Origin of the sequence: Pseudomonas sp. GM21, assembly GCF_000282215.1 — a bacterium.
Lineage (GTDB): Bacteria > Pseudomonadota > Gammaproteobacteria > Pseudomonadales > Pseudomonadaceae > Aquipseudomonas.
Window position 1 is genome coordinate 1 of the sequence record NZ_AKJS01000194.1, and the last position, 57,671, is coordinate 57,671.

Genomic DNA, 57,671 nt, shown 5'->3' on the forward strand with positions numbered 1-57,671 from the left:
GCATCCCTGCGTAGCGACCTTGCCCTTTATTCATGACGGCGCGTAGATCAGCGCCACGCAGCCGGATAGAGCCCCAACAAGACGGTTTCCAGCACGCTATTAAGCTCAGCTTTATCTTGCAGGTAACTGTTCATCATGCTGCTCAGTATGGCTGTACAGGTGAAGGCGTTTTCGATGCCTAAAAGGCGCGCTTGCCAGTCAGTCGCCGTAGCATTATCGATCAGTGAAGGGTCCAGAGCACGAGCTTCGTTTAACAACGCAGACGCGTAGAGTCGCACGGCTGGAGGGGATTCAGTTTCTGTGCCGAACAAAGCGCTGGAGCTGTAGCGTGTAAATATACTCGAAAGGCACAGCATCACGGCTGCGCGATTGGGGCCGGTATCTTGAAGACCTAGACCGTTGACGGCTTGCCAGAGTTGCTCCTGGTGCTCAGGTTGCAAGGCCCGGGAGGTATTCTGTGGATCATCAACATCGCCTTTGACTACTTGCCAGCGCCCGGAAAAGGCATCGTAGAGTTCGTCTTGTTGTGCGTTGGCCACCAGCTTGCTTGGGCTAGTGTTGCGGTTAAGTGCTTCGAGGAAGGCGGTTGAATGGGGGGAGTTGCCCAGAACGCCACGGATCAGATTTGTACCGATTTCACTCTGCATAAGCGCCGCATAACGCGTCTTCAAGAACGGTTGTATGGCGTAGACTTCCTTCAGGTTCCCGAGATCAGCCGTTTCAAAGTGGGCGGTCCGAGCATTACGCGTCAGGAGGTATGCGCTCTTCCAAGGGGTGGCCTTGGGATTGGCGCAAACGAGGTTTTCGAATAGCTCGGGTTCCAGGGCCAGCACTTTTTGACCATTACCGGCAGCAAAGATGTAGGTCAATTTAGACAGATCGTCTTCAATTGCGTCAAATACTGAGCTGGCTTCCTTGATCGTCAGATTGTTCAGAAAGGTGGTGCGTAGTTGCTCAGCGGACGGACTCAGGTTTTTCTGGTTCGGCGCCAAGGTCGCGGCATGGAGCAATTGATTGACCGCTCCCTGATAGCGGGGCGCTGACCAATCAACCGTCGACGAACTGGCGTTGAGCAGGTCAAGTACAACGACCAGATTTATTTCGTCGGGACGAAGCAGCCCCTGGTTTTTGCTTTCCATCCACTTAGACAGCAATCGAGTTTGAATAAACTGGGCGATGACAGAGTCTTTGGTATAGGAGGGGTCGTTCAGTAATACATTCGCCAGGGAGTCCCAACTCCCGGCAAGTCTATGATCGCCCAGTGAGTCCAACCTCTCAATGACTGATCTCATCAAGACATTTCTTTGTTCCTCGTACTTAGGATCAATGCTGTTGATCGAGACCAATAGACCTTCATGCTCGTTGTTGAGGTGATTGATATGAGTATCAATATTTCTGGCGATATCGTCTAAAAGATCCGGATTTAACGAGATCTTGGCGTCGGTCAGGTTTGCGTTAGAAAAATTTACGCGATCAATATAAACTCCGGTCAGGTCGGCTCCTGTAAAATTGCTACCGGAGAAGTTGACCTCAATGAGCTTTGCTCCGGCTAGCGTGGCGGCGGTGTAATTAACCCCCTCAGATTGAATTTTAACCAACTTGGCGCCTGTAAGTGTGGTGCGGGAGAAGTTGCTGTTATTGATTTCCATGTCTCTTAGCTGGGAGTGCGACCATGTGGATCCACTGCATTGCAGGCGGTGCTGAGGTTCTCCCACCCGAGTTCGAAGATTTTTGCCCCATAATCTAATGCCGTCAAGATTCACGTTATTTAAATCTATCGATCTCAGATCTGTTTGTGCGAAAAGGCATAACTCAAGCATTATCGCTTTGGTAGTGGATGGGACCGTGTCGAAAAATGTGGCTGCAGCGGGTCCTTCAGGTCGAGAACATTCAGGGGTTGTTGAGTTCACTAGTTTCAAAAGTTCTGAATTGAACGACTTTGGAAAATCTTTGAAAAATTCAGATTTTGCCAAAGTAGAAACTCGAAGGACATTTGCGCTTACCGCAAATCCGTTTTGCGTAATACCGGCGGAGGGAAGAATTGCCGAAATACCTCGTGCCTTCAGGATGGAGAGGCCGGTGCACAAATCATTAAGTACACGTAGTTGCTCTGCGGTTGGGTTTTTATTTGTATGAGCTAAAAATTCCCTGGTGATTGTTTCGTCGAAACTAGTTGGGGCCAAGCGTAAAGAAGGCGTGGTTTCATGAGCAGTGACGGGTGGTGAAGAAGCGTCTTGTATAAGGCGAGGTCGCTCGTTTTTACTCCTTATTGCATTTTCCACATGTCTTAATGCTTCACGAATTGAAATTTTTTCACTGGTGCTGCCGAAATAGTCACTGGCATCTGACTGCTCTGCTCGGTATCGGCCATGATTGACTAGATTTTTCACTCCCCCAGGAGTCGTGGTTAAATCATTTCTTTTCAGTTTTAGCGTATCACCTGTGTGTTGTATGCTTTTTAAGCTGTTGTTCAGCTCAGTTAATACCGCTATCGGTTCGTGTGCTATGTGGTTTGTAGTAGCGTGATGAATGTGTATTTTAGGCATGCTGCTGTGTTTACCACTGATAATGAAGGGGGTAGTGGATTTTTGGTGACGTGTCGCGCAGCACGCTTCTATAAAGCGCTCTTCAAGGTGGGTTTTTGCCAACACCTCCAATGTACTGAAGTAGTTCCTCGGTCAGGCTTGGCAGCCAGGATGGAAAATCGGGGGAAAACCACTCGATTACCAATTGGCAGATGGATTGACGGTATCCGCAAACAGTTTTTTACATCTGGATGCTAAGGAGTCATTCTGATCTTGCCAATACGTTTTGAGCGCTGTTCGGCTGTGTTGCCAGCGAATTCAAGCGCACACGCAGCGCCGGTGCAGCACAAGGTGAACCTTGGCGGTTTTGGTGCAGCAAGGTCGACAGCATCCCTGCGTAGCGACCTTGTCTTTTTGGCATCAAAGCGCGTCGATCAGCGCCACGCAGCCGGATAGAGTCCCAATGATACGGTTTCCAGCAGGCTGTTTGGCTGAGCTTTATCTTGTAGGTAACCGTTCATCATACTGCTCAGTATTGCCGTACAGGTGAAGGCATTTCCTATTCCCAAAAGGCGGGCTTGCCAGTCGGTCGCCGTGGCACTATCGATCAGTGAAGGGTCCAGAGCGCGAGCCTCGTTCAACAGCGCAGCCGCGTAGATTCGCACGGCAGGAGGGGATTCAGTTTCTGTACCAAATAAAGCGCTGGAGCTGTAGCGTGTAAACATACTCGACAGGCACAGCATCACGGCGGCGCGATTGGGGCGGGTATCTTGAAGGCCGAGACCGTTGATGGATTGCCAGAGCTGTTCCTGGTGCTCAGGTTGCAAACGCCGGGACGTATTCTGTCGATCATGAACATCGCCTTTGGCTACTTGCCAGTGCCGGGAAAAGGCATCGTAGAGTTCGTCCTGTTGTGCGCTAGCCACTAGCTTGCTGTGGACAGTGTTGCGGTTAAGTGCTTCGAGGAAGGTGGTTGAATGGGGGGAATTGCCCAGAACGCCACGGACCATATTTCTCCCGATTTCACCCTGCATGAGCGCTGCATATCGCGCCTTCAAGAACGGCTGTATGGCATAGACTTCCTTCAGATTACCGAGATCAGCTGTTTCAAAGGGGGCGGTCCGAGCGTCTCGCGTAACGAGGTATGCGCTATTCCAGGGAATGGTCTTGGGATTGGCGCAAACGAGGTTTTCAAATAGCTCGGGTTCCAGGGCAAGCACTTTTTGACCATTGCGAGAAGTAAAGATATAGGTCGCTTTGGACAAATCGTCTTCTATTGCGTCCAATACTGAAGAGGCCTCCTTGATCGCCGGATTGTTCAGATAGGTGGTGCGTAGTTGTTCGGCGGATTGACTCAGCTCTGCCTGGTTCGGCGCCAGGGTCGCGGCATAGAGCAATTGATTGACCGCTCCCTGATAGCGGGATGCTGACCAATCAGTGGCCGATGCACTGGCGTTGAGCTGGTCAAGCACAAGGGCCAGATTTACTTCGTCCGGACGAAGGAGCCCCTGGTTTTTGCTTTCCATCCAATGTGGCAGCAGTCGAGTTTGAATAAACCGGGCAATGACGGGGTCCTTGGCATAGGAGGGCTCTTTAAGTAATACATCCGCCAATGAGCCCCAACTCTCGGCAAGTGCGCTATTTTTCAGTGAGTCCAGCTTCTCAATGACCTGTCTCATTAAAAAATTTCTTTGCTCTTCGTGTTTGAGATCAATACTGTTGATCGAGACCAATAAACCTTCATGCTCGTTGTTAAGGTGATTGATATGAAGATCAATGTCTTTTACAACTTCGTCCAAAAAAATCGGATTTAACGAGAACTTTGCATCGGTCAGGTTGGCATTGGAAAAATTTACGCGATCAATATGAACTCCAGTCAGGTCTGCTCTGGCAAAATTGCTGCCGGAGAAATTGGCCTCGCTCAGGTATGCACCGGCTAACTTGGCTCCTGCGTAATTTACTCCCTGGGACTCAACTCGGCTCAGTTTGGTGCCTATCAGCGTGGCGTTGGAAAAATTGCTGTTGTTAATCACCATGTCTGTTAACTTGGAGTGCGACCACGTGGCTCCACTGCATTGCAGATCGTGCTGCGGAATACTTGCGCCGCCTTGAAGTGTGGTGCCGGACAAGTTTATGCCATCTAGATTTGCGTTATTTAAGTTTGTCGATCTAAGATCTAGGGACTTGAAAGTGCATAACTCAAGCGCTATCGCTTTGGTAGTGGATGGGATTGTATTGAGAGCTGTGGTGGCAGCTGGTCCTTCAGGTGGGGGGCATTTGGAGAGTGTTGATTTGACAAGTTTTATAAGATCTGCATTGAACGGTTTTGGAAGATGTTTGAAAGATTCGGATTTTTCCAGCGCCGCGCCTAGAAAAACATTTGAGAGTACCACAGTACCATTTGGCGTACGACCGACGGAAGGAAGAACTGCTGAAATACCCCGCTCCCTCAGGATGGAGAGGCCGGTGTACAAATCATTAAGTACGCGTAGTTGCTCAGAGGTTGGGTTTTTATGATTATTAGCTAAAAATTTCCGGGTGATTTTTTCGTCGAAATCGAGTGGTGCCAGGCGCACAGCAGGCGTGGTTTCATGGTTCGCTACAGGTCGCGTGGAAGCGTCTTGTAAAAGACGAGGTCGCTCGTTTTGACTCCTTATTGCATTTTCTACACATTGTAATGCTTCACGAATTGAAATTTTTTCACCGGTGCCGCCGAAATAGTGACTCGCCTCTGATTGCTCTGCTCGGTATCGATTCTGGTTGACTAGATTTTTCACTCCACCGGGAGTTGTGGTTAAGTCATTTCCTTTTAGTTTTAACGTGTCACTGGTGTGTTGCATGCTTTTTAAACGGTTGCTCAGATCAGTTAATACCGTTTTTGGTTCGTGTGCTATCTGGTTTCTAGTAGGGTGATGAATGTGTATTTTAGGCATGCTGTGCTTACCATTGGTGATGAAAGGTAAAGTGGAGTTTTGGTGACGTGTCGGGGGCACGCTTTTATAAAACGCTCTTTCAAAGAGTGTTTTTACAAAACCCCCAATGTGCTGAATAGTTTTTCAGCTCTGGCTGAGCAGGCAGGATGGAAAATCGGGGGAGAACCACTCGATTACCAATCGGTAAGATGGCTTGAAGGTATCAGCGGACAGTTTTTTACATCTGGATGCTAACTATTTGTTACCAGTAGTGGCTAAAATGCCACTTTTACCCAATGCGGTCCGCCCGCACAGGCTCAAGGACGCGCTATCGGGACCGCTGTTTTGTTTTCAGACACTGCACGAGCCCCTTGGCCAGTGGGTTGGCCGGGGATGGCAGTTTGTTCACTTCTGACGTGTGACGATATCTGTGAAACTGATCATTGCCTGCATCTACGTTATCTCCATTGCGTACGTCCACCTCCGCGGTCGCGTGCGCCACAAACTGGGGCGCCAACTGAGTGACCATTCTACGTTTCTGGCGCCGCTCAATTGCTTCCTTTACCTGTTTTCGAAGATCCCCAACAAGCCTTATCTCAATCCGGCGGATTTCCCTGATCTGAGCCCCTTGCAGACACATTGGGAAGAAATCCGCGCCGAAGGCCAGAACTTGCTGAGGGCGGGGGACATCAAGCGCTCGGATCAATACGACGACGTTGGCTTCAACTCGTTCTTCAAGACGGGTTGGAAGCGGTTTTATCTGAAGTGGTACGGCGATAACCATCCTTCGGCCATGAAGCTGTGCCCGCGCACCACTGAATTGGTGCAGGGCATCGGGTCGATCAAGGCGGCAATGTTCGCCGAATTGCCACCAGGTTCCAGACTGGTCCGGCACCGCGATCCTTATGCCGGTTCCTACCGTTATCACTTGGGCCTGGAAACGCCGAACGATGCCGGTTGCTACATCAATGTCGACGGTGAGAATTACCACTGGCGCGATGGTGAAGCGGTGATGTTCGACGAAACGTTCATTCATTACGCGGAAAACACCACGCAACAGAACCGAATCATTCTGTTCTGTGACGTCGAGCGTCCCATGAAATACCGCTGGGCCGCGGCGTTCAATCGCTGGTTCAGTCGTAACGTCATGTCTGCGGCAGGCGCGCCGAATGAAGAGGGTGACAGGACGGGTGGCATCAATCTTTTATTCACCAAAGTCTACAAATTTCGCCTGCGGGCCAAAGCGCTGAAGAAAACCAATCGCAATCTTTACTACGTTGGAAAGTGGGGGATTTTTGGTGGGTTGCTGGCGGTGTTTGTCCTGATCTGAATTATGTGTTGCTGCGGATTAAGTTATCGCGAGCAAGCTCGCTCCCACAGGGGATCTTCAGCGTACGAAGATCAAATGTGGGAGCGGGCTTGCCCGCGATGAGGCCATAACAGTCACCACAAATCCATCCATCAGCCCCGAGAAGTCTTAGTGGTTTTTTTCTGTGCCGCCGGTTTGGCTTTCCCGGCGCCCTTGTTACCCAGGCTGCGTTTGAGCAACTCGGTCAAGTCGATCACATCCGCTGTCTTACGCTCTTCTTCGCCCGTTGCGGTCTCGACGTCCTCAATCTTGCCTTCATTGGCCTTTTTCTCGACCAGTGCCATGATTTTGTCTTCAAAACTGTCGCGGTAGTCGTCCGGTTTCCAGTCTGCGCTCATGTCTTGTACCAAACGCTTGGCCATATCGAGTTCGCCCTTGGCCAGTTCGGGTTTGGTCACTTCGCTGCCCAACTCAAGCGTATCGAGGCTGCGCACTTCTGCCGGCCAGCGCAACATCACCAACACCATTGCAGACTCCAGCGGCATCAACGCTGCCAGGTGCTGGCGTGTGTGCAACACGACGTGGGCGAGGGCAACTTTATTGGTTTTACTCAACGTTTCGCGCAACAGCGCGTACACCTTGCCGCCGCGTTTATCCGGGGCGAGGTAGTAGGGCGTATCGATGTTTTGCAAGGGGATCTGCTCACTGTCGACAAAGGAAAAGATGTCGATGGTTTGCGTGGATAACGGATGCGCCGACTTGATTTCCTCTTCGCTGAGAACCACGTATCGACCCTTTTCGTACTGCACGCCTTTGACGATGTGTTCCTTGGTGACTTCCTTGCCGGTGACCTTGTTCACGCGTTTGTACCCCACCGGTTCCATGCTGCGGCTGTCGAGCCAGTCGAAATCCACCCCCTGGGAAGACGTAGCCGACACCAGCGCCACAGGGATATGCACCAGCCCGAAACTGATTGCGCCTTTCCAGATTGCCCGTGCCATGGTTGTCTTCTCGCAAGTGATGTTCAGGTGACCTGCGGCGTTGCGCAAAAGTTTCCCCCGGTTGCGGACCCGGGCCGGGTGGGATGGTCGTTTCGTGTTACATCTTATGAAGGAGGTTTTAGTTAACAAATCCGAACCCTCGGCGTAGCGTGCTATCGAAGACTCTATACACGTAGAGAGGCTCCCCGATGAATAGATATGTGCTCAGCTGCACCGCGTTGGCTCTGGGTGGGTTGCTGAGCAGCCTGGCGTACGCATCGCCATTATTACTGCTGGCCCAAAGCCCGACGGGGGCTTCGAGTAATCCTTACAACAGCCCGATTCGCCGGGCCAACCCGAACAGCATGCAAGGTTCGCGATCCAGCGCCCCGGCCCTGCGCGGGCCAAATACCGTGCCGGTGCCGCGTCCACCGACCCTGGAAAACGGCGGCATCGGCAACCGTTACCCCCAAGGCCAACCGGCCCCCGCCAGCCCACCGATATTCATTCCCAATCCACCTCCGCGAGATCCAGGCAGCAGCAACCGTTGAGCCGGAACGACAAAAGGAATCGTGCATGTTACGTGAAACCTTCCTGGCCACTCTGTGCGCCAGCGCACTGATCACCGCTGCAACGCCCGTTTTCGCGGCACCGGTTCAGGAACTGGAAAGCGAACAGGGCACCCTTGAGGTCACCACGATCACCAAGGGGCTGGAGCATCCGTGGTCGCTCGCGTTCCTGCCGGATCGTAAGGGTATGTTGGTCACTGAGCGGCCCGGCAACCTGCGTGTCGTCAGCGTTGACGGCAAACTCTCCGGCCCCATTGATGGCGTGCCGAAGGTCTGGGCCAAGGGGCAAGGGGGCTTGCTGGATGTGATGCTGTCCCCCGACTTCAGGCAGGACCGCACGGTTTATCTGTCGTACGCCGAAGGCGGCGGGGTGGGCGACAAGGCGGGCACGGCGGTCGGCCGAGGGCAACTGTCCGAAGACTTGAAAACCCTCAAGGACTTCAAAGTGATTTTCCGCCAAGAGCCGAAGCTCTCAGTCGGTAACCACTTCGGTTCGCGACTGGTGTTTGATCGCGACGGTTATCTGTTCATCACGCTCGGCGAAAACAATGACCGGCCAACGGCCCAGGACCTCGACAAGCTACAAGGCAAAGTCGTGCGGATCTACCCGGACGGCAACGTGCCGGACGACAACCCCTTTGTCGGTCAAGCCGGCGTGCGCCCGGAAATCTGGTCCTACGGGCAGCGTAACCCGCAGGGCGCCGCGCTCAATCCGTGGACCGGCGTGCTCTGGGAGAACGAGCATGGGCCTCAAGGCGGCGACGAGCTGAACATCATCGAGCGCGGCAAAAACTACGGCTGGCCGCTGGCAACCCACGGCATCAACTATTCCGGCAACCCGATCCCGGAAGCCAAGGGCAAGGCCGCCGAAGGCACCGTGGGGCCGCGCCATGTCTGGGAAAAGTCCCCGGGCCTTAGCGGGATGGCATTCTACGACGGTGATCGTTTCAAGCCCTGGCAGCACAACGTGTTCATTGGTGCTCTGGTTAGCCAGGAGCTGATTCGCTTGCAGTTCGATGGCGATAAAGTCGTTCACGATGAACGCTTGCTCGGTGAACTCAAGGCGCGGATTCGGGATGTGCGGCAAGGTCCGGACGGGTATTTGTATGTTTTGACCGATGAGGACGATGGAGCGTTGCACAAGGTAGGTTTGAAATAACCCTGACCGCAGCCTGCATCCGGCTGCGCAGCATTCGTTAATTGAAAATTGGCCATTGACTTGCTGCCCGCCCGAGGCTAATTTCCAGCCATGACTTCCACCGTATTGCGCTGCCAGCCAAGCATTATTACCGCCATTCCTTATTTGGCGGGCTAGCTCACGACTGCAGCACCCAACCCGCCCTAGAGGCGGGTTTTTACTATCTGTCTCCAGGGCTCCGAATACAGCCAGGAGACGACCATGAGCAGCACTCTCGCCCAGCAAAACTTGCTTGAACATTACGTAAAAAAGATCCTCGCCGCGCCGGTGTATGACCTGGCGGTACGTACACCGTTGCAATCGGCGCCCGCGCTCTCCGAGGCTTTGGGCAATCAGATCCTGCTCAAGCGCGAAGACTTGCAGCCAACGTTCTCCTTCAAGATTCGCGGCGCCTACAACAAGCTGGTGCAACTCAGTGATGAACAAAAGGCGCATGGCGTGATCACCGCGTCGGCGGGCAATCATGCCCAGGGCGTAGCACTGGCAGCGAAAACGTTGGGGATTGTCGCGACCATCGTCATGCCGCTTACCACGCCGGAACTGAAAGTGCTCGGGGTTCGAAGTCGCGGGGCGCAGGCGGTGCTGCACGGCGAAAGTTTTCCGTTCGCCCTCGACTATGCGTTGAGCCTGGCCGAACAAACCGGTCGCTCCTTTGTTTCGCCTTTCGACGACCCGGACGTGATCGCCGGGCAGGGCACCGTGGCGATGGAGATCCTGCGCCAGCATCAAGGCCCGCTCGACGCGATCTTTGTGCCGGTGGGCGGTGGAGGTTTGATCGCCGGCATCGCCGCGTACGTCAAATACCTGCGACCCGAAGTGCGCATCATCGGCGTCGAGTCAGAACATTCGGCGTGTTTGGCGGCAGCGCGCCAAGCGCACGAACGGGTTGTCTTGCCAAGCGTCGGCACTTTCGCCGATGGGGTGGCGGTGGCGCAGATCGGTGCTTATGGCTTCGAAGTCTGTCGGTTTTGCGTTGATGAAGTGTTGACGGTCAGTAACGACGAACTGTGCGCCGCCATCAAGAACATTTACGACGATACTCGCTCGATCACCGAACCGTCCGGCGCGCTGGCGGTAGCGGGCATCAAAAAATACGTGGCGCAAACCGGCGCCCGTGGCCAGACGCTGGTGGCCATCGACTCGGGGGCTAACATCAATTTCGACAGCTTGCGCCACGTAGCCGAACGCGCAGCATCAGGCTGCGCGACGGTGTGAGGTTGGGTGAGGTTATTCCTGAACGGCCTTCTCGACCTTGCTCGACGCTGACCAGATCCGATAGCGGACTTCGATATCTTTTGGCACGTAAAGCACGATCGGCAACTTGCTGTTGTAGCGCAGCAAGAAACCGTCTCCGGACACGGAGACGAAGTCTTGTTTGCTCTTGCCGTCGGGGCAGGCCATGAGTGTGCTCATCGGGCCGATGACTTTTTCCAGTCGGTAGAACGGGTAGCCCCAGCCTTCGAGGTTTTTCTCGTCAAGCATCCCACCCAGGCGTTGGCGATTGCAGTCCACGGTCAGCGTCTTACCAGCAAGGATCTCGACCTGGAAGTCGTCTTCTTTGGTTTGCGGGGCAAGGTGAATGACTTGGCGGGAAAAGCCGCTTTCAGGTTTGGGGAAGGGAGCGATGGATTCAAGCGTTGCGGCATGAGCGATGCTCGACAGCCCGGTAACCATTAGTCCGACAGTTGTGGTAAAGGTCCAGGAACCCATGATGCCTCCTTGCTTGTAATCAATTTGTGGCGCCATTCTTACTGTGCTGTGGCGCCAATGCAAACCCGCTGCGATCAGTATGCAAAATGCAGCAGCGCCGTCGCCCCTTCTTGCAGATTGCACGGCGGTTTTTCTCAGTTTTGGCGCTAAACCATTGATTTGCCGATGAGCTGCACAGCGAAAACTCAGGCATGTTTTATGCTTTAGCTGTTCTTAAGCTGGCCGGACTGCATAGAGCCAGCATTGATCATTGTTTGGCAATCTCACAAAGGAGAGGGTCGCCATGTTTCTTTCTGCCTTAGAGCTTCGCAACATCATCGAAAGCAGTTTTTTGCCCAAACGCTGCCAGTGCACACTGTCTCCGGATTTATTGATGTCAGTAAAAGTGTATGCAGACAGTCAAACCGATTTGCTGGAACTGAATGTGACCGGCATCGATGCATCGACACTGAATGGCTGTCGGGAAATCAACGAGTTGATCGCCGGGCTGCGCACCCAACATCGACCTGTCGTCATTTCCCACCCTTGGATGAGTAAAGCGCTTTAGCCCGCGGTTTCGAGTTCTATCGACACGCGCCGGGTCTGAAGAAATCCCAGGCCCAGCGCCAATTCAACCAGCACCGCCAGCAAAATGCCCGGTCCGGTATGGCCATTGAGCCATTCGCTGAAACCCAGTGCGGCCAAACCAAAGCACCCGACCATAAAACCGCTGCACAACGCACTGCGAGTCACGGACGGCGGCTCGTTTCGAATCCAATAGAAGATCAACCCCAGCGCTGCGAACAGCACCGCGCTGCGCCGCGCAACAAAGCCTGCCGAAGACGAAAACTCAATCCCCCAAATGGCCAGCATCCTGTCCGGCATCACGCCCCAGACCAGTGCCAGTACCAAACACAGGGTGGCGGTGAACATCGACAACATACGAAACGACAACTGCATAGCGAATCCTTGCGGCAGTGAGGGAGGCGCTCAGCATAACGCCAGAACCCTCACAGTAAAACCGCCCGGTTTCGAATCAGACGTTTCAGTCAGTTGTAATAAAAATTGCACGCGTCCGAAAGCTTCCTGTAGCTGAGTTCTTGAGGCTTGCCGGATTTGTCGATGTACTTCATGTCGGCGATAACCACCTTGCATTCATCGGTTATCGGTTCTGTCAGGGACACGACTTTGCCCACGTTTAGCGTCATGCCGTAGTGGTAAGGCGTGGCGTTGGAAGTGGACGTGGAAGAGGTCGTGTCGTAGGCCTGGGCAAGTCCGGTAAACGCGGTGCAGGCGAGGGTGGAGGCAAGAAGCAGCATTCGAGTGTTCATGTGGCGATCTCCAGTGCAGGCGGAAAATCTGCTCGACGATTAACGTCGAACCTGCCGCACTGGGCGTCAGAAGCGTCTGAGGGCGTGCGGTCCAGTAGAATTTTGGACCTCAACGTTAAGTGAGGGTTAACCCGGCTGAACACCGCCTGTCGCGATAGGATGAACGCCTGTCGGAAGTTTCGTTAGGAAAGCCTCTACGGCATCTTCGGCTGGGTCCTACAGGGGCCGGTGACTTGTCGACTTTCGCCTGTAGGGTAGTGGGGATTACTGTTGGGGCTCGCTGCAAAATCAGCGATCGGGTTTGGTCACCCGATGCCATCTCACATATCTGTGCCATCATTCGCGCTGCGGACATCCAAGTCCTCATAGTGCGTTTCAATGGCGGCTGTGTGCTGGACGCCTTCGGGCGAACCGATTTGATGGCATCGGTTGACCAAGCCTGTACACAGCCGCCTCCCATCGTTTGGTCACGGTGCTGGCGTTATTTATTAACCATCGAGTAATCACAATGCCAGCGTTTAAACCGTTTTCAGATCGCTATCGTTCACTCAACAGCGGCGTTACCGACTCAAGTCCCTTGGTGATCGACACCGAAGCCAACCCCCAAGACATTCTCGAAGCCGCATTACAGCGAGTACGCGCGTCCAGCCAATTACTTGAAACGCTTCATTGCCAATGCTTCAAGCACGGTGATGTTCAGGATATTCCGCACATTACTCACGCGCTTTATTTGCTGGCGCAGGATGGGTATGACCTGTTGGCGGTTGCTCAGCAACGGATGATGGGGTGGAAGGCGCCGGTCTGACGGCTGATCTTTACAAAAAAATCCAGCGCTCGAAAGCGCTGGATTTTTTGTTGCGGATGGACTCTCACCGTTAACACTTGAGGTCGCCCGAACGAAGCATCAATGGCCTGAAGTGGTTCGTGAAAGCGTTCATTAGTCTGTCATCGTTCTTTCACTTCCAAGATTCATAGGGCACACCAAACTTTTCGACGTAGGCTTTGGAAACAGCTGAAAGGGGACGGTAGTGACCTCCAGACTTACCTTCATACGGACCACGAGGATCAATTACGGCTTTTACCGTAGTCACCTCGATCGGTGTCATGCAAGGGCCGCCTACCCAGACTCTGGCGATACCTCCGGGGACCAGCCTTATGCCGATTGAATCACGATAACCAGTGATCCATTTCCCATCAGCAGCGCAGAAAACCTTTTCACCCTTAAGCATGATCTCCCGAGTAGCCTCAGGGATTTTAATCACCATCAGATAGGTTTGTGGTTCGACTTGCGACTGCCAGCGGACATAAATTTGTTTGGGCAAGTCGGCCCCTGTTACATGCTTGCCGCTACCGATGCTAGCTCTTTTCGGCCAACCTCGCGGATCGCCAGAATTGTTTGGAGGCTTTAACATGGAGGCAAGTCCACTCATCGCATGTGGGTATACATGATCCTGAATATCGACGACATCGGCGGTTTCGATCCAAACCTCCATGTAAGCGGGGGCTGAGAACCCCAAGTACCAGGATTTGTAAGGCATTGACTGGCTATTCGCAAATGTGCAGCCACTGAGTAGAAAGGTGGCAAAGGCAACACGAATAAAATTACTCATTTGGATGCACCGTGCGCATAGAGTTTTCGTCTGGTCGATTAATGAACACGATATTTAGGTCGCTATTGTTTCGATTTTTAGCGGCGTTCCAGTTATCGGAGATATGAACATAGTGCTGGAATAGCAGTTCCTCCTCCTGCGAGGTTAGCCCGATTGTTTTTCTTTTCCCCTGAGCGTAGGCCATCAATTTTTCGGAGATGGGAACGAGTTCCGCGGGTAAGGAAAGTCGTGGTTCGCCTTCGTCAATCTCGCCAAACGGTACTCCATTTTCTACGGCCAGTTCGCGCATGATCCGAAAGTAAATCAAGGATAAATCACTGCGGACTTCGCGCTGGCTGCTAACTGCGGCATAAACGTATTTCATATCTTTGCGATTTTCTTTGCCGGTGGTACGAAACGGCACCTCCCACGTACGGATCTCCAACGGAAGGTTATATTGGGCCAATTGATCCTGAAGCCGCTTCAAGTCCTCTTGGGCAACCTTGTAACTGTTAGCTTCAATAAAAGATGTCCTTTCGTCGACCGGGCTTTTACGCGGTTTGCTGAGCAGTATCCGTTCCATCGCCTTGGGTAAATAGCCGCCACCGAGGTCCGAGTGAACGCCCGGCAAGATAATATCAGCCGCCCCAAGACTGTTGAGGGCAAAGTTATAACGACGTTCATTTCGAGCGACCAACTGGACGACTTTCTTAGCCACGTCTGGCGCCAGATGGATATTGATCCCTGGGTTATAAGCATTATTACCAGTCCAGTCGCCTACCAGGGGATTGGCAATGGCCGCGACGGTATCGTAAACGCCAATGTAATTTATGGAAACATTAGAGTGCGGTGTCCAAGCAAAGCTGTCAGATAATACCGCCCCCCCAACCGGTAATGCTTTAGCAAGGATACTTTGGTTACCCTTCAATACCTCATTGGCAAAATCCCTTGCCGCTGCGGAGCCACGGCTGAAGCCGAAGATATCGAACTCGATTTTAGCCACGCGCTTATCGGGGTTGTTCTCTTGAAAGCGTCGGATTTGCTCAATAATCAGCTTTGGAGTCTCTTCAACCCGTGCCCTGACGCCCTGCACGCCTATACCGGTGCCTTGCGAAAAGGTGGAGTCCTCTGCGGTACTGCTGGTACCGATGCCATCCACATAAACGCGCAGGCTGGCCGTCTTGGCATCGATGGGCAATGTTTCATCCACTTGGCTTTCATAAAGGTCATAGAGCCGGGCGACGTTGCTGACATCATTGCCATAACTGTTATCCGGGCTACTTCCCTTGCCGTCATAACCATGAGCCGCACAGAACTGACGAATATCTTCAGCCGCTTCCTCCAGGTTCACGTCTGGCGCAAAGCAGCCAAACACCCGCTCACTGTTGTTGCGGTTGTTGCCCGTCCCATCGAAGAACACCCCAACCCGTAAGGTGATGTCTTCCAGCTCGACCTCTTCTTCCTCTTCCTCAAGCTCTTCTTCCTCCAGAGGAGGAGAGCTCAGTTCCTTCACGGGAGGCGCACTCAACAATTTCCCCGCAGCGGCTGCGGCGGCCATACCGGGGATAATCGGTGCGAGAATCCGAATCCCGCTCCCCGAACCCGGCGCACCACCCGAATTGCTCTTGACCTCAGCCCCACTAATCGTCACACCCCCGGCATCCACCTTGACGAAACTCCCGCCAGCCTTGGCCGTCACCTCCATCCCGCCTTCAACCACCACCTTGTCACCAGCGTTGTAATGAATCTCCTCACCCGCCTCGACAAACTGGGCCGTGCCGACCTTCACATGCCGGGTCATCGCCACGGTCAGATGATCATCGGCCCGTGCTTCAGTCTTGCGATCCAGGTGGGTGATGCGGTGCTCTTCAACCTTGAACTCGCTGAAGGCGTTGGCCTCGACGGTGTCGTGGCGCTCGTTGCCGATGCGGATTTTCTGGTCGTGCTGGATGTTTTCATCCCAGTCGCGCTGGGCGTGGAGGTAGATCTGTTCGGCGCCTTTTTTGTCTTCGATGCGCAATTCGTTGTAGCCCTTGCCGCCCGGTGAGCTGAGGGTCTTGAAGGTGCTACGGGTTTTGTGCGTCGGCAGGTCGTAAGGGACGAGGTTTTCCTTGTGGTACAGGCAACCGGTGACCAGCGGCTGGTCGGGGTCGCCTTCGAGGAAGGTGACGAGCACTTCCATGCCGACGCGCGGGATGGCGATGGCGCCGTAGGCACTGCCGGCCCAGCCGGTGGCGACGCGCAGCCAGCAGCTGGTTTTGTCGTTGGCCTGGCCGTCGCGGTCCCAGAAGAATTGCACTTTGACGCGACCGTATTCGTCGCAATGGATCTCTTCGCCCGGTGGGCCGGTGACGATGGCGGTCTGGCTGCCGAGGATTTTGGGTTTCGGGTGTTCGAGGGCAGGGCGGTAGTGCGCGTCCCACGGCGTGGCGAGGAAGCGGTTGCGGTAGCCCTGGTGGAAATCGTCTTTGTTGTGGGTGACGTCGCTGGTGATGTGCTCGCCGAGCACTTGCGGCTGTTTGCCTTCGTGGACCACTTCCAGCAGCAGCCAGAGGTCGTTCCATTCGGCGCGCGGGTGTTCGCTGAGGGCCATGAAGTGGCCGCTGACCAAGGTCGGTTCGTCACCTTTGCCTTCGGCGAGTTTGTAGTCGCAGCGATGGCGTTCCAGTGCGCGGGTCGCCAACTGTTTGCCGCGTTCGCGGGTGAGGAAGTGGCCGGGGTAATCGTAGTCTTCGAGTTCCGGGGCGAAGGCGCTTTTGGCGGCGCCTTCGGGCAGGAGGCGTGGTTTTTCGAAGTCGTAGTCGCGGCGGCTGACGCGGCTGGTGCGGGTTTCCAGACGCAGGTTGAAGCGCTTGAGCACCGGTTTCTCGGCAGCCATGCCGGAGTCTTGCTGGTAGGCCACGGGCGAGAGTTTGCGAAACACGGTCTGGTCATCACCGAAGACAATTTTGTGTCCGCTGGCGCTGTGCTGGAAGTGGAAGTGAATGCCTTCTTCTTCGCACAGGCGCTGGATGAAATGCAGGTCGGATTCGTCGTACTGCACGCAGTAGTCGCGATCCGGGTAGACCGCGCCGAGCTGGAAACTGTAAGCGTCAGCGAGAATGCCGCGCGCTTCCAGGACGTGGGAGATAATGTTCGGCACGCTCAGGTGCTGGAAGATTTGCTGGTCGTGGTTGTGGCGCAGGTAGGCCAGTTGCGGGCACAGGCTGATGCTGTAGCGGGTCAGTTTTTTACCCGAATCACCTTGTTCGATGCGATAGACCATGCCATGGATGAGGCCTTTGCCGGTCGCACCAAAAGTCAGGCTACCGGGTTTGTGCAGAATCTCTTCGAGTTTCAGATCGGGGCGGGTGCTGACCAGTTCGATGTCGAAACAGAATGGCTGGTTGAGGGCTTCACGGCCGACAAAACTGAGCACTTGCAGATCAGCGGAGACGCCTTCGAGCGTGAGGGAAATATGGGGTGCATTTGCGTCCAGCATGCTTTGAATTCCGTCCTTTGGATAAGCTGGGGCGGATGGTGCAGGATTAGATCGCCTCGTTCAAGGCGCAAATGCTTGGAGCTGTGGGAGTTCAGCTGTCTTCCGATAAGCCTTAAAAATAAAGTGATCAAGACAGTTGCTCCCACACTGGATCTCCAGTGAACACAGCTTTTGTGTTCGGCGACGATCTAATGTGGGAGCGGGCTTGCTCGCGAAGGGGCCATTAGCTTCAGTGAAGGGCCAGTTGATGCCGATAAGGCAAATCCGGCCCGGTCTTGCTGCACGTCAACGCTGCCGCCCGTACTGCAAAATTCAGCATCCCGTCGATGTGCTCGCGGCTCAGCGAATGTACACCTTCCACCGAGTCCCTCTGCTGCTCGGTCAACCACGTAATCAACGCCGCCTGGAACGTATCGCCGGCCCCCACCGTGTCGGCGATCTTCACCGAACTGGCCGGCACTGACCAAGAACCATGAACCCGGCTAAACACCATCGCGCCTTCGCCACCCCGGGTCATGAACACCAGCTGACAGCGATGCTGCAGCCAGCCTTCAATGACCCGCTGCGGGTCTTCCTCGGGATACAACAGGTTCAAATCCTCGTCGCTGACTTTGATCAGGTCGGCATATGCCACCAGTGTCGCGATCCGTGAACGCCACAGGTCGATATTCGGTTCAGGGTTGAGCCGCACGTTCGGATCAAGACTGATTAGGCGTTTACCACTTTCCCGTTGCACCAGCGCCAATAACGTATCGGCAATCGGTTGGACCACCAATGAGTACGAGCCGATATGCAGGCCGCGCACTTCAGGACCCAGGGCTGGCAAGTGTTCTGGTTTCAACTGGCGATCCGCGCAGCCTTCACCGCGAAAACTGTAATGCGGCGAGCCATTGGCGCTTAGTGCAACCATCGCCAGGGTGGTGGGTGCGGCGAAGTCCAGCAGGAAGTCCGGGCGCACGCCTTCATCGTTCAGCACTTGTTGCAAACGCCGACCGAGGTAGTCGGTGGACAACCCGGCAAACAACGCCGAGTTCACGCCCAAGCGGCGTAATCCGACCGCGACATTGAACGGAGAACCACCGGCAATCGCCTTGAAATTCACTTTCGAAGCCAGACCGCTGGCATCATCCTCACTGAAGAAATCGAACAGCGCTTCGCCACACACCAGATACATAGTTGCTCGCTCTTTAAAGGGTTGCGACATGCTGTTGTTAGCACTCATCGGCTTACTGTCAGGGGCGCGATCATGCCTCTATCCAGGTTTGCATTGCCAGCGTGCAGTGCGCGCACTGGCGTCAGGAAGTCGCCACCCGATCATGCAAGGCACGACCGTAAACGGCTTTCATGCTCGTGGCCATCCAGCAGTATCGAACGATCTCTGACTCGTCGAAGAAGTCGATATTGATAATGCTGCAACGTGTGACCCAGTCCCGGGTCGGGTGGAACCAGTCGTTGATATGGGTCTTGATGTCCTGAGGGCCGCCCAGAAACGCGTAGCTAGTGGCTGACAGCGACCATAGGAACGTTTCGTAAGGCGCATCCTGAAGTGTGCTGGTGATATGACGCTTCAGGTCATCGGTGTCAGCGAAAGTGATAGCGCTCCATTTGTGCGGGATGCGCGGCCAGAAGTAGTCCGCGTTCAGCTCTGGAATCAGCGGTGCTGCCAGCACTATCCTGCGGCGCGAGCCAAGGCGTTTCAGTTCACCTAGCGTCTTCGTGGCATGGGCAGGTGCAATAATCCGGTCTCCCAGTCGACTGACCAGCAGATGATTCAGTTTTTGATAGTCGAAGGGTTTGGTCCCGTCTCCGAGCTGGTGGAAGTCGAAGACGATGAACTCATCCGGATTTTGATCGAGAAACGTTGTTACGGCACTGATCAATTCCTCGAGGACGCGGTGCGATTGGTAGCCGTTATGATGGAAATAGAAAATAGATTGATCGTGACCCTGGGTATAACCAAGTCGGATATCAAACGCTCTTGCACCATTCGCAAGTTGCCACGCGAACGAGTCATTCTGGCAGGTGGTCCAGTTACCAATAAGCACGTCATAGTTGGGTGCCTGTTTATCCATGCCAGCGTTATGAGCGCAGGGCCAGACGATATCGGTCAGTTTCAGGCGGTCGATGTCAAGAGTGTTGCTCATCCATTTGTGTTTATCCAAATTCCCTTTTGTATGTCTTGTCATTTCCAATCCTGTTTGTGATTTTGCCCCGTCCGTGGGGGAGTACCGTCGGTAAAACAACAATAGAAGATAAACGCGTGGTTGCCAGCGGCTGAAACAAATTTATAAACATAGCGAATGTATGGCGCGTTCAATACATGCCTGATTGGTATGCGTCAAACGTCGTTGTTCGCTTTGATCATATTTGCCGTCCGACAATGTTGCGCCAGTTTCGATGTTTCAAAAAAATCTGCATTAATAATGCTGCTTTTCAGAACCCAGTCACGGCCAGCGGGATCAAACCAGTCGTCCAGCTGCTGCCTGATATTCACCGGCCCCCCCAAGGCACTGTAACTGGTGGCAGAGAGCGACCATGGCAACCCGCGAGGCGGGTACTTCATGACCTGCGTGATATGCATGGTTAACTCACTAATGCTGGTGGTCGCAATGCCACTCCATTTGTGCTCGATTTTTCGACAAAACCACGTCGAGTCCAAGTCCGGATGACGCTCGGTTGCTACCAGCACTCGTTGTGCGTAGCTGACTTGCTTAAGTTGTCCAAGCGTCAGGAAAGCATTGCTGGAGGGGATCATCCGGTCTCCCAAATGTGTCAATAGAAACCTGTTCAACTCCTTGAAATTGAAAGGCAGTTTGTCGGACGTCAATTCGTGAAAGTCCAGCAAGATAAATTCGTCGGGGTTCTCTTGAAGAAAACGGATCACGCCCGTCACCAGGTTTTCCAGCGAACGGGACGAGCGAAACCCGTCGTGATGGAACCAGAACGTGGCGACACCTTTTTTGGAAACCTCGTACTCCAGCCTCAGGTCGAGTGCACGCGCACCTTGGGTCAATTGAAAGTAAAAGCTATTGCTTTGACAGGACGCCCAGTGACTTACGCCCGGTGCTGCATAAGTTGCTTTTTTATCTACGCCGGCATTGTGAGCGCCGGGTAATACCAGGTCGGCAAACGACAGGTTGTCAATAGCCGGGGTGTCGCTCATCCAACGGTTCAGTGTGAAATCCACACTGTCATGGATGGAATTTGACAGGGTATCTAGATGGGTATTGCTCATACAGCTTCCTTGCATGGGTAATAAATAATTTGCGGGGTTGATCGCTCGTAACGTTCTGAGCGAAGGCTAATACTTATAACCTTATGCAAGGTGAAAGCCAAACAAGGCGTGAATCAAAAAGTGTAAGTGTTTAGAGGGTTTAATTAAGGCTCAGACATCTTCTTTATGTCGGTTCTTGGCTTCGATCCACTGCGACATATATTGAGTGCTTTTATGCTGATGATGACGCAGCATACTGCCGATGAAGTTGTTTCGTCGGATAGCGCAGAGTTGCTGCCGACAATCGTTGAGTTTGGCGATCAATGCTGGACCGTGAATAGCTGACGGGTAACGAGTGCTCAATAATTCAAACCCGGACGCTTGTGCCTGTAACCACCGGGTTTCATCTTTATAGAGTTGTACGGCGTTATCGGCAAACGCCTGGGCCGTCCTGGTTATCGCGCCCGGCCAAGCTTCTACGCCATGCATGGCCTCTGCGCCAATCGGCGTTGTGATATTCGGTGTGCCACAGATCATCGCGTCGACGATTTTGCCTTTGATTCCCGCCCCAAACCGCAACGGCGCCAGACACACCCGTGCCGCCGACATCACTTGCAAGGCGTCTTCAGCCCAGTTCATCACATGAAAGCCCTGCGACGGGTTGTGCAGGGCAGTGGCCTTGGGTGGTGTGTAAGCGCCGTAGATATGCAACTGCGCCGTGGGCAGTTGCTCGCGGATCAGCGGCCAGATTGCCGCTTTCATCCAAAGCACCGCGTCCCAATTCGGAGCATGACGAAAGTTGCCGATACTCAAAAAATGCGCCCGGTCTGCAAACGCGGTTGGCGGGGCACTCGGCAGATCGACCATCAGCGGACACCAGTGCAGCAAGTTGCGCGGCAGTTTGAACTGCTCGACCAGCAACTCGATTTCCACTTCGGAGATCATCAGGTTCAAATCGCAGCGGTACAGCGCGGCGATCTCACGTTTGGCCAAGTCCGTATCAGCCATCAATTCGAACTCTTCACGCAAGGCCGGGGCAAACAACTCGCTGAAGTCATTGGCGTCATCGCGGTCTTTCAATCGCTCTTTAAGCCGTTGATGCCGGGCATGGCGCAGGCTTTGCAAATCCGACGTCTCAAGCACACGCAAGGCGTTTGGGCAGTGTTTTTCAACGCGCCAGCCGAATTGTTCTTCCATCATGAACTGATCGAACAGCACGATATCCGGCGCCAGTTCACTGATAAACACGTCGAAGCTACTGTTGTTCAACTCGATTGCCACTTCACGAATACCCAGCGCCGTCAGGTCTGCCCGGTGTTCGCCGGTGCCGGCCGGGCTGCTGAAGGTAATGTCCCAGCCTTGTTGCAAGAACGTATCGAGAATTTGCATCACATGCCCGCTAGCCGCTGAAGAGCGCGGCTCGGGCCAGACGTAACCAATGACCAGGACTTTGGTTGCGTGGGGCTGACTCATTAACGGGTATTCCTTGGTGCGGGTAGAGGAGTGGGTGATACGAGGAACTCAGGCCTGACTGACAAGCATGGATTTGACCTTGTCGCGCAACTGGTCAATGGAGAACGGCTTGCCGATGACGTGCATGCCATCAGGCACATCAATACTTTCGGCGTAACCGCTGGCGAACAGGATCGGCAGGTCAGGGCGCAGCATCCGGGCCTGGACGGCCAGTTCTCGTCCGTCCATCACGGGCAAGCCGACATCGGTCATCATCAAATCGATGTACTGGTCTTCGTCGTTGAGAAATTCCAGCGCCTGTTCGCTGCCATCCGCCTCAAGTACTTTGAACTCCAGCTCCTCCAGCACGTCAACGATCAGCATGCGCACAATGGCATCGTCTTCGACTACTAATATGATGGATGCGTCGGCGGACATAGTGGGAGCTCTCAAAGAATGAATTCAGGGTGCCGGTCATTAAAAATCGCCGGCCTCTTGCATGAGTAAGTGGCGGATCCCGACAAGTTCCCAACGCTGCGCAAAAAAGAATCACGGTACAAGAAACAGCAAGGATAACCGCTCCCTTTGCGCTCGCGCAGCTAAATGCGGGTATTTACCTTGATACGCGGTAGAAAATTGGATCACATCCCCTTTTTTGGGGCAAACTCCTTCGTTTTGAACAGTTCGACAAGGCCTCCCCATGACCACTGCGTCTTCGGTTGATGAGCAACGATTCCGCAAACTCCTGAGCCGCAACGTCAGCCTGCCATTGGGGGTCGGCGTCATCAGTGCGGTGTTTTTTGTCTCGCTGATCACTTATCTGTTGTCGGTGATCCAGTGGGTCGAGCACACCGACCGGGTGATCAATAACGCCAATGAAGCTTCCAAGCTGACGGTTGATCTGGAAACCGGCATGCGCGGTTACCTGCTGACCGGCGATGAACGCTTTCTTGATCCCTACGAAACCGCCAAACCCAGAATCACGGTCGCTCTTAACACTTTGCTGGAACTCACCGCTGACAACCCGGCGCAGACCGATCGTGTGCGTCGTCTGCAAGCTTTGCAGACGGACTGGACCACCTACGCGCAATCGATGATCGATTTGCAGCGTACCAGCGGGGATTACCGCGCCGCGGTAAAGACCGGGCGCGGCAAGCGGCTGACGGATGAAATTCGCAAGCAGTTCGAAGAAGTGATCGATATGGAGCAGCAGTTGCGCGCCACGCGTAACGACGAAGTGCGCCGAACCACGATCTGGAGCATCGGCCTGTACCTGCTGTTCGTCGCCAGTATCAGCGCCTTGCTGGCCTACATTGGCCGTCGCGACCTGCTCAATCTTTCGCAAGTCTACAGTGCCAACCTGGCGGCACAACAAGTCAGCGCCCGGCGTCTGGAACAACAGGCCTGGCTGCGCAATGGCCAGACCGAGCTGGCCGAACAAGTGTTGGGGCAACTGAGCCTCAATGTATTGGGCCGCAACATTTTGCAGTTTTGCGCGCAGTACCTGGGCACCGCTGTCGCCGCCATTTATGTTCGCGAAGAGCACGGCGGCCTCAAGCGTATTGCTTCTTACGGTTTCTCCCGTGAGCAGGAAGAACGTGACCAGCACATCTACAGCGATGAAGGGATTGTCGGTCAGGTCGCGAACCAGGCTCGCCTGATCCGTCTTGATGACGTTCCCCGCGATTACTTCAAGGTCAGTTCCGGGTTGGGCGAAGGCCTGCCGCATAGCGTGCTCGTGGTGCCGACCAGTGATGACGAGCGGATCAACGGCGTGATCGAACTCGGTTTCCTGCGGCCGTTGAATGATCGTGACATCGAGTTGCTGGAGTTGATTGCCGGCAACATCGGCACTTCCATCGAGGCCGCTCGCTATCGCCAACGGTTGCAGGAAGTGTTGGGCGAAACCCAGCAGCTCAATGAAGAGCTGCAAGTGCAGCAAGAAGAGCTCAAGACTGCCAACGAAGAGCTGGAAGAACAGTCGCGAATTCTCAAGGAGTCCCAGGCGCACCTGGAAACCCAGCAGGTCGAACTGGAACAGACCAACGAGCAGCTCGCTGAGCAAGCGCAGATCCTGGCGGATCAACGCGATGCCATGGACCTGAAAAACACCGAGCTCAATCAGGCTCAGGTGCAGCTTGAAGATCGCGCACTGGAGTTGCAGCGCTCCAGCAAGTACAAGTCCGAGTTTCTCGCCAACATGTCCCACGAATTGCGCACGCCGCTGAACAGTTCGTTGATCCTGGCCAAATTGCTCGCTGAAAACCCGCAGGAAAACCTCACGGCCGAGCAGGTGAAATTCGCCGAGTCGATCTATTCCGCCGGTAATGACTTGCTCAATCTGATCAACGACATCCTCGATATTTCCAAGGTCGAGGCCGGCAAACTGGAGATGCATCCCGAGAACGTCAGCGTCGAGCGTCTGGTAGACGGTTTGCGCGGGATGTTCGAACCGATGGCGGCGGACAAGAACCTCGCGTTTCATGTCGAGTCGCAACCCGGTTCGCCGAAGATGCTCTTCACCGATCGCCAGCGTCTGGAACAAGTGATCAAAAATCTGCTGTCGAACGCAGTGAAGTTCACCGAGAGGGGCTCGGTCAGCCTGGCCGTGGCGTCGCAGCCCAATAACGGCGTCGCCTTTATCATCCGCGACTCCGGTATCGGTATTGCCGAGGACCAGCAGGACGGTATTTTCGAAGCGTTTCGCCAGGCCGATGGCACCACTAATCGGCGCTATGGCGGCACCGGTCTGGGCTTGTCGATTTCCCGGGACCTGGCCGCGCTGCTCGGTGGTTCGATCAGCGTAACCAGTGAGCCGGGGCAGGGCAGTGTGTTCACCCTGGTCTTGCCTCAGCAATATGTCGAGCCGGGCGACACGCCTGTCGAACCGATGAAGGCGTCCCCCATGGCAATCACCCACCGCGTGGCAGCGGCAGCGCTGGTGCCGCTGATTGCCGAGGTGGATATTCCGCGCTTCAATGATGACCGCGCTCAAGCGCCGTTCAAGACGCGATGTATTCTGGTGGTGGAAGATGAGCCCAACTTTGCGCACATCCTCTACGATCTCGCCCATGAACTGGGCTATCAATGCCTGGTCGCCCACGGTGCCGACGAAGGTTATGACCTGGCCAAGGAGTTTATTCCCGACGCCATTTTGCTGGACATGCGCCTGCCCGATCACTCCGGTCTGACCGTATTGCAGCGCCTGAAGGAACACGCCGAAACCCGGCACATTCCGGTGCACGTGATTTCGGTTGAAGACCGGGTTGAAGCCGCAATGCACATGGGCGCCATCGGTTACGCGGTCAAGCCAACCACCCGCGAAGAACTCAAGGACGTGTTCGCCCGCCTCGAAGCCAAGCTGACCCAAAAGGTCAAACGGGTGCTGCTGGTGGAGGACGACGACCTGCAGCGCGACAGCATTGCCCGCCTGATCGGCGACGAAGACATCGAAATCACGGCCGTTGGACTGGCTCAGGATGCTCTGGACCTGCTGCGCACGACGATTTTCGATTGCATGATCATCGACCTGAAGCTGCCGGACATGCTCGGCAACGACTTGCTCAAGCGCATGTCCACCGAAGACATCTGCTCGTTCCCGCCGGTGATTGTCTACACCGGACGCAACCTGACTCGCGATGAAGAGGCCGAGCTGCGCAAGTATTCGCGTTCGATCATCATCAAGGGCGCTCGCTCGCCTGAGCGATTGCTGGATGAGGTCACACTCTTTCTGCACAAAGTCGAATCGAAGTTGTCCCATGAACGGCAGAGGATGCTCAAGACCGCGCGCAGCCGCGACAAGGTCTTCGAGGGTCGCAAGGTGCTGCTGGTGGACGACGATGTTCGCAATATCTTCGCCCTCACCAGTGCTCTGGAGCAAAAGGGTGCAGTCGTGGTTATTGGCCGAAACGGTCGTGAAGCGATTGAAAGACTCAATGAAGTCGAGGACATCGATCTGGTGTTGATGGACGTGATGATGCCGGAGATGGATGGCTTCGAAGCCACTATCGAGATCCGCAAGGACCCGCGCTGGCGCAAGCTGCCGATCATTGCGGTGACGGCCAAGGCCATGAAGGACGATCAGGAGCGCTGTTTGCAAGCCGGCTCCAACGATTACCTGGCCAAGCCCATCGACCTGGACCGACTGTTCTCGCTGATTCGCGTGTGGTTACCGAAGATGGAACGCATCTAGTGGAAGGCATTTGTTCAGTGGAGCGAAATAGCGAAATCGAATTGCGTTTGTTGATTGAGGCCATTTACCTCAAGTACAGCTACGACTTTCGCGATTATTCCGGCGCTTCAATCAAGCGCCGGGTGAATCATGCGCTGGTTCAATTCGAGTGCAACACCATCTCGGCCCTGCAAGAAAAGGTGCTGCACGACCCGACCGCTTTCATGCAATTGCTGCAACTGTTGACGATCCCGGTCAGCGAAATGTTTCGCGACCCTTCGCACTTCCTCGCGATCCGCAAGGAAGTAGTGCCTCTGCTCAAGACCTATCCATCGATCAAGATCTGGATCGCCGGTTGCAGCACGGGTGAAGAGGTCTATTCGATGGCGATTCTGCTGCGTGAAGAAGGCTTGCTCGACCGCACCATCATTTATGCCACTGACATCAACCCACACTCACTGGAAAAGGCCAAGCAGGGGATTTTCTCCATGGAAAATGTCCGGGCCTACACTTCTAACTATCAGCAGGCAGGTGGCCAGTGTTCATTCGCCGACTACTACACCGCGGCTTATGGTTACGCGATTTTCGACAAGAGCCTGTGTGAGAACGTGACGTTCGCCGATCACAGCCTCGCGACCGACAGTGTCTTTTCAGAAACTCAATTGATTTCGTGCCGTAATGTATTGATTTATTTTAATAAAAAACTTCAGGATCGTGCGTTCGGGTTGTTCCATGAGTCCCTGTGTCACCGTGGGTTCCTGGTGCTGGGCAGCAAGGAAACACCGGATTTTTCAGCCTTTGGCAACCGGTTTGAGCCGCTGGTCAAACAAGAACGGATCTACCGAAAATCATGAGCGACGCAGCAGATGTTCCTTCAATAAAGGCTATCGTGATCGGCGCTTCGGCCGGCGGAGTCGAGGCGTTGCTCACGATTCTTGGCCCGCTGCGTGAAGGCTTCACACTGCCGATCATTGTGGTGCTGCACCTTCCTGACGAGCGCCGCAGCCTGTTGGCCGAGGTGTTTGCACGCAGGGTATCGATGCCTGTAATGGAAGCGACCGATAAAACCCGGGTCGAAGCGGGGACGCTGTATTTCGCCACACCCGGTTATCACTTGTCGGTGGAACAGGACCACAGCTTCTCGTTGAGCCTGGAAGATCGAGTGCATCATTCGCGTCCCGCCATCGATTACCTCTTCGAATCCGCAGCCGATGCCTACGGTTCAGCCTTGGCCGCCGTGCTGCTGACCGGGGCCAATCGCGATGGGGCCCGTGGCCTTTCGCACGTTAAACGTCGCGGTGGCCTGACGGTTGTGCAAGACCCGACTGAGGCGCAGGTCGCGACCATGCCCCAGGCAGCGCTGGATATTCAGCAGCCTGACCATATTCTCACTGTCCGCGGCATCGGCCGTCTGCTTGTCGAGCTGGAACGAATAGCATGTTAAGTAACATTCAAGCCAAATTGCTGATCGTCGACGATCTGCCGGAGAACCTGTTGGCGCTCGAAGCGCTGATCAAGCGTGAAGACCGTATGGTCTACAAAGCCTTGTCCGCCGATGAAGCCTTGTCGCTGTTGTTGCAGCACGAATTCGCCATGGCCATTCTCGATGTACAGATGCCGGGCATGAATGGCTTTGAACTCGCCGAATTGATGCGCGGCACGGAAAAAACCAAAAACATCCCGATCGTGTTTGTCAGTGCGGCCGGTCGCGAGTTGAACTACGCGTTCAAAGGCTATGAAAGCGGGGCGGTCGATTTCTTGCACAAGCCGCTGGATATCCATGCGGTCAAGAGCAAGGTCAACGTGTTCGTGGACCTGTATCGCCAGAGCAAGGCGATGAAGCAGCAGGTTGAAGCGCTGGAACAGAGCCGTCGCGAGCAAGAAGAGCTGCTCAAGCAGTTGCAGCGCACTCAGCTGGAACTGGAGCAGGCGGTGCGTATGCGCGATGACTTCATGTCGATCGTCGCCCACGAAGTGCGCACGCCGCTCAATGGCCTGATCCTTGAAACCCAGTTGCGCAAGATGCACCTGGCCCGGGACAACGCTTCGGCGTTCACGCTGGACAAGATGCACGCCATGGTCGACCGCGATGAGCGCCAGATCAAAAGCCTGATCCGCCTGATCGAAGACATGCTGGACGTGTCGCGCATCCGCACCGGGAAGCTGTCGATCCGGCCGAGCCGATTTGATCTGGTGCAATTGGTCAGCAACCTTCTGCAAAACTTTGCGCCCCAGGTCGATACCGCCGAGTGTTCCACACACTTTGTTGCTGAGCACCCAGTAGTCGGCAACTGGGACGAATTCCGCATTGAGCAAGTCATTTCAAATCTACTGACCAACGCCTTGCGTTATGGTGGCAAGAGCCAGATAGACGTACGGGTTTACGCACATGAAGGTCAGGCCCGGGTTGAGGTGCAGGATCGCGGGATCGGCATCAGCGAAGAAAACCAGAAGCGTATTTTTCAACAGTTCGAGCGTGTTTCAGCCAAAACCGTGGTTGCGGGGCTGGGTTTGGGGCTGTTTATTTCAGAACAAATTGTTGCCGCCCATGGCGGTTCCATCGCCGTCGAGAGCAAAATCAACGAAGGCGCCTTATTTCGCGTTTGTCTGCCGCTGTAGGAAAACAGCCAGATAAACGCAACCTCTGATCGACCCGACGGTCGTATCAGCAGCTATTGACCGAACAAAGGCTTCCCATGAGTGAAGATGCGCAAGATGTAGTACTCATTGTCGAGGATGACCCCTCGATTCTGATGGTGTTGTCCGCTTATTTGTCGGGTGAAGGTTACCGGGTGCTGCAGGCCGAAAACGGCGAGCAGGCCTTTGAAATACTGGCGAGCAAACCGCACCTGGACATGATGATCACTGATTTTCGCTTGCCCGGCGGGATTTCCGGCGTACAGATCGCCGAGCCTGCGGTGAAGCTGCGACCGGAACTCAAAGTGATTTTTATCAGCGGTTATCCGCAGGAAATCCGCGAGACCGACAGCCCCATCACCAAAACCGCGCCGATCCTGGCCAAGCCGTTCGATCTGGATGAACTGCAAGAGCTCATGCAGCAAATGCTGTCCTGAGCTCGTTGCAATCGGTTGTCGGGGGGGCGCTTAGATTCTGATCATCTCTCGCACCTTGGCCGTCAGCAGGTCGAAGGTGAAGGGTTTGGTGATCATTTGCATGCCGGGGTCCAGAAACCCTCCACGAACGGCCGCGTGTTCGGCATAGCCGGTGATGAACAACACCTTCAGGTCAGGCCGATACTGCCGACCGATTTCCGCCAATTGCCGGCCATTCATTCCCGGCAATCCCACATCACTGATCAACAGATCAATACGTTGGTCGGACTCGAGAATCGGCACCGCGCTGTCAGCATCGCCCGCTTCAACGAAGGCGTAGCCCAATTCACTCAATACCGCGCTGACCAGTACGCGTACCGCCGGGTCGTCTTCGACAATCAGTACGGTTTCACCGTCCAGAGCGTGTGGGGCAAGCTGGATGTCGCTCAGGCTTTCCTCGGCCAGATCCCCGCTGTAACGCGGCAGAAACAGACTCACCGATGTGCCGTGGCCCACTTCGCTGTCGATCGTGACGTGACCATGAGACTGCTTGCTGAAGCCGTAAATCATCGACAACCCCAACCCAGTGCCCTGGCCGATCGGTTTGGTTGTAAAGAAGGGGTCAAAGGCCCGGTTGATCGTGCTTTCGGCCATGCCACAGCCGGTGTCGGTCACTCGCAGCACGACGTAATCACCAGGCAGCAAATTGCCGTGGTCCGCAACGAATGCCGAATCCAGCTGCTGATTGGAGGTGTTGACGACCAGCGTGCCGCCTTCGGGCATCGCATCGCGAGCGTTAAGCACAAGGTTGAGCAGGGCGCTTTCCAGTTGGTTGGGATCAGCCTCGGCGACCCAAAGATCGTCACTCAACTGCATGTCCAGCTGAATACTTTCGTTGATGCTGCGTTGCAGCAGTTCGCCCATGGACACCACCAGCGTGTTCATCTCCACCGGTTTGGAATCCAGCGATTGGCGCCGCGAGAACGCCAATAGACGATGGGTCAGGCCCGCTGCGCGGTTCGCCGAAGTCACGCCCAGATCAATCAACCCGTCCAGGTCCTCGGTGCGGCCGCGAGCCAAGCGCCGGCGCAGCAGCTCCAGGCTGCCGATAATGCCGGTCAGCATGTTGTTGAAGTCATGGGCGATACCGCCGGTAAGTTGGCCCACCGCTTCCATTTTCTGCGACTGCCTCAGGGCTTCTTCGTTGTGCCGCAGTTGGGCGGTGCGCTCCTCGACCTGTTGTTCGAGGGTTTCCAGGGTATTTTGCAGACGGAGCTCACTTTGGCTCAAATCGATCAACCGGTCCCGGGCCTCATATTGTCGTCGCCGTCCGCGCAGTGCGGTGGTGACGAGGCTGATCAAGGTCACCGGATGAAACGGGCGCTCAAGGAAGGTCACATTACCCAGCTGCGGTCCGAGTCGCGAAGCCGGGTTCTGCTCGGGACCTCCATGATGGGTCAGCAGTACGATCGGCAGGTCGGACCACGCCGGTTGTTGCTCGATCAGATGCAGAAGAGGGTCGAGAGCACAACCGATCAGCGCTTCCGAAGAGATCACCAGCAATCCGGCACCTTGCACCAGCTCGCTGCACAACGTCGACAGATCGCGGGCCACAATGCCTTCGAAACCCGCTTCATTGAGCATCATCAGCGCAATCTGGCTGTCGCGTCCCAGCGGCGCGAGAATGATCGCGCGCTCGGACATCGCCTCGATGATACTCACCGGATATCGTCCTGAAGCAGCGGCTGGCTCGCGCCCAGATACGTTGGCACGCCACGTAATACGCCCTGGAATGCATCCAGTGGTTCACCAATCGTCATGCCCCGGCTGCCGATGCGGTATTCGCGGATGGTCGATTCATGGCTGCCGGTGCGCTTCTTGATGATCGAGATTGCCCGGCGAACCTTGCCCACGGCTTCGAAGTAGCGCAACAGAATCACTGTGTCAGCCAGATAGGTAATGTCGACCGGCGCCTGCATGTCACCGACCAGCCCGTGTTGGGCGACCGTCATGAACGTCGCAGCGCCTCGCCGGTTGAGGTACAGCAGCAACTCGTGCATGTGCAGCACCAGTGCGTTCTCCTCGGGCATCGCGGCCTGATAACCGTTGATGCTGTCGATCACCACGGTTTTGATTTCACGCTCATCGACACAGCGGCGCACGCGGTGGGAGAACTCGCCGGGGGACAGTTCAGCGGCGTCCACTTGTTCGATCAGCAGGTTGCCGGTGTCTTGCAGCGCCTGCAGGTCGATGCCCATGTTCTTCATGCGCTCAAACAACAGCCCCAGTTCTTCATCGAAGATGAACAGCGCGGCTTTTTCACCACGCGCCACGGCGGCAGCGGCGAATATCATCGAGATCAGCGATTTACCGGTACCGGCCGGACCGAGGATCAACGTGCTGGAACCCGTTTCGATACCGCCGCCGAGCAGGGCGTCCATTTCGTTGATGCTGCTGGTCAACTGTTGGCGGACATAGCCGCCACGGTGTTCGGCAGCCACCAGGCGCGGGAACACATGCACGCCGTCGCCCATGATGGTGAAGTCATGATAACCGCCGCGGTATTTCTGGCCGCGGTACTTCACCACGCGGATGCGACGACGTTCGGCGCCATAGTTGGGCGTCAGTTCTTCAAGGCGAATCACGCCGTGCGCGACGCTGTGTACGGTTTTATCCAGGGATTCGGTGGTCAGGTCATCCAGCAACAGCACGGTGGCGTCGTAACGCACAAAGTAGTGTTTGATGGCCAGAATCTGCCGACGATAACGCAGTGAGCTCTGGGCCAGGAGGCGGATTTCAGAGAGGCTGTCGAGTACCACGCGAGTGGGTTTGACCCGCTCGACCACTTCGAAAATCTGCTTGGTGGCTTCGCCCAGCTCAAGGTCCGAGGAGTACAACAGGCTTTGCTGATGCTCGGCATTGAGCAGGCTTTCCGGAGGGGTCAACTCGAAGATGTGGATGTTCTCATCCAGCTCCCAGCCGTGGGACAGTGCGCCTTGACGCAGCTCACGCTCTGTTTCTGACAGCGTGATGTACAACGAGCGTTCGCCAGCGCGGGCGCCAGCCAACAGAAAATGCAACGCGACGGTGGTTTTGCCGGTTCCGGGTTCGCCCTCCAGCAAAAAAACGTGTCCACGGGACAATCCACCGGCCAGGATGTCATCCAGACCTTCGATGCCGGTGGCGGCTTTTGCACTGAACAACTCGTTTGATGTAGACAAAAAATGCCCTCTCATGACTAGGGGAAGTGAGGCTGCAGGCTTGAGGGGCCTGTAGGGACTGCCTGTTCACTTGACCTCTGGCGGTGATGACGGTTCAACCTTTTTGCTGACCTGACGTGTAGCAACTGCCGAAGGCTGCGTTCGAGTGCGTAGCGCTCGTTGTCGGACGGTGGGAGGTTGCTACGCACAAGGACGCAGCCTTCGGCGGCTGCTACAGAGGGTGGTGTTACAAACCTTGCTGCAAGGCGGGGTCATCCGGGTTGAGCTGTTCCAGCTGCGCCAGCAGAATCTGCACGTTCTGTAGCTGTCCGCTTTCCTTCCAGTAGTTGATCAGCAGCACCCGCGCCTTGCGGTCGGCCGGGTGGCGCTGGACGATCTCCTGTAATTGCTTTTGCGCAGCTTCCAGTTCTTGCTCAAGGTGCAAGGTGGTCGCCAGGTCGTAGCGATAGTCCTTGTTGTCTGGCTCCAGTTCCACGGCTTTGGAAAGACCGAGCAAGGCAAATTCACTTTGCCCGTGGTGTAACAACCAAAGCCCCAAGGCATGTTGCAGATAGGCCGAGTCGGGCTGCGTTTTCAACTGTTTCGCCAGCAATTGGCGCGCGGCATCGCTCTGGCCTTGCCGGTCGAGCACATCAATTTGCATCACCAGGGCCGGCAGATTGCCTGGGTCTAGCTGTAATGTGCGCTCAAGCGCCTCCTGCGCCTCTTTCAATTCGGCATTGTGCAGGTGCAGGCGCGCCAACTGGTATTGGTTTTGGGCGCTGGGCGGTTGACTTTTAAGGGCCAGTTCCCAGGCATCGATGGCTTGCTCCAAAGGCCCGAAATACAGTCCCAGATCATCCGGCGACAGCCCCAGCAGTGCGTTGACGGCGGCAAATCGTACCTTTTCTACGTCGTCATCGAGCATTGGGCCAATCAAAAGGCTGCGTTGCCCGGAGGAGACCAGACCACTAATGCTTTTGATCGCGGCGATCCGCACCTCTTCATCGGGATGTTGCAGGTCCGCGCTCGCCAGTTTCAGGGCCTGCGGGCTTGGGTAATTGGGCAACTCCGCATGCAGCCAGATTCGCCGCTTGGTCGACAGATCAGGGCGGCCCATTTGCTGGTAAAGCACCCGTGCAGCCCCCGGTTGACCGGCACGCGCCTGAGTCAACGCTTCGCTGTAACCGCGCTTGATGGCTTCGGGCACTTCAGGCGTTGTGCTGCGCAGCAATAGCCAGACGATAGTGATGGCAACCAGTACACAGAGACTGACGAGCAAGTAGCGGCGGGACTGGGGCATGCAGGAATCCAGGAGCTGGCAAGCTTTTGCAAAGGTCGTCAGCTTCGGTCAGGCCGGGCTGTGAGTCAAACCCTGACATGGCTCAATGTCGTGGATTTTGCCTACAGGTTGCGTCGACATTGAAACCTGTCGAGGCCTTGAAGCAGTGACTACGCTTGCTAGAGTTGACTCCAAGAGTGTTCCCATGCAACCGCTGCTTCAATACTTCAAAGCCATACTCAATCCCGGGCAAGGGGTGCTGCTGTTTGCCTTTAGAACCATTGTGGCCGGATTGCTGACGCTGTACCTGGCGTTCCTGTTCGACCTCGATCAACCCAAGTGGTCAATCATGGCGGTGGTTATCGTCAGTCAGCCATTGGCTGGCATGGCACTGGCCCGCAGTTTCGGCCAGGTCATCGGCACCACCCTGGGGGCTGCCGCGGCGGTGGTGATCATGGCGATCTTTCCCCAGGCGCCGCTGCCGTTCATCGTCACCCTGGCCCTGTGGCTGGCCCTGTGCACCGCTGGTGGGACGTTGTTGCGCTACACCAGTTCCCAGGCGTTCGTGCTCAGCGGCTACACGGCGGTGGTGGTGGCGTTGTTGGCCGTGCCTGATCAAGACGGCACTTTCCTGCTGGCCGTTACGCGCCTGACCGAGACGCTTCTGGCGGTGGCATGCGTCTGCGTTGTCAGCCTGCTGACGGCGCGTCCGGAAGCCGTGGCCCGAAGCTACTTCACCAAGATTGATCAAGTGATCAAGTTACTGGCGACACACGCCGGCGCCGTCATACGCACGGAAGAAAGCGATGCCGATTTTCAACGCAGGCAAATGCAACTGCTAGGTGAAATCAGCGCCCTGGAAGGATTGCGCCGGCATCTTTACTTTGATGCGCCTCGATTACGCAGTGCCAATAGCCTGGTCCAGTTGCTGGGAAACCAATTGGTGTTGCTGACATCGCGGTTGATGGCGCTGCGCCATCAGCGGGAACTGCTGACCGAGCGCTGGAAAGGTGATTTACCTGTGGAAATACAGCGTTTGCGCGACGAAGAGCTGACGTTTCTCGATGAGCTGGCGCAAAAGGGCCGCTCGCTATCGGCCGATGCGCGTCAGCATTTTGCGACATTGCAACAGCGTTTCGATGATCAGGCGTACAAGGCTGAACAGCTGACCGAAGCCATGCCAGCCACACTGCGTTCGCTGGCCTGGGCCCTGCGCTGGGAGCAAGCGCGTTTATTACAGCAACTGGAGCAGATTCTGGAATTGAGCGACGCGATTCAGGAAGGGCGTCAGGCCAGCAGCGTCTTTCGGGGACAGGAGAATCCGCTGCATCTGGATTTCACCCTGGCCGCGATGAACGCCATTCGGGCTTTTACCGCGTTTGTGGTTGCGGGTCTGATCTGGATCGAGACAGGCTGGGATGGCGCGCGCGGCGGAATGGTTCTGGTCGGGATTCTCTGTTCGCTGATGGCGACTTTTCCGAGACCGCTACTGGCTGCGCAAAGCTATGCAAGGGGCCTGGGCCTGGCGTTGCTGGTGTCGGCGCTTTACCAATTCATGCTGATGCCAATGATCAGTAATTTCGAGCTGATGGCATTGCTGTTGGCGCCGTTGCTGTACGCGGTCGCGGTAGGGCTCGCCACGCCGGCGACCACCGGTACGGGCATCGGTCTTGGGTTGTCGACCTTTCTATTGTTGGGGCCGCAAAACGTCGGTATCGGCCAGAACAGTGCGATGCAGTGGTTCGAGTTCGCCGGCGCCTATGTCAGCGCAACGGTGCTGGCATTGAGCGTCTTCGCCTTGATCTTCCCGTTCAGGCCCGTTTTGCGGATTCGCCGGCTGTTCAAGGAAAACGCTGAGCAGGTCCGTGCCTTGATGAAGGCGCCAGCCACCGACGAACAGCAATTTGCCTTTGAAAGCCGCATGGTCGATCGACTGACCATGATGTTGGGCTTGTTGCCGGCGACCAGCGACAAGTCTTCCGGGGAATTGTTTCAGGTCAGCCTCGGGTGCATGGCCCTGGGCGTTGCGTTGAACCAGCTCAGGCAGCAGGGGCAGGGCAACGCGCTCTTGAGTTCAGAGCAACAACGCCGGTTACTGGCGACGGTCCGGGACTGTGGAAGATGGGTTGCCGGGCGACCAGGGGCAGACCTAAACCAGCTGCTGGGGGATTTGCACGCCTTGGGCGATGAGCTGGACGATCTGCATCTGGAGGTTCACGAACATCTGTGGTCGGTGTTCCGGATGCGCGTAGCGTTGCTGATCGTGGAGTCGTTCATACAGCGCTACCGCGAGTTTTTCCAACCTGTAGACGTCGCGGGAGTGCCGGCCCTTGCCCATTGATTTTGAACTGGGTGGCGTGTACCTGCCGCCAATCGCACAAGCACTGCTATTGGCGCTGCCGATTTTTCTGGCGCTGGACTGGGGCTTGCGCCGCCTCGGCGTGCTGCGTTTTGTATGGCATGAAGCGTTATTCGAGGGCGCGCTGTATGCCTGCGTGTGCGCAACTTTGATTCTGGTAATGGGAGCCTGATGCCTTGAAGAACATCCTTCCCCGACTCGTCACACTGGGCGTTGTAGTACTGGCCTTGGTTCTTGGCTGGTTTGCCTGGGAACATTACACCCGAGCCCCCTGGACGCGGGATGCGCGGGTGCGCGCTGATGTGGTGACGTTATCTGCCGACGTTTCGGGACGTATCGTCAGGCTCGGCGTTCGAGACAACCAGCATGTTGAGAAAGGTCAGCTATTGCTGGAAATCGACCCGGCTCGTTACACCCTGGCAGTGGAACACTCCAAACGTTCAGTGGAAGTGGCGAAAGCTTCGCTGGGGCAATCCCAGGCGGCGATTGCCGCCAGCGAATCACTGCTCAGACAGCGAAGGAGCGAAGAGCACCGCAGGCGTACGCTTAAGGAGCGCTCGGCGATCTCGGGTGAAGAGTGGGAAAAAGCCAACACGGAGGTGACCGTGGCTGAAGCCGATCTGCTGCGTAACCAGGCTAATCTGATATTGGCCCAGGCCAATGTGGACCTGGCCATCGCGGCATTGACCCAGTCTGAACTCAACTTGCAACGCACTCGGGTCGAGTCTCCCGTTACCGGGTATGTCACCAACCTGCTGACCCGTCAGGGCGACTATGCCACTGTCGGTGGCCCTTTGTTGGCACTGGTGGACAGCCAGTCGTTTTATGTCAGCGGCTACTTTGAAGAGACCAAGTTGCCCCGCATCGCAGAGGGCGACCGGGTCAACATCGAATTGATGAGCGGCGAAGCCTTCGGTGGCACCGTGCAAAGCATCGCTGTTGCTATTGCCGACCGCGAAAACCTGCCCGGTGGGCGCTTGCTGGCCAGCATCAACCCCAGCTATACCTGGGTCAAACTGGCGCAACGGGTGCCTGTACGGATTCAGATTGACGCCGACTACGTCAGCAACAACATCCTGCGCGCGGGGACAACGGCGACGGTGACTGTTCTGGAAAACAGCAATGACAGGACAACCCACTAACCCCTGTGGGAGCGAGCCTGCTCGCGATAGCGGTGTGTCAGCCAACATCAATGCTGAATGGTATATCGCTATCGCGAGCAGGCTCGCTCCCACAGGGGATTGCAGTCGGTTGGAGAATCAGCAGACGAAAAAAAAGCCCCGCGACCGAATGAGGCGCAGGGCTAAAAAATTGGTTGGTTGCGACCAACCAAAGGAGCTCTTTAAGAAGCTTACTTGCTGGCGACTGTCTCGGGTTGCCAGCCACCGCCCAGGGCTTTGTAAATCGCGACAATGCCGCTATACAGTTCGGTTTCGGCCTGGGCCTGGGTATCTTCGGCGGCCAGTCGCTCACGTTGAGCGTCGAGCAGGACGAGGAAGTCCGCCGTGCCTTCGCGGTAACGAACTTCGGCCAGGTTGGCGGCGGCGCGGCTCGATTCGCTCTGACGAATCAGTGAGATCAACCGTTGCTGCCGTTTGCCGTAGTCGCTGAATGCGTTTTCCGATTCCTCGAGCGCCAACAGCACTTGCTGCTCGTAAGTCGCGAGTGCGCCTTCGGCATCCGCATCGGCAGCGCGTATGCGGGCCTTGACACTGCCCAGGTCAAACGCCGCCCAAGTGATGGCGGGGCTCAGTGCCCAGGCGTTGGCCGCCGAGGAACCGATTTGCGAACCGCGACCGGCGGTGAAACCCAGGAAGCCGCTGAGGCTGACCCGAGGGAACAAATCAGCCGTGGCCACGCCGATACGGGCGGTGGCAGACGCCAGTTTGCGTTCGGCGCTGAGAATGTCCGGGCGACGTTGCAGCAGTTCACCCGGATCGCCAATCGGCAGCGCTTTAGCGATTGCCGGTAAGTTCTTGGGACTCAGATCGACGGTCAGTTTCTCCGGGCGCTCACCCAACAGGGTCGCGATGCGGTTTTTCTGCCGTACCTGCTCGGCCTGCAATTGCGGCACGCTGGCTTCGACGGACGCCAGACGTGCATCGGCACGCTCGACATCCAACTGATCGCCGACGCCGGCATCACGCAGGCTGATGGTGATCTTGCGTGATTCCTGCTGGTTCTGAAGGTTCGCCAGTGCGATTTTCTCCCGTAATTGCGCGCCGCGCAGTTGGCCATACGAATCCACCAGTTCGGCAATCATGGTGACTTGCAGTTGATACAAGTCCGCCTCGAGAGCCTGCTGTTCAGCGTTGGCTGATTCCAGGTTGCGCTGGATGCGGCCAAACAGGTCGATTTCCCACGCCATGTCCAGGCCAAGGTCGTAGCGTTCGCTGTTGACCTTGTCGGTAGTCTGCCCCGGGACTTGCCCATCGCCCAGATCACTGCTTGCCCGGCTGGTGATGGTCGGCATGGCATCATTGCTGACGTCATCACGAATCGCCCGAGCAGCTTTCCAGCGCGCGAAGGCGACGCGCAAATCACGGTTGCCTTGCAGCGATCGAGTCACCAACTGGTTAAGGGTCGGGTCCTCGAATTGCTGCCACCAGATGCCCTCGAAGTGCGAGCGGTCGAAGTTCTTCTGACCGGCAGCGCCATCGGTAGCCGCCGTGATGTGGGCCGATGCAGTCGCTGGGGTCTTGTAGTCCGGGCCGACGGTACAGGCACTCAGGGCCAGTACCAGCAGGCTCGGCAGGAACGCTTTCAAACTCATTGCTGCGACTCCAGTTTGAGGGCCTTGGCGGCTTTGCGCGCTTCGCCGCGCTCTACAAAGTTGCGAATCAATACGTAGAACACCGGTGTCAGCAACAGACCGAAGAAGGTCACCCCGAGCATCCCGGAGAACACCGCCACACCCATGGCGTGACGCATCTCGGCACCGGCACCGCTGGAGAACACCAGTGGCACAACACCCATGATGAACGCGAAGGAGGTCATCAGGATCGGGCGCAGTCGCAGGCGGCACGCTTCGAGGACCGCAGCCAGCGGGCTCATGCCTTCGTCCTGCTGTTTGTCCTTGGCAAACTCGACGATCAGAATCGCGTTCTTACAGGCCAGTCCCACCAGTACGATCAAGCCGATCTGGGTGAAGATGTTGTTGTCACCCCCCGAAGCAATCACACCGGTAATGGCCGACAGCAAGGTCATCGGTACGATCAGGATCACCGCCAGTGGCAGGCTCCAGCTTTCGTACTGGGCCGCGAGTACCAGGAACGCCAGCAATACGCAGAGCGGGAACACGAACAGGGCGGTGTTGCCGGACAGAATCTGTTGGTAGGTCAGGTCCGTCCATTCGTAGGTCATGCCGTTCGGGAGTTCTTCCTTGAGCAGTTTCTCGATGGCTTTTTCGGCCTGGCCAGAGCTGTAGCCCGGCGCTGCCGCACCGTTGATTTCAGCCGTGATAAAGCCGTTGTAGTGCATCACGCGGTCCGGCCCCGAGGTGTCACTGACCTTGATGAAGGTCGCCAGCGGGATCATTTCGCCTTTGTTGTTGCGCACTTTCAGCTGACCGATCTGGTCCGGTTCAAGACGGAACTGTTGTTCAGCCTGAACGTTGACCTGGTAGGTACGACCGAAGCGGTTGAAGTCGTTGGCATACAGCGAACCCAGGTAGATCTGCAGGGTGTCGAAGATGTCACTGACGGCCACGCCGTGGGTCTTGGCTTTTTCCCGGTCGATGGCGGCATCGACCTGTGGCACGTTCACGGTGTAGCTGGTGAACAGGCCGGCCAGTTCCGGCACGTTGTGACTTTTGTTGATGATGTTCATGGTTTCTTTGTACAGCTCGTCGTAACCCAGGTTGCCCCGGTCTTCGATTTGCAGGCGGAAACCACCAATGGTGCCCAGACCTTGTACTGGCGGCGGCGGGAAGATCGCCATGTAGGCTTCTTGAATCCCGGCGAACTGACCGTTCAGGGCGCCGGCAATTGCACCGGCGGACATGCTCGGGTCTTTGCGCTCGTCGAACGGTTTCAACGTCACGAACACGATGCCGGCGTTAGGACTGTTGGTGAAGCCGTTGATCGACAGGCCGGGGAAGGCCACCGCACTTTCCACGCCTGGCTGTTTCAGCGCCAGGTCGGACATGCGTTTGATCACGTCTTCGGTACGGTCCAGGCTCGCCGCATCCGGCAATTGAGCGAAGGCCACCAGGTATTGCTTGTCCTGGCCGGGGACGAAACCGGTCGGGGTATTGGAAAAACCGAAGAAGGTCAGCACCATCAGGCCTGCGTACAGCAGCAAGGCGATCCCGCTGCTGCGGATAACCCGGCCCACGGTGCCGACATAACCATGGCTGGCCTTGTCAAAGAAGCGGTTGAACGGACGGAACAACCAGCCACCGAAAATCTTGTCGAGGACCTTTGAGAAACGGTCTTTCGGTGCGTCATGGCTTTTCAGCAATACGGCAGCCAGTGCCGGCGACAGGGTCAGCGAGTTGAACGCCGAGATCACTGTCGAGATGGCAATGGTCAACGCAAATTGCTTGTAGAACTGGCCAGTCAGACCCGAAATGAACGCCGCCGGGATAAACACCGCACACAGCACCAGCGCTGTGGCGATGATCGGGCCGGTCACTTCACGCATGGCCCGCTTGGTCGCTTCGACCGGCGTCAGCCCCAGTCCAATATTTCGCTCGACGTTCTCCACCACCACGATGGCGTCATCCACCACGATACCGATGGCGAGTACCAGGCCAAACAGTGACAAGGCGTTCAGCGAGAAACCGAACAGGTGCATCACCGCAAACGTACCGATCAGCGAAACCGGCACCGCTACCAACGGAATGATCGAGGCACGCCAGGTTTGCAGGAACAGGATCACCACCAGCACCACGAGAATCAGTGCTTCAAAAAGCGTGTGAACCACTGCCTCGATGGAGCCGCGCACGAAGATCGTCGGGTCATAGACGATGCTGAAGTCCATGCCTTCAGGGAAGTTCTTCTTCAGCTCGGCCATCTTGCCGCGCACTTCATTGGAGATTTCGATGGCGTTAGAGCCAGGACGCTGGAAGATCGGGATCGCCACCGCCGGTTGGTTATTGAGCAGGGAACGCAGGGCGTATTGGCTGGAACCCAGTTCGACGCGGGCAATGTCTTTGAGGCGTGTGATTTCACCGTTATCGCCGGAGCGAATGATGATGTTCTCGAACTCTTCTTCAGAAACCAGACGACCCTGGGTGTTGACCGACAGCTGGAACGCGGTGGCATTTGGCGCAGGCGGCGCGCCCAGTGCACCGGCAGCCACTTGACGGTTTTGCTCACGAATCGCGCTCACCACATCGGTGGCGGTCAGGTTGCGTGAAGCGGTCTTGTTCGGATCGAGCCACACCCGCAGCGAGTAATCGCCCATGCCGAACAATTGCACGTCACCGACACCGCCCAGGCGCGCCAGCTCATCCTTGATGTTGAGCAGGGCGTAGTTGGACAAGTACAGCATGTCGTAGCGTTTGTCCGGCGAGGTCAAGTGCACGACCATGGTCAGGTCGGGCGAAGCCTTGTCGACGGTGATCCCGATGCGCGTCACTTCTTCTGGAAGCTTGGGCTCGGTGCGGGTCACGCGGTTCTGCACCTGCACCTGTGCGTTGTCCAGGTCGGTGCCCAGCGCGAAGGTGATGGTCAGGGTGATCTTGCCGTCAGCGGTAGACTGCGAGGACATGTACAGCATGTTCTCGACGCCGGTGATGGCTTGCTCCAACGGAGCGGCCACGGTTTCACCGATGACTTTAGGGTTGGCACCCGGGAAGTTGGCGCGGACCACAACGGTCGGCGGCACGACTTCCGGGTATTCGCTGATCGGCAACTGGAACAGCGAGATCGCGCCGGCAATCAGGATCAGCAGCGACAGCACCGCTGCAAAGATCGGCCGTGAAATGAAGAATTGGGAAAAATTCATCGGAGTCGTTATCCCTTAACCGCGTGGAGTCGCGTCAGCCAGTTTCACCACCGTTCCCGGCGCAACCTTGGCAGGTGCGACTTGGGGCAGGTTGCTGGCTTCCAGCGCTTGTCGTTGTTGAGCGAGTGCCGCGAGGGTCTGTTCGCTGGCCATCGGGATCACTTCAGGGGTGACCGGCGAGCCAGGGCGTACCCGTTGCAGGCCCTTGACGATGACGGTGTCATCCTTGTTCAGGCCGCTGCGCACGATGCGCAAACCTTCGATCTTCGGCCCCAGTTCGACGGCGCGGTAGGCCGTGTTGTTGTCGGCATCCATGACCAGTACGAATTTTTTGCCCAGATCGGTGCCTACCGCTTCGTCATTGATCAGCACGGCGGAATAAGTGCCGCTGCCCACCAGTTTCAGGCGTGCATAAAGGCCCGGGGTGTAGCTGCCGTCGGTGTTGTCGAACACTGCGCGACCGCGAATGGTGCCGGTTTTCGGGTTGACCTGGTTGTCGATGAAATTCATCACACCCTGGTGCGGGTTGCCGTCCTCGTTGGACAGGCCCATATAAACCGGGGTGGTGGCGCCGCGTTTGCCCTGGCGGGCGAGTTGGGTGTACTTGAGGAATACACGCTCGTCAGCGTCGAAGTAGGCGTAGACCTTCTCGGTGGACACGACGCTGGTCAGCGGCGTGGTATCGGCGGTCACCAGGTTGCCGGCGGTGATTTCGGCGCGGCTGACGCGACCACTGATCGGCGCGGTGACGCGGGTGAAGCTCAGGTTCAATTTGGCCAGGTCCAGCTGCGCCTGAAGGGCACCGACGGCGGCGCGGGCTTCTTGAGCCGCACTCGTACGCGAATCAGCCAGTTCGGCGGAGATCGCGTTGCTGGTGCGCAGGCGTTCACCGCGCTGGGCTTCGTTTTCACTGCGGGTGGCGTTGGCGCGGGACTGGGCAACCAGGGCTTCGAGGCGGCGGACCTCGGCCTGGAAGGGACGCGGGTCGATCTGGAACAGCAAATCACCTTTCTTGACCAGTGCGCCTTCAGTGAACGCCACTTCATCAATCTGCCCGGAGACCCGTGGACGAATGGCTACCGTTTCCGGGGCTTCCAGGCGCCCGGTGAATTCGTCCCACTCGTTGACCGGTTGTTCCAGCACCTTGGCGACGCTGACTTTGGCCGCAGGCATCGTCGCGGCGGACTCTGGAGCCTTGCCGCAGGCGCTCATCACCAGCACGGCCAACAGGGCCAACGGGAAGCGCAAATGTTTAAGTGATTGTTCCATGGATGCATCCGCCAATGTATTGAGAATGGACGGATGATGAGCGGCGAGGGTGTATGTCACGAATCGAATGAAGCGAAGGTAACTATCATTCGGAATGATATGAGAGCAGGAAAAGCTCTCTAGCATGCACCTTTGGCTGGTCAGGGATCAATTGGATTGATGGCAATTCACAGTTGCGGTGACCGCAAAGGTCGTGCATGAAACTGAGTTGGGGCCCATCTCGGGAAAGCCACTGTCCCACAGTGGGAGCATCACAGATTCACTGTGGGAGCGGCGGTGCGACGATTCGACTTGCCCGCGAAGAGACCAATAGCCCCAACACAAAATCAGGATCAGGATCAGGACAGACTATCCGGATCCTGCAATCGAGAATCGGGCGTTCAACCAAAATCGCTAGCCTGATGTCGTTCAGGCACCTGGCTCGCCTCATCGCCCCACGTTCGGTTAATGCTCTTCGCGAGACCCACTACTTCTGGATTCCGCTGGGTCTTCTCGATGTCGAACTGAGCACGGAGTGTGTTGGAGATTTCTGCACCGATGACGCAATGTCATGGGATGAACAACGCTCGGCGAACAGTCATCACGCAGCCCCGGACTCACTTGAGTTTCTTCTGCATGAACTCCAGGTCAACCACTCTTGATAGTGTGTTGAAGCTACAGGACCTTACCAGCTGGAATCCGCCGAAACATTCCTTCACGTGTGCGTGGGGCTTTCCGTCTGGCCGGTGAAGAAAGCCCGGTGCTGTGCGTCCGGAGTTGCCTGAAGACAGCGCAGCAGAACATAGGTGTGTTGGACGAACGTCATCCGCGCTTTCTTGGCAATGCTGCCCTTTCCGTTTGACTGTCTGCTGAACACCTAGCGTTCATGACCGCTGACGCATCCGGAATAACGATATGATTATATGTTCCTTTCATAATTAGCGGTCATTAATATAATCAAATCTGTTTTCTGGCTTAGCCTGAGAACCTCGCCGGGACGTCACTTTGCTGGGCCAATTTTTGCCCAGCCTCCTCGAATTCACCCATGCCAGGGCCTTTCATGAAGTTGAAAAAACTCATCGTCGCCGCCAGTCTGTTGTTCGCCGCAGCAGGGGTTCATGCGGAGCAAGCCATCGATATCAGCTACCAGCGCTCCTCGACGTTATGGATTTTGCTAAAGCAAAGCGGCCAGCTGGAGGAGCGTTTGAAACCCTTGGGCTTCACCGTCAACTGGCATGAGTTCAGCACTGGCCTGCTCAGCTCGTTGAACGCGGGGAGTGTCGACTTGCATGCAGACGTAGCGGACGCCTTTGCGTTGTTCACCCAGGCAGCAGACGCGCCGCTGACCTACTACGCGCGGGAAAATCCGTCGTCCAGTGCTCAGGCGATCATCGTTCAGGACAATTCACCGATCCATAGCGTCGCAGATCTGAAAGGCAAAACCGTCGCGGTTTCCAAAGGATCTGGCAGCAACTTTTTGTTGATTGCGGCGCTGAAGAAAGCCGGATTGACCCTCGCCGATATCACTCCGCGTTACCTGGAAGCGCCGGATGGCGGGGCAGCATTTGCCAACGGCAGTGTCGATGCATGGGCTATCTGGGATCCGTTCCTGGCGACCCAACAACGGGAACATCAGGTGCGTGTGCTGGCTGATGGCAAGGACGGTGTCGCCAATTACAACCGCTTCTACCTGGCGACGTCTAAATTCGCCAATGCCCATCCGGACGTGCTGCAAGTCACCTTCGATACCCTGCGCGAGACCGGGCGATGGGTCAAAGCGCACCCGCAAGAAGCCGCGCAAATCCTCGGGCCACTGTGGGGCAACATTCCGCCCGCCACGGTCGAGTTGGCGAACACTCGCCGCAGCTACGACATCGTCCCGGTCAAGGTCGATGAACTGGCCGAGCAGCAACGCATCGCCGACACCTATTACGCGGCAAAGCTCACACCCAAGCCGTTGAAGGTGTCCGACATCGCTGTCTGGACGCCGAAGGCGCAGTAAGGGAGCGTTGCCATGAGTCGCCAAATTCACTTGTCAGCCTTCTTGCTGACCGGGCCGGTCATCCACAGCCACGCGGCGTGGCGTCACCCGGAAACCGTCGGCAATTACCTTGAGCCCGAATACTACACGCGCGTTGCGAAAGTCGTGGAGGAGGGGTTGTTCGACTTTTTGTTCTTCGCCGATCGCCTCGCGGTGGGTGACCAGATGGGTGGCACCCGGGACCTGGCCTTGCGTTATGGCGCTCAGGACGCGACGCGCCTGGACCCGTTGCCAATCCTGTCTTACCTGGTCGGGCAAACCAGCAAGCTGGGTCTGGGGGCAACCCGTTCCACCACTTATTACGAACCGGCGCATATCGCCCGGGAATTCGCCACCCTGGACCACCTGTCCAAAGGCCGTGCCGCGTGGAACATCGTCACTTCGATGAACGACAGTGAAGGGCGTCTGTTCGGAAAGGACAAGCACCTGGAACATGACCTGCGTTACGACCGCGCCGACGAATTTGTCGAAGTGGCGTTGAAGCTGTGGCGTAGTTGGGGAGCAGACGCGCTCAAGCTCGACCGCGAAAGTGGGGTGCTGGCCGATCCATCGAAGATCCACTCGGTGCAGCACCACGGCGAGTGGTTCAAGGTCGAAGGCCCGCTGAATATTCCGCGTACTCCCCAAGGTCGTCCGGTGCTGATCCAGGCCGGCTCGTCTGGTCGTGGTCGACGTTTCGGCGCGCGTTGGGCCGAGGCGATCTTCACTATTCATCCACATTTGGCCGCCATGCGCGCCTTCCGTGACGACGTGCGTGCGCAGGTCGTGCAACAGGGGCGGGAGGCTGACAGCTGCAAAGTGCTGACGGCGATCATGCCGTTTATTGGTGGCACTGAAGCCGAAGCGCGGGCCAAGCGTGATCGGCACAACGCGCTGGCGCGTCCGGAGTTGGGGCTGGTCACGCTGGCGTCACAGCTCAATGTCGATCTGTCGCCGTTTCCGTTATCCGCGACCCTGGCCGAGGTTGCGCAATCGCCATTGATCCATCCTGCTGCCGCCGAAAAGCTGTTGATGCAAGGCGCGGAAACGACCCTGGAGCAGCTGGGACGGATTTTCTCCAGCAGCGTACGCGTGCCGCAACTCGTGGGCACCGGCGCACAAATCGCCGATCAATTGGCCGAATTGTTCCTGGGCGATGGCTGCGACGGTTTCGTGATCTCGCCGGGTTACCTGCCGGGCTCGTTCAGCGAATTCGTCGAAAGCGTGATTCCACATCTGCAACGTAAAGGCTTGTTCCGCCGCGCTTACGAAGGCTCGACCCTGCGCGAGCATCTGGGGCTCGGCGAATTGAAAGACTAACCACCTCTACCAACCAAAGGGATATTTGAATGGCTGTTTTCGATCGATTGACCCGTCGTCACTTGCTGGGTCTGGCCAGCGTCGCCCTGGCGAGTCCACTGCTGATGTCGCTGCCGCGCCCCAGTTGGGCGGCCGATGAACACGCTGGACACGATGGACACGCCGTCGATACCGGCGCCGAGCCCACCGGCACTGGTGAGTTCATCCGGCTGGACACCCCGCGTGCGCTGAAGCTGGCGGTGAATCTCAATGCCGTATGCCTGGCGCCGGTGGTCATCGCGCACGGACAAGGCTTCTTCAAGAAGCACAACCTTGATGTCGAACTGGTCAACTTCGGCAACTCCACCGAAGTGCTGCTCGAAGCGATTGCCACCGGTAAGGCCGATGCGGGTGTCGGCATGGCGTTGCGTTGGCTCAAGGCGCTGGAGCAGGGCTTCGACGTCAAGCTGACCGCGGGTACACACGGTGGTTGCCTGCGTTTGCTCAGTGCGGTCAACGGCAATGTTCATAAGCTCGAAGACCTCAAGGGCAAAACCATCGGCGTCACCGACATGGCCAGTCCGGACCGGAATTTCTTCTCGATCCTGCTGAAAAAACACGGCGTCGATCCGGTGCGCGATGTGGACTGGCGACTGTTCCCGGCCGACCTGTTGGGCACTGCGCTGGAGCGTGGTGAAGTCCAGGCGGTCAGCGGCAGTGACCCGTTCATGTACCGCTTGATCAATTCCGGCAAGGCTCAGGAGCTGTCCACCAACCTGGTCGAAGAGTACGCCAACCTCAGTTGCTGCGTCGTCGGCGTCACCGGCAAATTGGTACGCGAAGAAAAACGCGTGGCCGCGGCGCTGACCCAAGCGATTCTCGAGGCCCACGATTATTCGGTGAAAAATCCCGAGGCGGTGGCCAAGGGTTTCCAGGCCCATGCGTTGAATACTTCGGTCGAAGAAGTCAAAGCGATCCTGCATGACCACACCCACGGCCACCATGCCGTGGGCGCGCTGCTGACCAAAGAAATCATCACCTACGTCACTGACCTGCAAACCGTGGAAGTGATTCGCCAGAGCACTAACGCCGGCGAGTTCGCCAAGGAGATCACTGTCGATGTCTTCAGCTGAATTTTCGACACTGGCCGCTCCCGCCACGCAGCGGGCTTTCAAGGTGTGGCGCCAAGGCGCGATTGCGGTGGCGACGTGGGTGGCGGTCGCGTTGTTGATCAGCTATTGGCCGAATGCCACGCGGGTTTGGCCAATGACCCAGGGCCTGGCGAATCTGAGTCTGGCAGTGGCGGCATTGATCGGACTGTTGGGCCTCGTCGGTCACTGGTCTGCGAAGGTCGCCACGCGTATAAGTGCCGCGGGTGCCTGGTTGATCGCGCTGCCGATTCTGTTGGGTATCTGGGAACTGCTGACCGCCAAGCTGGGCTTGCTGCCGGTGCCGTTCTTTGCACCGCCGCAGGCGTTGCTCGCGGTGTACGTGGAAGATTGGCCGCGTCTGGCTGAAAGCTTGCTGCACTCGGCGCTGTTACTGGGCAGTGGTGTGGCGCTGGGCGTTGCGACCGGGTTTGTTGCCGGGGTCGCCATCGGCTGGTCGAGCAGCATCGGCTACTGGCTGCATCCGGTCTTGCGCATTCTCGGTCCAGTGCCTTCGACGGCATTGTTGCCGCTGTGCTTTTTTCTGTTTCCCACCAGTTGGAGTGCCAGTGTTTTCCTGATCGCCCTGGCGACCTGGTTTCCGGTGACGGTGCTGACCTGGTCCGGCGTGGCCAGCGTCGACAAAGCTTATTACGACGTCGCACGGACCCTGGGCGCGAAGCAGGGCTTTCTGATTTTCAAAGTGGCGATCCCGGCGGCATTGCCCCATGTGTTCGTCGGTGTGTTCATGGGGCTCGGTGCGTCGTTCTCGACCTTGGTGGTCGCGGAAATGATGGGCGTCAAATCCGGCATCGGCTGGTACTTGCAATGGGCCCAAGGCTGGGCGGCCTACGCCAATATGTACGCGGCGCTGTTGATCATGGCGCTTGCCTGCTCGGGGTTGATCTCCGGGCTGTTTCTGATCCGTGACCGACTGTTGGCCTGGCAAAAAGGAGCGGTGAAATGGTAGCGCTGGCACACACATCGGCCGCCCCGGTTTTGCCTGGGCTGGCGTTGCGCATTAACAAGTTGAGTCACGGTTTTGCCCTGGACGGTCAGCGCTTGCCGGTACTGGAGCAGGTTTCCCTCGACGTGGCCCCCGGTGAGTTCGTCGCCTTGCTTGGGCCTTCAGGTTGCGGTAAGTCCACCCTGTTGCGACTGGTGGCTGGGCTGGAACCGGCCGATTCCGGTACGGTGCTGGCCGATGGCGCACCGATTACCGGCCCGGACCCGAGCCGGGTCGTGGTGTTCCAGGACCCGACCCTGTACCCATGGCGGCGCGTGTGGGACAACGTCGCCCTTGGCCTGGAAGCCCAAGGCCTGCTCAAGACCCATTCCGCCAAGGTCGATGCCGCCCTGGAAAAAGTCGGCCTCAGTCAATTCGCGCGGGCGTATCCACGGCAGCTATCCGGGGGCATGGCCCAGCGCGTTGCCTTGGCCCGGGCACTGGTCAACGAACCGCGTCTGCTGATTCTCGACGAGCCGCTGGGCAAGCTTGATTCGCTGACCCGTATCACGATGCAGAAAGAACTGATCGATCTTTGGCAACGCCAGGGCTACACCGCGCTGCTGGTGACCCACGATGTCGAAGAAGCCTTGCTGCTGGCCAATCGGGTGATTGTATTCAGTGATCGCCCGGCCGCGATCAAGGCACAACTGACCATCGAGCGGACGTATCCGCGTCATCGCGACGATCCTTATCTGGTGGACCTGCGGCGCCAGATCATGGGTTTGCTTGGGTTGGGGGAGAGCTGGTAATCCCTGGTTTCGAGACAACGAAACCCCAGTATGTTCGCTCCCACAACGGGGCCACATTTCATAGGGAATACATCGCACCATGAGTTTCACTTCATTGCATTGGGGCGCGTACTGCCCGCAGGTCGTCCACGGGAAATTGGAGGCGATGGTTCCAGTGGAGTGGGACCCGGATCCGTCGCCCATCGGTGCCTCGGTACCGGACGCCATTACGTCGCCGACGCGGATCCTGCGGCCGGCGGTGCGCCGCAGCTATCTGGAGAATCCCGGCGCCCATCCCGAACGGCGGGGTCAGGAACCCTTTGTCGAAGTGTCGTGGGACGTCGCGTTGGACCTGGTCGCCAGGGAACTGAAACGGGTCAAGACCGAGCAAGGTAACCAGGCTATTTTTGGCGGCAGTTACGGCTGGGGCAGCGCCGGGCGTTTCCATCATGCGCAAAGCCAGTTGCACCGATTTCTCAATCTGTTCGGCGGCTACGTTTTTAGCGCAGACAGCTATAGCCTTGGCGCCGGACGGGTGCTGATGCCGCACATTGTCGGCAACATGGATGGATTGCTGGCTGCGCATACCTCGTGGAAAAATCTGGCGCAGCATTGCGAGTTGTTCGTCGCCTTCGGCGGCCTGCCGGCGAAAAACGCGCAGACCAGTCCCGGTGGAGCGAGTGAGCACCTGTTGTCCCGCGCGCTGGAAGACATGTCTGAGGCCGGCGTGCAGTTCCTCAACGTCAGTCCCTTGCGCGACGATCTGAGCGGACCGAAAAAAATTCAATGGTTGCCGGTTCGCCCCGGCAGTGACACCGCGCTGATGATGGCGTTGTCCTACGTGCTGGTCAGTGAAGGTTTGCACAACGAGGACTTCATTCAGCGCTACACGGTCGGCTATGAGCAGTTTCGCGCTTATCTGCTCGGCCATGTCGATGGCCAACCCAAAGACCCACTGTGGGCACAGGCGCTAACGGACATTCCAGCAGCGCAAATCACCGCGCTGGCACGGCGCATGGCCAGCCAGCGGACCATGATCAACATCGCCTATTCCCTGCAGCGTTCTGTGCATGGCGAACAGCCGTTCTGGATGACCGTGACCCTGGCCGCGCTGCTCGGGCAAATCGGCTTGCCGGGGGGTGGTTTCGGCTTGGGTTATGGCTGCATGAACAACACTGGTAGTGGTCGCAAAGCGTTTTCCGGGCCGCGCTTTTCCCAAGGGGCCAATCCGGTCAAGGATTTCATTCCGGTGGCACGGGTCAGCGACATGCTGCTCAATCCGGGCGCGCCGTTCGACTACAACGGCAAACAGTTGCAGTACCCGGACATCCGTCTGGTCTATTGGGCGGGGGGTAACATTTTCCATCACCATCAGGACCTCAATCGTTTGCTGGAGGCCTGGAAGCGTCCGGAAACCATCGTTGTTCATGAGCAGTACTGGACCGCCCAGGCCAAGTATTCGGATATCGTGTTACCGGCGACGACGGCCCTGGAGCGCAACGACATCGGCAGCTCCGCGTCGGACCGCTTCATGATCGCGATGCGCCAGGCAATCGCGCCGGTGGGCGAGTCCAGGGATGACTATTCGATTCTGGCCGATATCTCCGCGCGCCTGGGTTTCGCCGACGCCTTCACCGAAGGTCGCGACGCCGAGGCATGGTTGCGATTTACCTATGACGAGTCCCGGGGCAGGGCGCAGGACCAGGGGATTGAGCTGCCAGACTACGACGCTTTCTGGCGAGATGGACTGTTCGAAATTGCCTACCCCGACACCGATACCGTCCTGCTCAAGTCCTTCCGTGAAGATCCGGACGCGAATCCATTGCCTACCCCATCGGGGCGGATCGAAATCTTTTCCGAACGCATCGCGAGTTTTGACTATGCCGACTGCCCCGGTCACCCGGTGTGGCTGGACAAGCCGCCGACGCCGTTCCCGCTGCAGTTGTTATCGAACCAACCGAAAACCCGTCTGCACAGTCAGTACGATCACGGTGCCTACAGCCGGTCTTCGAAAATCCGCCAGCGTGAACCGCTGACGCTCAACACCGAGGACGCACGCGCCCGGGGCATTGTCGATGGTGACGTAGTCAAGGTGTTCAACGAGCGCGGCGCCTTTCTGGCCGGGGTGATTGTCTCGGACGGAATCCGTCCTGGGGTGGTGCAAATCGCCACTGGGGCCTGGTTCGATCCGCTGGTTCATGGCGAAAGAAACAGCCTGGACAAACATGGCAACCCGAACATGATCACGGCCGATGTCGGCTCGTCGAGTTTGTCTCAAGGCTGCTCGGCGCAAACCGCTTCGGTGGAGATCGTGAGGTGGGATCAGGCGTTGCCTGCCGTCACCGCTTTCGAGCCGCCGTTGATGGTTTAAGCGTGCACCTCACAGGTTCAGTGTCACGCTTTATTGAATAGCATTGCGGTGTCTGGCCGGGCTCTCTTTGATTGCCTGGATTCGATATCAGCCCCACCTCATGGCCGCCAAATCCCGACATCCTTCGTATCCACCGCCTTGGGCAACAAGCCAGCGGCAAAAAACGCATCGGCGATTTTCTGTTGTTCACCCAACTCGCCGCTTTTTACCGGTTGTACCTGATAGCTGCGATGGGTGTTGGCGCTCTCGACGGTTTCTACGCCAAGGTTGCCCCAGAGGGGGCTGAGCACTTGGGCTGCTTCAAGGGGATTGGTCTTTACCCACCGACCGGTTTTGTCCAATTGCTCATAAACCACCTTGAGTACGTCGGGGTGTGTGTTGGCGTAACTTGTGCTGGTCAGGTAGTAGCGCTTGTAGCTGGCCAGGCCTGTGCCGTCAGCCAGGGTGCGGGTCGGCAGTTGCCGTTGGGCGCTGGTCAGGAAGGGTTCCCAGGTGACCCAGGCGTCGACCTTGTTATTCTCGAAGGCCGCGCGACCATCAGCGGGTGACAGATAGGCGGGTTGGATATCGGAGAACGCGAGACCGGCCTTGTTCAGGGCGGCGATGAGCAAATAGTGGGCACCGGCAGCTTTGGTCACCGCAACTTTCTTGCCCTTCAAATCAGACAATTGTTGCAGCGACGAGTCTTTGTGCACGACGATCGCCTGGGCTGATGGCGAGGGTGCTTCCTGGGCGAAGTAGGTCAGTTTGGCTTGTGCAGCCTGGGCGAAAATCGGCACGGTGTCTGCCACATCCGCACTGATGTCGACATTGCCGACATTCAGTGCTTCCAGCAGTGGCAGTCCACTGGGAAACTCATGCCAGCTGACATCAATGTTCTGTTGCGCAAGGGCTGTTTCCAAAGAGCCTTGAGTCTTCAACAGCGTGATCAGTGTCGATGATTTCTGGTAGCCGATCCGCAGCGTTTCGCGGGCCTGGGACGGCAGCGCAAAGGACAGGGCGGCCAGTGCAGCGACCAGACTGATGAGTAGGGGTTGACGGAGTTTCGCATGACTATTTGCAGTAGATTTCGACATGGCACGCTCGACATTCAGTAAGAAATAAGGGTTTTCTGTGTTGAAGAATATGGTTATAAAAATCTATTTATAAATAATTTATAAGCATTAGCTTAGTGGGTTTAGGGTTGCGCTCTTCGTGGGCCTCCACTTGGTCCGCGGGCGATGACAGCAGATCGACTGAAATCAATCCCCGCGTTGCGCGTTCGCCTGATTCTCCAGGGCCAGGCCATTGAGAAAACGTTCGAGATTGGCCAGGAAGCTGTCGGCGATTTCATAGCGGCTGTTGCTGGAAATGGCCGAGGTGTGGGGTGACAGACGCACCCTCGAATGGGCGTAGAGCGGATGACCGTCCGGCAACGGTTCAGGTTCGGTGACGTCCAGCGAGGCCAGGCCGATGCGTCCGCTCTCCAGAGCTTCGAGCAACGCCTCGTGGTCGAGCAAACCACCCCGGGCAATGTTGATCAGGTGCAGGCCTGGTTTCGCGCTGTCGAGTACAGCGCTGTCGACGATGTGCCGGGTCGCATCGGTCAAGGGCGCGGCCAGCACCAGATGATGAGAGCGGGAAAACAGATCATGGATATCCCGCGCCGCTTCGACGCCTTCTACCTCGAAGGTTGTCTGACTCTGACGCAACGCCAGCACCTTGATGCCCAGGGCGTGGGCCTTGGTGGCCAGGCTGCGGCCGATGGCACCAAAGCCGAGAATCCCCAGCGTGGTGCCCTTGAGCGGCGTCAGCGCAGTGAAACTCCATTGCGCGTCATGTACCCAAATATCTGGTAGCCGTTTGGCGGCAGCGAAGATCGCGGCAAGGGCGAATTCGGCGATGTTCTCGGCGGCGCTGCCGCGCGAGGTGCTGACTGGCGGGCCGTTGAACAGCCAAGGCGGGTAGAAATCGATGCCCGACGACACCACTTGTATCCATTGCAGGCCATAGGGCCAACCCGGCGGCGGTGTGTCCGGCGCCTGATAGCCGCGCACATTGATCGGCCGTGCCAGCAGAATGCTGACCTCGGCTGGCAAGTCGCTGGGTACGCCCGTGGGCACACCGATGACGCGGGCCTCGGGGTGGGTTTGTGCGAGGCGCTGGCGGATCACTTCGTTGAAATCTTCGTCCAGTTGGCTGGCGATGACAAGCTGGCTCATGGGCGCTCCTTTGGCTGGCGCTGGGCGAAGACGGCTTTACCGACCCCTTGCAGGATGGCGTCGTTTTGCGGCGTATGGACGCGGCTGCACAGCACATCGCGGTAGTGCCGTTGCAGCGGGTTGCTGCGTGACAGACCCGGATTGCCCGACGCCTCGATGGCCAGCTCCACCGCACGAATCGCGTTGCCAGTCACCAGGTATTTCAGTTGCGCCGCATTACTGGTCGGAGTGTGGCCCTCTGCGGCGGCGTCGAGCAGGCTACGGTTGGCGAACAGCAAGGTGTCGATGTGGCCGACGGTTTCCTGAAAGCGCGGCAGGGTCGACAGCGATGCACCGAGGTTGGACGGCTTGCGTGTTTCCAGCCAGCCCACCAGCCAGTCGCGGGCGGCTTGAGCGACCCCGTCATAGACGGATGACAGCAACACCGACATCCACAGCAAACCCTCGCCGTCCAGTTCAGGCTGCGGCGAGCTCCAGCGGCTGACGCTGACCGCGTGATCCAGCGGCACCAGCACATTGTCGAACACCACTTCATGGCTGCACGTGGCGCGCATGCCCAAGTGATCCCAATCTTCGATGATGCTGATGCCCGGTGTGTCTTTGTGCACCAGCCAGGCACCGACCAGCGGATCTTCATCATTGCTGCGCGCCCAGAGGCTGAACCAGGTCAGGCCATGGCTGCCGGTGGAGTAGATTTTCCGCCCGCTGATTCGCCAGCCTGCCGCGGTACGCCTTGCGATGGTGGCGGGCAAACCGCCGCGTGCCGGAGTTCCCAGGTCAGGTTCGACCCGTAGGGCATTGATCAGCGCGCCCTCCCGCACGGCGTCTTGGGCCACCTGCAAGCGCAACGCTTCGGGCCAGTTTTGATTGTCTTGCAAACGCGCATGCTGGATGTACTGCATCACCAGAATCAGCGCCGTCGACGGCTCGCCTTTGGCGATAGCACGGATCACCTTGCGTGCCTGTGCGAGGTTCGCGCCACCGCCACCCAGGGCTTTGGGTATGGTCAGCGCGAGGAGGCCGTGCTCATGCAATAGCTTGAAGTTGTCGTGGGGGAAGGTGCCGTTTTCGTCATGGACGTGGGCACTGGCGCCCAGTTGTGCGCTGATGCGTTCAAGTAATGTCTCGAAATTGGCCGCTTCGATTGAACGCAGTGCTGGCGAATGTTTAGAGGAAAGGCTCATGGTGAATTCACTCGATCGAAAAGGGTGAGTGTCGTTATTTTTTATTGTGATCAACTGTGGCGAGATTCGGTGCACAACTGCAGCAGGAGGGATTCGCTCATGCCAGCGCCTCGCTTTTTTCCTCAGCCTTGAGGGCGGTGCGCGCGTGACGGTTGATCGGGACTTGCAGGCCAAGATTGTCGCGCAGGGTGCTGCCGCTGTACTCGTCGCGGAACAGGCCGCGCTGTTGCAGGACCGGCACGACCAGTTCGGTGAAATATTGCAGGCCGTCGGGCAACAACGAGTTGATGATGAAACCGTCCGCCGCACCTTCTTCGAACCACTTTTGAATCGCGTCGGCGACGTGCTCGGGGGTGCCGACGAAATCCCGGCGCGGCCTTGAGAAGCGCAGGGCGACTTCACGCAAGGTCAGGCCTTCGTCCTTGGCCAACTGCTTGATCCGGTCTGATCCGCCTTTCTGGCTGTTGGACCCCAGATCGCCCAGCTCGGGGAACGGTGCATCCAGCGGGTACTGGCTGAAATCATGATCATTGAATGGCCGGCCGAGGGCGACGATGGCGTCTTCGATGGTCACCAGTTCCACGGCTTGTTGATAGCGGCTTTCCACTTCGGCTTCATCGTGCCCTACGATCGGACGAATGCCCGGCAGGATCGACAGTATCTCTGAATCGCGACCGAAGCCGCTGGCGCGTTTTTTCAGGTCCTGATAGTAGGCATGTGCGTCCTCGAAGCCTTCGGGGAGGACGAAAATCGCGTCAGAGTTCTGCGCGGCGAAATTGCGTCCGGCCTCAGAGGTGCCGGCCTGGAAAATCGGCGGTTGTCCTTGTTTCGAACGGGCGATGTTGAGCGGACCCTTCACCGAGAAAAACTCACCCTTGTGCTCCAAAGCATGCAACTTGCCAGGGGTGAAAAACTCGCCGCTTTGCTTGTCGTAGGCGAAGGCATCGTCTTCCCAGGAATCCCACAGGCCCTTGACCACATTCACGTGCTCTTTGGCGATGCGGTAGCGAACGGCGTGGGGCGGGTGTTCAGCCTTGCTGAAGTTATCGGCGGTGCCGCTGAGCCAGGACGTCACCACGTTCCACCCTGCGCGACCACCGCTGATGTGATCCAGCGAGGCGAGTTGGCGGGCAACCTGGAACGGTTCGGTGTAGCTGACCGTGACCGTCGCCACCAGTCCGATGTTGTGCGTCGTGGCTGCCAGGGCCGAGAGAATGGTCAACGGCTCGAAGCGGTTGAGGTAATGCGGGCTGGATTTCTCGTGAATGTGCAGGCTGTCGGCAATGAACACGAAATCGAACTTGGCCGCCTCGGCCAGTTGTGCCTGCTGCTTGTAGAAGTCGAAGCTCACGCTGGCGTTGGGCCGGGCCTGCGGGTGGCGCCATTCGCCCCATCCGTGGCCGACGCCATGGACCATCGCACCGAATTTCAGTTGGCGTTGTTTGCTCATGGTCTTACTCCTGAATCCGTCGCATCGTTATCGAGATGCCTGGTCGAGTTGGGCGCGCTTGGCGTTGAAGCTCTTGTCGAAGCCTTGGGACACGTCGATGTGTTTGCCGAGAATCCCTTCTTCCTGATAGATGTCGGCGGTGGTTTGCAGGCCGCCGATCACCTTGTCGTCGATTTCCACCGGTTGCATGTGCGTGCCTTTGTCCACGGCGACATGCACCGCCAGCGGCAGGCCGGTGACGCGCGCCTGGGCGGCGGCAAATTCCTCGGGGTGGACGTTGGTCCAGCGATACGCACGATCAACCCGGGCGATAAAGTCCTCCAGTTGCTGACGTTTGTTGGCGATGGCCTGGCTGGTGGCGGCAAAGTACAAATGGTTGGTCAACAAGGTTTCGCCGCTGACCAGGACCTTGGCCTGGCTCTGGGTGGTGGAAATGGTGGTGAAGGGGTCCCAGGTCGACCAGGCGTCGGCGCTACCGTTATCCAGCAGGATTCGCGACTCGCTCGGCAGCAGGTAAATGAACTGCACGTCGTGGGTGCTCAGGCCGGCGCTGCGCAAGGCCTTGATCGCCAGGAAGTGGCCGATGGAGCCACGGGTGGTGACGATCTTTTTGCCCTTCAGGTCGCTGGCATTGTTCAGCGACGAATCCTTGGGCGCGAGAATGGCCGTTGTATAGCGACCCTCGGCATGCACGATGCTGACGACCTTGATCGGCGCGCCGGCCCCGAGGGCGAACACATACGGCGC

The 57,671-nt window shown here is 57.1% G+C and carries 43 protein-coding genes and 2 pseudogenes (1 of these 45 running past the window's edge); 21 read left to right on the forward strand and 24 right to left on the reverse strand.

Annotated features, from left to right (window positions below):
• Nucleotides 1–47: 47 nt before the first annotated feature.
• Together PMI22_RS32205 and PMI22_RS31015 are read right to left on the reverse strand one after the other, a co-directional pair.
• On the reverse strand, nucleotides 48–2,651 hold the full coding sequence (locus PMI22_RS32205; RefSeq protein WP_238543989.1) for a pentapeptide repeat-containing protein: 2,604 nt from the start codon (nucleotides 2,649–2,651) through the stop codon (nucleotides 48–50).
• A gap of 308 nt (nucleotides 2,652–2,959) precedes the next feature.
• The gene (locus PMI22_RS31015; RefSeq protein ID WP_081502846.1) at nucleotides 2,960–5,458 is read right to left on the reverse strand and encodes a pentapeptide repeat-containing protein; all 2,499 of its coding nucleotides are present in this window, start codon (nucleotides 5,456–5,458) and stop codon (nucleotides 2,960–2,962) included.
• A 409-nt stretch (nucleotides 5,459–5,867) separates the two neighbouring features.
• Here PMI22_RS31015 and lpxO point away from each other — a divergent pair, with 409 nt between their 5' ends.
• The gene (gene lpxO / locus PMI22_RS01305) at nucleotides 5,868–6,767 is read left to right on the forward strand and encodes a lipid A hydroxylase LpxO (RefSeq protein ID WP_007949243.1); all 900 of its coding nucleotides are present in this window, start codon (nucleotides 5,868–5,870) and stop codon (nucleotides 6,765–6,767) included.
• 131 nt (nucleotides 6,768–6,898) lie between these two features.
• Here the strand turns inward: lpxO and ku are convergent, their stop codons facing one another.
• On the reverse strand, nucleotides 6,899–7,747 hold the full coding sequence (gene ku / locus PMI22_RS01300) for a non-homologous end joining protein Ku (RefSeq protein WP_007949244.1): 849 nt from the start codon (nucleotides 7,745–7,747) through the stop codon (nucleotides 6,899–6,901).
• A 188-nt stretch (nucleotides 7,748–7,935) separates the two neighbouring features.
• On the opposite strand from ku, the gene PMI22_RS01295 reads away from it, so the two are divergent.
• From PMI22_RS01295 to ilvA, 3 genes and pseudogenes are all read left to right on the forward strand, one after another.
• Nucleotides 7,936–8,277 carry a hypothetical protein gene (locus tag PMI22_RS01295; RefSeq protein ID WP_007949245.1) on the forward strand — a complete coding sequence of 114 codons (342 nt, stop codon included), beginning with the start codon at nucleotides 7,936–7,938 and terminating at the stop codon, nucleotides 8,275–8,277.
• A gap of 25 nt (nucleotides 8,278–8,302) precedes the next feature.
• Entirely contained in the window at nucleotides 8,303–9,454 is a 1,152-nt protein-coding gene (locus PMI22_RS01290; protein WP_007949246.1) for a PQQ-dependent sugar dehydrogenase, read from the forward strand.
• Nucleotides 9,455–9,694: 240 nt separating this feature from the next.
• Nucleotides 9,695–10,693: pseudogene (ilvA, locus tag PMI22_RS01285) on the forward strand (threonine ammonia-lyase, biosynthetic); the annotation flags it as partial.
• A 27-nt stretch (nucleotides 10,694–10,720) separates the two neighbouring features.
• On the opposite strand, the gene eco reads toward ilvA, so the two are convergent.
• Nucleotides 10,721–11,203: a serine protease inhibitor ecotin gene (gene eco / locus PMI22_RS01280; RefSeq protein WP_007949250.1), complete on the reverse strand. Its 483-nt coding sequence runs from the start codon at nucleotides 11,201–11,203 to the stop codon at nucleotides 10,721–10,723.
• A 283-nt stretch (nucleotides 11,204–11,486) separates the two neighbouring features.
• Here eco and PMI22_RS01275 point away from each other — a divergent pair, with 283 nt between their 5' ends.
• Nucleotides 11,487–11,750, forward strand: a complete 264-nt coding sequence (locus tag PMI22_RS01275) for a DUF1652 domain-containing protein (RefSeq protein WP_007949252.1) — start codon at nucleotides 11,487–11,489, stop codon at nucleotides 11,748–11,750.
• Here the strand turns inward: PMI22_RS01275 and PMI22_RS01270 are convergent.
• Complete coding sequence (locus tag PMI22_RS01270; RefSeq protein ID WP_007949253.1) at nucleotides 11,747–12,142, reverse strand: hypothetical protein; 396 nt, start codon at nucleotides 12,140–12,142, stop codon at nucleotides 11,747–11,749. The genes PMI22_RS01275 and PMI22_RS01270 overlap by 4 nt on opposite strands.
• An 89-nt stretch (nucleotides 12,143–12,231) precedes the next feature.
• Entirely contained in the window at nucleotides 12,232–12,513 is a 282-nt protein-coding gene (locus PMI22_RS01265; protein ID WP_007949254.1) for a DUF2790 domain-containing protein, read from the reverse strand.
• A gap of 508 nt (nucleotides 12,514–13,021) precedes the next feature.
• On the opposite strand from PMI22_RS01265, the gene PMI22_RS01260 reads away from it, so the two are divergent.
• Entirely contained in the window at nucleotides 13,022–13,318 is a 297-nt protein-coding gene (locus tag PMI22_RS01260; protein ID WP_007949255.1) for a hypothetical protein, read from the forward strand.
• A gap of 151 nt (nucleotides 13,319–13,469) precedes the next feature.
• Here the strand turns inward: PMI22_RS01260 and PMI22_RS01255 are convergent, their stop codons facing one another.
• From PMI22_RS01255 to PMI22_RS01225, 7 genes are all read right to left on the reverse strand, one after another.
• Nucleotides 13,470–14,123: a DUF2931 family protein gene (locus tag PMI22_RS01255; protein WP_007949256.1), complete on the reverse strand. Its 654-nt coding sequence runs from the start codon at nucleotides 14,121–14,123 to the stop codon at nucleotides 13,470–13,472.
• Nucleotides 14,116–17,583: a type VI secretion system tip protein TssI/VgrG gene (tssI, locus tag PMI22_RS01250; RefSeq protein ID WP_007949257.1), complete on the reverse strand. Its 3,468-nt coding sequence runs from the start codon at nucleotides 17,581–17,583 to the stop codon at nucleotides 14,116–14,118. Before tssI ends, PMI22_RS01255 begins: the two co-directional genes overlap by 8 nt.
• Nucleotides 17,584–17,812: 229 nt before the next feature.
• The gene (locus PMI22_RS01245) at nucleotides 17,813–18,757 is read right to left on the reverse strand and encodes a carbohydrate kinase family protein (RefSeq protein ID WP_007949258.1); all 945 of its coding nucleotides are present in this window, start codon (nucleotides 18,755–18,757) and stop codon (nucleotides 17,813–17,815) included.
• 121 nt (nucleotides 18,758–18,878) lie between these two features.
• Entirely contained in the window at nucleotides 18,879–19,769 is an 891-nt protein-coding gene (locus tag PMI22_RS01240; RefSeq protein WP_007949259.1) for a hypothetical protein, read from the reverse strand.
• 152 nt (nucleotides 19,770–19,921) lie between these two features.
• Nucleotides 19,922–20,818, reverse strand: a complete 897-nt coding sequence (locus PMI22_RS01235) for a hypothetical protein (protein ID WP_007949261.1) — start codon at nucleotides 20,816–20,818, stop codon at nucleotides 19,922–19,924.
• 150 nt (nucleotides 20,819–20,968) lie between these two features.
• Nucleotides 20,969–22,270: a glycosyltransferase gene (locus tag PMI22_RS01230; RefSeq protein ID WP_007949262.1), complete on the reverse strand. Its 1,302-nt coding sequence runs from the start codon at nucleotides 22,268–22,270 to the stop codon at nucleotides 20,969–20,971.
• Nucleotides 22,271–22,318: 48 nt separating this feature from the next.
• Nucleotides 22,319–22,687 (reverse strand): response regulator, encoded by a 369-nt coding sequence (locus tag PMI22_RS01225; RefSeq protein WP_007949263.1) that lies wholly within the window; start codon nucleotides 22,685–22,687, stop codon nucleotides 22,319–22,321.
• 262 nt (nucleotides 22,688–22,949) lie between these two features.
• Between PMI22_RS01225 and PMI22_RS01220 the strand changes: the two genes are divergently transcribed.
• The 5 genes from PMI22_RS01220 (at nucleotide 22,950) to PMI22_RS01200 (ending at nucleotide 29,494) form a co-directional block, all read left to right on the forward strand.
• Nucleotides 22,950–26,441 carry a response regulator gene (locus PMI22_RS01220; RefSeq protein WP_007949264.1) on the forward strand — a complete coding sequence of 1,164 codons (3,492 nt, stop codon included), beginning with the start codon at nucleotides 22,950–22,952 and terminating at the stop codon, nucleotides 26,439–26,441.
• Nucleotides 26,441–27,274, forward strand: a complete 834-nt coding sequence (locus PMI22_RS01215) for a CheR family methyltransferase (protein WP_033049786.1) — start codon at nucleotides 26,441–26,443, stop codon at nucleotides 27,272–27,274. Before PMI22_RS01220 ends, PMI22_RS01215 begins: the two co-directional genes overlap by 1 nt.
• Nucleotides 27,271–27,864 (forward strand): chemotaxis protein CheB, encoded by a 594-nt coding sequence (locus tag PMI22_RS01210; RefSeq protein WP_007949266.1) that lies wholly within the window; start codon nucleotides 27,271–27,273, stop codon nucleotides 27,862–27,864. Before PMI22_RS01215 ends, PMI22_RS01210 begins: the two co-directional genes overlap by 4 nt.
• Nucleotides 27,858–29,039: a hybrid sensor histidine kinase/response regulator gene (locus PMI22_RS01205; RefSeq protein ID WP_007949267.1), complete on the forward strand. Its 1,182-nt coding sequence runs from the start codon at nucleotides 27,858–27,860 to the stop codon at nucleotides 29,037–29,039. The genes PMI22_RS01210 and PMI22_RS01205 overlap by 7 nt, the downstream gene beginning before the upstream one ends.
• Nucleotides 29,040–29,116: 77 nt before the next feature.
• Entirely contained in the window at nucleotides 29,117–29,494 is a 378-nt protein-coding gene (locus PMI22_RS01200; protein WP_007949268.1) for a response regulator, read from the forward strand.
• A 30-nt stretch (nucleotides 29,495–29,524) separates the two neighbouring features.
• On the opposite strand, the gene PMI22_RS01195 is transcribed toward PMI22_RS01200, so the two are convergent.
• The 3 genes from PMI22_RS01195 to PMI22_RS01185 all read right to left on the reverse strand — a co-directional run bounded on the left by PMI22_RS01195 (nucleotide 29,525) and on the right by PMI22_RS01185 (nucleotide 33,976).
• Nucleotides 29,525–31,177 carry an ATP-binding protein gene (locus tag PMI22_RS01195; RefSeq protein WP_409035771.1) on the reverse strand — a complete coding sequence of 551 codons (1,653 nt, stop codon included), beginning with the start codon at nucleotides 31,175–31,177 and terminating at the stop codon, nucleotides 29,525–29,527.
• Nucleotides 31,178–31,191: 14 nt separating this feature from the next.
• Nucleotides 31,192–32,694, reverse strand: coding sequence for an ATPase domain-containing protein (locus tag PMI22_RS01190; protein WP_007949271.1), 1,503 nt, complete (start codon nucleotides 32,692–32,694; stop codon nucleotides 31,192–31,194).
• A 226-nt stretch (nucleotides 32,695–32,920) separates the two neighbouring features.
• Nucleotides 32,921–33,976, reverse strand: a complete 1,056-nt coding sequence (locus PMI22_RS01185; protein ID WP_007949272.1) for a HEAT repeat domain-containing protein — start codon at nucleotides 33,974–33,976, stop codon at nucleotides 32,921–32,923.
• 184 nt (nucleotides 33,977–34,160) lie between these two features.
• Here PMI22_RS01185 and PMI22_RS01180 point away from each other — a divergent pair, with 184 nt between their 5' ends.
• The 3 genes from PMI22_RS01180 to PMI22_RS01170 are packed head-to-tail and all read left to right on the forward strand — an operon-like array spanning nucleotide 34,161 to nucleotide 37,456.
• Nucleotides 34,161–36,296 carry an FUSC family protein gene (locus PMI22_RS01180; RefSeq protein ID WP_007949273.1) on the forward strand — a complete coding sequence of 712 codons (2,136 nt, stop codon included), beginning with the start codon at nucleotides 34,161–34,163 and terminating at the stop codon, nucleotides 36,294–36,296.
• On the forward strand, nucleotides 36,286–36,486 hold the full coding sequence (locus tag PMI22_RS01175; protein ID WP_007949274.1) for a DUF1656 domain-containing protein: 201 nt from the start codon (nucleotides 36,286–36,288) through the stop codon (nucleotides 36,484–36,486). Before PMI22_RS01180 ends, PMI22_RS01175 begins: the two co-directional genes overlap by 11 nt.
• Before the next feature lie 4 nt (nucleotides 36,487–36,490).
• Entirely contained in the window at nucleotides 36,491–37,456 is a 966-nt protein-coding gene (locus tag PMI22_RS01170; protein WP_007949275.1) for an HlyD family secretion protein, read from the forward strand.
• Nucleotides 37,457–37,665: 209 nt separating this feature from the next.
• Here the strand turns inward: PMI22_RS01170 and PMI22_RS01165 are convergent, their stop codons facing one another.
• The 3 genes from PMI22_RS01165 to mexE are packed head-to-tail and all read right to left on the reverse strand — an operon-like array spanning nucleotide 37,666 to nucleotide 43,535.
• Nucleotides 37,666–39,087, reverse strand: a complete 1,422-nt coding sequence (locus tag PMI22_RS01165) for an efflux transporter outer membrane subunit (RefSeq protein ID WP_007949276.1) — start codon at nucleotides 39,085–39,087, stop codon at nucleotides 37,666–37,668.
• Nucleotides 39,084–42,266 (reverse strand): efflux RND transporter permease subunit, encoded by a 3,183-nt coding sequence (locus tag PMI22_RS01160; protein WP_007949277.1) that lies wholly within the window; start codon nucleotides 42,264–42,266, stop codon nucleotides 39,084–39,086. Before PMI22_RS01160 ends, PMI22_RS01165 begins: the two co-directional genes overlap by 4 nt.
• Before the next feature lie 15 nt (nucleotides 42,267–42,281).
• The gene (gene mexE, locus PMI22_RS01155) at nucleotides 42,282–43,535 is read right to left on the reverse strand and encodes a multidrug efflux RND transporter periplasmic adaptor subunit MexE (RefSeq protein ID WP_007949278.1); all 1,254 of its coding nucleotides are present in this window, start codon (nucleotides 43,533–43,535) and stop codon (nucleotides 42,282–42,284) included.
• Between the two features lie 685 nt (nucleotides 43,536–44,220).
• Here mexE and PMI22_RS32580 point away from each other — a divergent pair.
• From PMI22_RS32580 to PMI22_RS01125, 7 genes and pseudogenes are all read left to right on the forward strand, one after another.
• Nucleotides 44,221–44,315, forward strand: a pseudogene (locus tag PMI22_RS32580) (hypothetical protein); the annotation flags it as partial.
• Between the two features lie 259 nt (nucleotides 44,316–44,574).
• Complete coding sequence (locus PMI22_RS01150) at nucleotides 44,575–45,516, forward strand: aliphatic sulfonate ABC transporter substrate-binding protein (protein ID WP_007949279.1); 942 nt, start codon at nucleotides 44,575–44,577, stop codon at nucleotides 45,514–45,516.
• A gap of 12 nt (nucleotides 45,517–45,528) precedes the next feature.
• Complete coding sequence (locus tag PMI22_RS01145; protein WP_007949280.1) at nucleotides 45,529–46,854, forward strand: LLM class flavin-dependent oxidoreductase; 1,326 nt, start codon at nucleotides 45,529–45,531, stop codon at nucleotides 46,852–46,854.
• A 29-nt stretch (nucleotides 46,855–46,883) separates the two neighbouring features.
• Complete coding sequence (locus PMI22_RS01140) at nucleotides 46,884–47,966, forward strand: ABC transporter substrate-binding protein (RefSeq protein WP_007949281.1); 1,083 nt, start codon at nucleotides 46,884–46,886, stop codon at nucleotides 47,964–47,966.
• Nucleotides 47,953–48,951: an ABC transporter permease gene (locus PMI22_RS01135; protein ID WP_007949282.1), complete on the forward strand. Its 999-nt coding sequence runs from the start codon at nucleotides 47,953–47,955 to the stop codon at nucleotides 48,949–48,951. The genes PMI22_RS01140 and PMI22_RS01135 overlap by 14 nt, the downstream gene beginning before the upstream one ends.
• Nucleotides 48,945–49,739, forward strand: a complete 795-nt coding sequence (locus PMI22_RS01130) for an ABC transporter ATP-binding protein (protein WP_007949284.1) — start codon at nucleotides 48,945–48,947, stop codon at nucleotides 49,737–49,739. Before PMI22_RS01135 ends, PMI22_RS01130 begins: the two co-directional genes overlap by 7 nt.
• A 79-nt stretch (nucleotides 49,740–49,818) precedes the next feature.
• Nucleotides 49,819–52,089, forward strand: a complete 2,271-nt coding sequence (locus tag PMI22_RS01125) for a molybdopterin guanine dinucleotide-containing S/N-oxide reductase (protein WP_007949285.1) — start codon at nucleotides 49,819–49,821, stop codon at nucleotides 52,087–52,089.
• A 98-nt stretch (nucleotides 52,090–52,187) separates the two neighbouring features.
• On the opposite strand, the gene PMI22_RS01120 is transcribed toward PMI22_RS01125, so the two are convergent.
• From PMI22_RS01120 to PMI22_RS01100, 5 genes are all read right to left on the reverse strand, one after another.
• Nucleotides 52,188–53,165, reverse strand: a complete 978-nt coding sequence (locus PMI22_RS01120) for an aliphatic sulfonate ABC transporter substrate-binding protein (RefSeq protein WP_007949286.1) — start codon at nucleotides 53,163–53,165, stop codon at nucleotides 52,188–52,190.
• A 165-nt stretch (nucleotides 53,166–53,330) separates the two neighbouring features.
• Complete coding sequence (locus PMI22_RS01115) at nucleotides 53,331–54,290, reverse strand: D-isomer specific 2-hydroxyacid dehydrogenase family protein (protein WP_007949287.1); 960 nt, start codon at nucleotides 54,288–54,290, stop codon at nucleotides 53,331–53,333.
• Nucleotides 54,287–55,474 (reverse strand): acyl-CoA dehydrogenase family protein, encoded by a 1,188-nt coding sequence (locus PMI22_RS01110; protein WP_007949288.1) that lies wholly within the window; start codon nucleotides 55,472–55,474, stop codon nucleotides 54,287–54,289. Before PMI22_RS01110 ends, PMI22_RS01115 begins: the two co-directional genes overlap by 4 nt.
• Before the next feature lie 97 nt (nucleotides 55,475–55,571).
• Complete coding sequence (locus PMI22_RS01105) at nucleotides 55,572–56,924, reverse strand: LLM class flavin-dependent oxidoreductase (protein WP_007949290.1); 1,353 nt, start codon at nucleotides 56,922–56,924, stop codon at nucleotides 55,572–55,574.
• 27 nt (nucleotides 56,925–56,951) lie between these two features.
• Nucleotides 56,952–57,671: the 3' portion of an ABC transporter substrate-binding protein gene (locus PMI22_RS01100; RefSeq protein ID WP_007949291.1), read on the reverse strand. Its footprint extends 243 nt past the window's final position; only the last 720 of its 963 coding nucleotides appear in the window; its start codon lies off the right edge, out of view — the gene reads right to left on this strand; it ends in the stop codon at nucleotides 56,952–56,954.

Bases quoted from the DNA above. Each gene is read 5' to 3' on its own strand.
- PMI22_RS31015 (WP_081502846.1), bottom strand. From the start codon at position 5,458: ATGCCTAAAATACACATTCATCACCCTACTAGAAACCAGATAGCACAC.
- ku (WP_007949244.1), bottom strand. From the start codon at position 7,747: ATGGCACGGGCAATCTGGAAAGGCGCAATCAGTTTCGGGCTGGTGCAT.
- PMI22_RS01295 (WP_007949245.1), top strand. From the start codon at position 7,936: ATGAATAGATATGTGCTCAGCTGCACCGCGTTGGCTCTGGGTGGGTTG.
- PMI22_RS01290 (WP_007949246.1), top strand. From the start codon at position 8,303: ATGTTACGTGAAACCTTCCTGGCCACTCTGTGCGCCAGCGCACTGATC.
- eco (WP_007949250.1), bottom strand. From the start codon at position 11,203: ATGGGTTCCTGGACCTTTACCACAACTGTCGGACTAATGGTTACCGGG.
- PMI22_RS01275 (WP_007949252.1), top strand. From the start codon at position 11,487: ATGTTTCTTTCTGCCTTAGAGCTTCGCAACATCATCGAAAGCAGTTTT.
- PMI22_RS01270 (WP_007949253.1), bottom strand. From the start codon at position 12,142: ATGCAGTTGTCGTTTCGTATGTTGTCGATGTTCACCGCCACCCTGTGT.
- PMI22_RS01265 (WP_007949254.1), bottom strand. From the start codon at position 12,513: ATGAACACTCGAATGCTGCTTCTTGCCTCCACCCTCGCCTGCACCGCG.
- PMI22_RS01260 (WP_007949255.1), top strand. From the start codon at position 13,022: ATGCCAGCGTTTAAACCGTTTTCAGATCGCTATCGTTCACTCAACAGC.
- PMI22_RS01255 (WP_007949256.1), bottom strand. From the start codon at position 14,123: ATGAGTAATTTTATTCGTGTTGCCTTTGCCACCTTTCTACTCAGTGGC.
- tssI (WP_007949257.1), bottom strand. From the start codon at position 17,583: ATGCTGGACGCAAATGCACCCCATATTTCCCTCACGCTCGAAGGCGTC.
- PMI22_RS01245 (WP_007949258.1), bottom strand. From the start codon at position 18,757: ATGTATCTGGTGTGTGGCGAAGCGCTGTTCGATTTCTTCAGTGAGGAT.
- PMI22_RS01240 (WP_007949259.1), bottom strand. From the start codon at position 19,769: ATGACAAGACATACAAAAGGGAATTTGGATAAACACAAATGGATGAGC.
- PMI22_RS01235 (WP_007949261.1), bottom strand. From the start codon at position 20,818: ATGAGCAATACCCATCTAGATACCCTGTCAAATTCCATCCATGACAGT.
- PMI22_RS01230 (WP_007949262.1), bottom strand. From the start codon at position 22,270: ATGAGTCAGCCCCACGCAACCAAAGTCCTGGTCATTGGTTACGTCTGG.
- PMI22_RS01225 (WP_007949263.1), bottom strand. From the start codon at position 22,687: ATGTCCGCCGACGCATCCATCATATTAGTAGTCGAAGACGATGCCATT.
- PMI22_RS01220 (WP_007949264.1), top strand. From the start codon at position 22,950: ATGACCACTGCGTCTTCGGTTGATGAGCAACGATTCCGCAAACTCCTG.
- PMI22_RS01210 (WP_007949266.1), top strand. From the start codon at position 27,271: ATGAGCGACGCAGCAGATGTTCCTTCAATAAAGGCTATCGTGATCGGC.
- PMI22_RS01205 (WP_007949267.1), top strand. From the start codon at position 27,858: ATGTTAAGTAACATTCAAGCCAAATTGCTGATCGTCGACGATCTGCCG.
- PMI22_RS01200 (WP_007949268.1), top strand. From the start codon at position 29,117: ATGAGTGAAGATGCGCAAGATGTAGTACTCATTGTCGAGGATGACCCC.
- PMI22_RS01195 (WP_409035771.1), bottom strand. From the start codon at position 31,177: ATGTCCGAGCGCGCGATCATTCTCGCGCCGCTGGGACGCGACAGCCAG.
- PMI22_RS01185 (WP_007949272.1), bottom strand. From the start codon at position 33,976: ATGCCCCAGTCCCGCCGCTACTTGCTCGTCAGTCTCTGTGTACTGGTT.
- PMI22_RS01180 (WP_007949273.1), top strand. From the start codon at position 34,161: ATGCAACCGCTGCTTCAATACTTCAAAGCCATACTCAATCCCGGGCAA.
- PMI22_RS01165 (WP_007949276.1), bottom strand. From the start codon at position 39,087: ATGAGTTTGAAAGCGTTCCTGCCGAGCCTGCTGGTACTGGCCCTGAGT.
- PMI22_RS01160 (WP_007949277.1), bottom strand. From the start codon at position 42,266: ATGAATTTTTCCCAATTCTTCATTTCACGGCCGATCTTTGCAGCGGTG.
- mexE (WP_007949278.1), bottom strand. From the start codon at position 43,535: ATGGAACAATCACTTAAACATTTGCGCTTCCCGTTGGCCCTGTTGGCC.
- PMI22_RS01150 (WP_007949279.1), top strand. From the start codon at position 44,575: ATGAAGTTGAAAAAACTCATCGTCGCCGCCAGTCTGTTGTTCGCCGCA.
- PMI22_RS01145 (WP_007949280.1), top strand. From the start codon at position 45,529: ATGAGTCGCCAAATTCACTTGTCAGCCTTCTTGCTGACCGGGCCGGTC.
- PMI22_RS01140 (WP_007949281.1), top strand. From the start codon at position 46,884: ATGGCTGTTTTCGATCGATTGACCCGTCGTCACTTGCTGGGTCTGGCC.
- PMI22_RS01135 (WP_007949282.1), top strand. From the start codon at position 47,953: ATGTCTTCAGCTGAATTTTCGACACTGGCCGCTCCCGCCACGCAGCGG.
- PMI22_RS01130 (WP_007949284.1), top strand. From the start codon at position 48,945: ATGGTAGCGCTGGCACACACATCGGCCGCCCCGGTTTTGCCTGGGCTG.
- PMI22_RS01125 (WP_007949285.1), top strand. From the start codon at position 49,819: ATGAGTTTCACTTCATTGCATTGGGGCGCGTACTGCCCGCAGGTCGTC.
- PMI22_RS01120 (WP_007949286.1), bottom strand. From the start codon at position 53,165: ATGTCGAAATCTACTGCAAATAGTCATGCGAAACTCCGTCAACCCCTA.
- PMI22_RS01115 (WP_007949287.1), bottom strand. From the start codon at position 54,290: ATGAGCCAGCTTGTCATCGCCAGCCAACTGGACGAAGATTTCAACGAA.
- PMI22_RS01110 (WP_007949288.1), bottom strand. From the start codon at position 55,474: ATGAGCCTTTCCTCTAAACATTCGCCAGCACTGCGTTCAATCGAAGCG.
- PMI22_RS01105 (WP_007949290.1), bottom strand. From the start codon at position 56,924: ATGAGCAAACAACGCCAACTGAAATTCGGTGCGATGGTCCATGGCGTC.